The 45,672-nt window shown below is 48.9% G+C and carries 37 protein-coding genes and 1 tRNA gene; 25 read left to right on the top strand and 13 right to left on the bottom strand.

What is annotated here, in order from left to right:
- Positions 1-51: 51 nt before the first annotated feature.
- The 4 genes from AC4PME_RS07815 to lolB all read right to left on the bottom strand — a co-directional run bounded on the left by AC4PME_RS07815 (position 52) and on the right by lolB (position 2,584).
- On the bottom strand, positions 52-999 hold the full coding sequence (locus tag AC4PME_RS07815) for a ribose-phosphate pyrophosphokinase (RefSeq protein WP_119501754.1): 948 nt from the start codon (positions 997-999) through the stop codon (positions 52-54).
- Positions 1,000-1,031: 32 nt separating this feature from the next.
- Positions 1,032-1,107 (bottom strand) — tRNA-Gln (locus AC4PME_RS07810).
- Positions 1,108-1,112: 5 nt separating this feature from the next.
- On the bottom strand, positions 1,113-1,994 hold the full coding sequence (gene ispE / locus AC4PME_RS07805) for a 4-(cytidine 5'-diphospho)-2-C-methyl-D-erythritol kinase (protein ID WP_491045658.1): 882 nt from the start codon (positions 1,992-1,994) through the stop codon (positions 1,113-1,115).
- Positions 1,979-2,584, bottom strand: a complete 606-nt coding sequence (lolB, locus tag AC4PME_RS07800) for a lipoprotein insertase outer membrane protein LolB (protein WP_303574144.1) — start codon at positions 2,582-2,584, stop codon at positions 1,979-1,981. The genes ispE and lolB overlap by 16 nt, the downstream gene beginning before the upstream one ends.
- 141 nt (positions 2,585-2,725) lie before the next feature.
- Here lolB and hemA point away from each other — a divergent pair, with 141 nt between their 5' ends.
- From hemA to kdsA, 6 genes are read left to right on the top strand one after another with little or no spacing between them, the layout of a single operon-like run.
- Entirely contained in the window at positions 2,726-3,997 is a 1,272-nt protein-coding gene (gene hemA / locus AC4PME_RS07795; RefSeq protein WP_303574159.1) for a glutamyl-tRNA reductase, read from the top strand.
- Positions 3,998-4,005: 8 nt separating this feature from the next.
- The gene (gene prfA / locus AC4PME_RS07790) at positions 4,006-5,091 is read left to right on the top strand and encodes a peptide chain release factor 1 (RefSeq protein WP_119501750.1); all 1,086 of its coding nucleotides are present in this window, start codon (positions 4,006-4,008) and stop codon (positions 5,089-5,091) included.
- The gene (prmC, locus tag AC4PME_RS07785) at positions 5,091-5,936 is read left to right on the top strand and encodes a peptide chain release factor N(5)-glutamine methyltransferase (RefSeq protein ID WP_474844497.1); all 846 of its coding nucleotides are present in this window, start codon (positions 5,091-5,093) and stop codon (positions 5,934-5,936) included. The genes prfA and prmC overlap by 1 nt, the downstream gene beginning before the upstream one ends.
- A gap of 52 nt (positions 5,937-5,988) precedes the next feature.
- Positions 5,989-7,545 (top strand): DUF3369 domain-containing protein, encoded by a 1,557-nt coding sequence (locus tag AC4PME_RS07780; protein ID WP_491045657.1) that lies wholly within the window; start codon positions 5,989-5,991, stop codon positions 7,543-7,545.
- Between the two features lie 13 nt (positions 7,546-7,558).
- Positions 7,559-7,933 carry a SirB2 family protein gene (locus AC4PME_RS07775; protein ID WP_491045656.1) on the top strand — a complete coding sequence of 125 codons (375 nt, stop codon included), beginning with the start codon at positions 7,559-7,561 and terminating at the stop codon, positions 7,931-7,933.
- A gap of 14 nt (positions 7,934-7,947) precedes the next feature.
- Positions 7,948-8,802 (top strand): 3-deoxy-8-phosphooctulonate synthase, encoded by an 855-nt coding sequence (gene kdsA / locus AC4PME_RS07770; RefSeq protein ID WP_491045655.1) that lies wholly within the window; start codon positions 7,948-7,950, stop codon positions 8,800-8,802.
- Positions 8,803-8,868: 66 nt separating this feature from the next.
- Here the strand turns inward: kdsA and AC4PME_RS07765 are convergent, their stop codons facing one another.
- Positions 8,869-9,135: a hypothetical protein gene (locus tag AC4PME_RS07765; protein WP_491045654.1), complete on the bottom strand. Its 267-nt coding sequence runs from the start codon at positions 9,133-9,135 to the stop codon at positions 8,869-8,871.
- A gap of 216 nt (positions 9,136-9,351) precedes the next feature.
- Here AC4PME_RS07765 and AC4PME_RS07760 point away from each other — a divergent pair, with 216 nt between their 5' ends.
- The 5 genes from AC4PME_RS07760 to fusA all read left to right on the top strand — a co-directional run bounded on the left by AC4PME_RS07760 (position 9,352) and on the right by fusA (position 14,573).
- On the top strand, positions 9,352-10,251 hold the full coding sequence (locus AC4PME_RS07760; RefSeq protein ID WP_349587462.1) for a transcriptional regulator GcvA: 900 nt from the start codon (positions 9,352-9,354) through the stop codon (positions 10,249-10,251).
- Complete coding sequence (locus tag AC4PME_RS07755) at positions 10,244-10,876, top strand: alpha/beta fold hydrolase (RefSeq protein WP_491045653.1); 633 nt, start codon at positions 10,244-10,246, stop codon at positions 10,874-10,876. The genes AC4PME_RS07760 and AC4PME_RS07755 overlap by 8 nt, the downstream gene beginning before the upstream one ends.
- Positions 10,870-11,250, top strand: coding sequence for a DUF423 domain-containing protein (locus AC4PME_RS07750; protein WP_119501742.1), 381 nt, complete (start codon positions 10,870-10,872; stop codon positions 11,248-11,250). Before AC4PME_RS07755 ends, AC4PME_RS07750 begins: the two co-directional genes overlap by 7 nt.
- Positions 11,243-12,319, top strand: coding sequence for a 23S rRNA (cytidine(2498)-2'-O)-methyltransferase RlmM (rlmM, locus tag AC4PME_RS07745; RefSeq protein WP_119501741.1), 1,077 nt, complete (start codon positions 11,243-11,245; stop codon positions 12,317-12,319). Before AC4PME_RS07750 ends, rlmM begins: the two co-directional genes overlap by 8 nt.
- Before the next feature lie 166 nt (positions 12,320-12,485).
- A complete protein-coding gene (gene fusA / locus AC4PME_RS07740) occupies positions 12,486-14,573 on the top strand; it encodes an elongation factor G (RefSeq protein WP_491529546.1) in 2,088 nt (695 codons plus the stop codon).
- A gap of 543 nt (positions 14,574-15,116) precedes the next feature.
- Here fusA and AC4PME_RS07735 read toward each other — a convergent pair.
- Genes AC4PME_RS07735 through AC4PME_RS07725 form a run of 3 tightly spaced genes read right to left on the bottom strand, consistent with a single transcriptional unit; the run spans position 15,117 to position 19,022 of the window.
- Positions 15,117-17,138, bottom strand: a complete 2,022-nt coding sequence (locus AC4PME_RS07735) for a transglutaminase TgpA family protein (RefSeq protein ID WP_491045651.1) — start codon at positions 17,136-17,138, stop codon at positions 15,117-15,119.
- The gene (locus AC4PME_RS07730) at positions 17,135-18,097 is read right to left on the bottom strand and encodes a DUF58 domain-containing protein (RefSeq protein ID WP_491045650.1); all 963 of its coding nucleotides are present in this window, start codon (positions 18,095-18,097) and stop codon (positions 17,135-17,137) included. Before AC4PME_RS07730 ends, AC4PME_RS07735 begins: the two co-directional genes overlap by 4 nt.
- Positions 18,098-18,104: 7 nt before the next feature.
- Positions 18,105-19,022 (bottom strand): AAA family ATPase, encoded by a 918-nt coding sequence (locus AC4PME_RS07725; RefSeq protein ID WP_303574130.1) that lies wholly within the window; start codon positions 19,020-19,022, stop codon positions 18,105-18,107.
- A gap of 197 nt (positions 19,023-19,219) precedes the next feature.
- Between AC4PME_RS07725 and seqA the strand changes: the two genes are divergently transcribed.
- The 3 genes from seqA (at position 19,220) to AC4PME_RS07710 (ending at position 24,218) form a co-directional block, all read left to right on the top strand.
- Entirely contained in the window at positions 19,220-19,807 is a 588-nt protein-coding gene (seqA, locus tag AC4PME_RS07720) for a replication initiation negative regulator SeqA (RefSeq protein ID WP_491045649.1), read from the top strand.
- Positions 19,808-19,850: 43 nt separating this feature from the next.
- On the top strand, positions 19,851-21,503 hold the full coding sequence (gene pgm, locus AC4PME_RS07715; protein ID WP_491045648.1) for a phosphoglucomutase (alpha-D-glucose-1,6-bisphosphate-dependent): 1,653 nt from the start codon (positions 19,851-19,853) through the stop codon (positions 21,501-21,503).
- A gap of 225 nt (positions 21,504-21,728) precedes the next feature.
- The gene (locus tag AC4PME_RS07710) at positions 21,729-24,218 is read left to right on the top strand and encodes a glycogen/starch/alpha-glucan phosphorylase (RefSeq protein ID WP_491045647.1); all 2,490 of its coding nucleotides are present in this window, start codon (positions 21,729-21,731) and stop codon (positions 24,216-24,218) included.
- Positions 24,219-24,295: 77 nt separating this feature from the next.
- On the opposite strand, the gene AC4PME_RS07705 is transcribed toward AC4PME_RS07710, so the two are convergent.
- On the bottom strand, positions 24,296-25,213 hold the full coding sequence (locus AC4PME_RS07705; protein ID WP_491045646.1) for a DMT family transporter: 918 nt from the start codon (positions 25,211-25,213) through the stop codon (positions 24,296-24,298).
- Between the two features lie 143 nt (positions 25,214-25,356).
- Here AC4PME_RS07705 and AC4PME_RS07700 point away from each other — a divergent pair, with 143 nt between their 5' ends.
- Positions 25,357-26,229 carry a LysR substrate-binding domain-containing protein gene (locus AC4PME_RS07700; RefSeq protein WP_491045645.1) on the top strand — a complete coding sequence of 291 codons (873 nt, stop codon included), beginning with the start codon at positions 25,357-25,359 and terminating at the stop codon, positions 26,227-26,229.
- Positions 26,230-26,236: 7 nt separating this feature from the next.
- Here the strand turns inward: AC4PME_RS07700 and AC4PME_RS07695 are convergent, their stop codons facing one another.
- The 3 genes from AC4PME_RS07695 to AC4PME_RS07685 all read right to left on the bottom strand — a co-directional run bounded on the left by AC4PME_RS07695 (position 26,237) and on the right by AC4PME_RS07685 (position 31,048).
- A complete protein-coding gene (locus tag AC4PME_RS07695; RefSeq protein ID WP_491045644.1) occupies positions 26,237-27,112 on the bottom strand; it encodes a MurR/RpiR family transcriptional regulator in 876 nt (291 codons plus the stop codon).
- Positions 27,113-27,144: 32 nt separating this feature from the next.
- Positions 27,145-28,086 carry a sugar phosphate isomerase/epimerase family protein gene (locus AC4PME_RS07690; RefSeq protein ID WP_491045643.1) on the bottom strand — a complete coding sequence of 314 codons (942 nt, stop codon included), beginning with the start codon at positions 28,084-28,086 and terminating at the stop codon, positions 27,145-27,147.
- 109 nt (positions 28,087-28,195) lie between these two features.
- On the bottom strand, positions 28,196-31,048 hold the full coding sequence (locus AC4PME_RS07685; protein ID WP_491045642.1) for a TonB-dependent receptor: 2,853 nt from the start codon (positions 31,046-31,048) through the stop codon (positions 28,196-28,198).
- A 488-nt stretch (positions 31,049-31,536) separates the two neighbouring features.
- On the opposite strand from AC4PME_RS07685, the gene AC4PME_RS07680 reads away from it, so the two are divergent.
- The 10 genes from AC4PME_RS07680 (at position 31,537) to AC4PME_RS07635 (ending at position 44,306) form a co-directional block, all read left to right on the top strand.
- A complete protein-coding gene (locus AC4PME_RS07680) occupies positions 31,537-33,282 on the top strand; it encodes a purine-cytosine permease family protein (RefSeq protein ID WP_491045641.1) in 1,746 nt (581 codons plus the stop codon).
- The gene (locus AC4PME_RS07675) at positions 33,279-33,971 is read left to right on the top strand and encodes a Fe2+-dependent dioxygenase (protein ID WP_491045640.1); all 693 of its coding nucleotides are present in this window, start codon (positions 33,279-33,281) and stop codon (positions 33,969-33,971) included. The genes AC4PME_RS07680 and AC4PME_RS07675 overlap by 4 nt, the downstream gene beginning before the upstream one ends.
- A 249-nt stretch (positions 33,972-34,220) precedes the next feature.
- On the top strand, positions 34,221-36,131 hold the full coding sequence (locus AC4PME_RS07670) for a bifunctional 5-dehydro-2-deoxygluconokinase/5-dehydro-2-deoxyphosphogluconate aldolase (RefSeq protein ID WP_491045639.1): 1,911 nt from the start codon (positions 34,221-34,223) through the stop codon (positions 36,129-36,131).
- 29 nt (positions 36,132-36,160) lie between these two features.
- On the top strand, positions 36,161-38,014 hold the full coding sequence (gene iolD / locus AC4PME_RS07665) for a 3D-(3,5/4)-trihydroxycyclohexane-1,2-dione acylhydrolase (decyclizing) (protein WP_491045638.1): 1,854 nt from the start codon (positions 36,161-36,163) through the stop codon (positions 38,012-38,014).
- A 25-nt stretch (positions 38,015-38,039) separates the two neighbouring features.
- Entirely contained in the window at positions 38,040-38,930 is an 891-nt protein-coding gene (gene iolE / locus AC4PME_RS07660; protein ID WP_491045637.1) for a myo-inosose-2 dehydratase, read from the top strand.
- A 38-nt stretch (positions 38,931-38,968) separates the two neighbouring features.
- On the top strand, positions 38,969-40,474 hold the full coding sequence (locus tag AC4PME_RS07655; RefSeq protein WP_491045636.1) for a CoA-acylating methylmalonate-semialdehyde dehydrogenase: 1,506 nt from the start codon (positions 38,969-38,971) through the stop codon (positions 40,472-40,474).
- Between the two features lie 51 nt (positions 40,475-40,525).
- Entirely contained in the window at positions 40,526-41,353 is an 828-nt protein-coding gene (locus AC4PME_RS07650) for a TIM barrel protein (protein ID WP_491045635.1), read from the top strand.
- Positions 41,354-41,391: 38 nt separating this feature from the next.
- A complete protein-coding gene (locus AC4PME_RS07645) occupies positions 41,392-42,288 on the top strand; it encodes a sugar phosphate isomerase/epimerase family protein (protein WP_483959191.1) in 897 nt (298 codons plus the stop codon).
- Positions 42,289-42,305: 17 nt separating this feature from the next.
- Complete coding sequence (gene iolG / locus AC4PME_RS07640; protein WP_483959192.1) at positions 42,306-43,316, top strand: bifunctional inositol 2-dehydrogenase/D-chiro-inositol 1-dehydrogenase; 1,011 nt, start codon at positions 42,306-42,308, stop codon at positions 43,314-43,316.
- Positions 43,317-43,379: 63 nt separating this feature from the next.
- Positions 43,380-44,306, top strand: a complete 927-nt coding sequence (locus tag AC4PME_RS07635) for a DMT family transporter (protein WP_491045634.1) — start codon at positions 43,380-43,382, stop codon at positions 44,304-44,306.
- A 111-nt stretch (positions 44,307-44,417) separates the two neighbouring features.
- Here AC4PME_RS07635 and iolB read toward each other — a convergent pair whose 3' ends face one another.
- Entirely contained in the window at positions 44,418-45,233 is an 816-nt protein-coding gene (gene iolB, locus AC4PME_RS07630) for a 5-deoxy-glucuronate isomerase (protein ID WP_491045633.1), read from the bottom strand.
- Positions 45,234-45,672: the final 439 nt, after the last annotated feature.

Raw genomic sequence — 45,672 nt, 5'->3', positions numbered from 1 at the left:
AAGCCGGTGCTTCTCAGCACCGGCCTTTAATAATCTGCGCACAGGCAGTTATCAGTATTCGAACATCGCTGAGATAGACTCTTCGTTGCTGATGCGGCGAATCGTTTCAGCCAGCATTTCAGACAATGTGAGTTGTTTCACTTTACCGGTTGCCTGCATGTCTTTTGACAGCGGAATACTGTCGGTAACAATGATTTCATCGATAACCGACTCTTTCAGGTTCTTAGGCGCGTTGCCTGAGAAGATAGCGTGAGTCGCGTAAGCATACACTTTGCGCGCGCCATGATTTTTCAGGGCTTCCGCAGCTTTCGCCAGCGTACCGCCGGTGTCAATCATGTCGTCAACAATGATGCAGTCACGGTCTTTCACATCACCGATAATATTCATCACCTGAGAAACGTTCGCTTTCGGACGACGTTTATCGATGATTGCCAGTTCTGCATCATTCAGCAATTTAGCCGTTGCACGGGCACGTACTACGCCGCCGATGTCCGGAGACACAACAATCGGGTCGACAAAATCACGCTGAACCATGTCTGCAAGCAGGATAGGTGTACCGAAAGCGTTATCTACCGGTACATCGAAGAAACCCTGGATTTGCTCTGCGTGCAGGTCGATGGTCAGTACACGGTCAACACCCACGTTAGACAGAAAATCTGCGACCACACGGGCTGTGATTGGCACCCTGGCTGAGCGGACGCGACGGTCTTGTCTCGCATAGCCGAAATAGGGAATAACAGCAGTAATACGTCCTGCTGATGCACGACGCAGGGCGTCGATCATCACAATCAATTCCATCAGGTTGTCGTTGGTTGGTGCACAGGTAGACTGGATAATAAAAACGTCCGAGCCACGGACGTTTTCATGAATTTCTACACTGATCTCACCGTCGCTAAAGCGACCAACACTGGCGTTACCAAGTTTGGTATAAAGGCGTTCTGCAACCTTATGGGCAAGTTCGGGGACGGCGTTGCCTGCAAAGAGCTTCATATCTGGCACAAGTGTTTCCTCGGTGCGTTTGATAAAGGAGGTGGCTGGGGTAGCTGGACTCGAACCAACGAATGGCGGGATCAAAACCCGCTGCCTTACCAACTTGGCTATACCCCAAAAATTTAGTTCATGTCCGATGCTTCGTTCACGTATTTTAGCTTTTGTTGTAATGGCGACATATTCACACCTTTAGCAACAAAACCGGACCATTCTGCAGGCAATTTCCCGAGAACCCGTCTGGCTGAATGTTCATCACTAAATACAGAAAATACGCACGCGCCTGTGCCCGTCATCCGCGACGGTGCGAATTGTAGCAACCACTGTAATAATATTGCAACTTCCGGATGCTTTTTACAGACAATACTCTGGCAATCATTATGCGTTGCAGCGAAAGTGTAATTGTGCCATTCCATGGGCGGTGTATTGCGGGGCAGGGCAGGCTCTCTGAAAATATCTGCAGTACCCACGTGTATACCCGGATTGACAACCAGATACCATTGTTCGTCTAAATCAGCGGGACTGATGTGCTCGCCCACACCGCCGGCGAAACCTGTACGGCCTTCAACAAAGATAGGTACGTCGGCGCCCAGACGCAGACCTAATCCGGCCAGTTCTGCTGTACTCAGACCGCACTGCCACAAGTAGTTCAGAGCAACCAGAACTGTGGCGGCGTTAGATGAGCCACCGCCGATACCGCCGCCCATGGGCAGTGACTTTTTCAACCGGATGTTTGCGCCTTTATCTGTTCCCGTGTGTGTCTGTAACAGTCTGGCTGCTTTTACAATCAGATTATCTTCATCATTCACACCGGGAATCGACGGATTAAGGGTGATATTGCCGTCGTTGGTGACATCAAAAGCCAGTTCATCACCACGGTCCAGTAACTGAAACAGGGTCTGAAGCTGATGGTAACCGTTATCGTATTTACCGAGGATATGAAGGAATAAATTCAGTTTGGCCGGGCTGGGCCACCATTCACTGTGTTGCATTACTGTATGGTCCACTCATCAATCCGGATTTTTATCCATATTTTTGTGTTGTCTGTGCGGGTAAGCATTAACTGATGTGGCAACCACAGTCCTGCTTCCTCACCATAGTTGCTGTAACTGACTTGCCAGTTGCCGCAGGCTTCACAGCCCGGAGAAAGGGAAGCCAGTAGTTGTTTATCGTTGAGCTTGTAGTCGTCGCCCCGTAAAGGCAACCCCTTTACCCAGTTCAGCAGCTTGCCGGCGGGAATATCCCAGCCGGTTGTCTGGTAAATCAGACGTGCGGGACTGGTGTCCTGCCAGCGCTTGTCGTCAGCTTCCAGTGTCGCCATGCCGTCACTGAAATCGATATTCGCCAGGGTAATACCCAGCATATTGGTTAAACGGAAATTAAAATCGGGCTCATCGGTTTTCCAGTTTACGTGGGCGCTGACAGCTTCCTTTTCATTGCGGATAGCCATCTTACCTTTCATCTGCCAGCGGGTGACAGACTTCAGCTTCTCAAGCTGAGAAGGCAGGTTTACTGCGGTCTCCGGGCCATCCGGCAGAGTGGTACAGGCTGATAACAGGGCGATAAACAAACCTGCAAAAAGTATCCGGAAAATCATGAACGATTATGATCCTACGCAATGCAACGGGATGATTGCTTCAAAACTCAGGGATCTAATGGGAACACAGTTTCAGGAGTACTTTCAATCATTTTGGGTTTTTCGTACAATGCCGCTCCGAAGATGCCAGCATAAATATTGATGACCCTTACTGCCCTCGGAATAAACCACAAAACTGCACCTGTTGCATTACGCGAAAAAGTCGCCTTTACACCGGATTCTCTGGTGTCTGCGCTCGCCTCGCTGAAGCAGATAGACGGTATTGAAGAATCTGTCATCGTGTCTACCTGTAACCGCACTGAAGTCTACGTGAAAGGGGCCGGTGAGGCTGCATTGCTGCTCGACTGGTTATCTGCCTTTCATGATGTGAAGCGGGAAGATATTGAACAGAACAGCTATCTTTACCAGCAGGAAGATGCAGTTAAGCATGTTATGCGGGTAGCAAGCGGGCTGGATTCGTTGATCCTCGGTGAACCGCAAATTCTCGGACAGATTAAACAGGCATTCAGTGACGCAAAGCATTCCGGTACAGTGGGGGCGGAGTTCGAGCGGTTATTCCAGCACACGTTCTCTGTGGCTAAAAAAGTGCGCTCTGAAACAGAAATCGGTGCTAACGCAGTATCTGTAGCCTTTGCTGCAGTGCAACTGGCCAAACATATATTCAGCGCATTACCAAAGCGCTCAGTATTGCTGGTAGGTGCCGGCGAAACCATTGAACTGGTTGCCCAGCATTTAAAAGAACAGGGCGTTCAGCGTCTTGCCGTTGCCAACCGTACCGTAGCCAGAGCTGAGAATCTGGCGGCGAATCTGGGCGCAGATGTACTCACACTGTCTCAGTTGCCTGAACATCTTCACGATTTTGATATAGTCATCAGTTCTACAGCCAGTCAGTTGCCATTGATTGGTAAAGGGATGGTGGAAAAGGCCTTGAAGCAGCGCCGTAACATGCCCATGTTTCTTGTTGATCTGGCGGTTCCCCGTGACATTGAGTCTCAGGTTAATGAACTCGGCGATGCCTACCTTTATACTGTTGATGATTTGCAGCATATCGTTGAGCAGAATCTAGCTTCCCGTGAAATGGCCGCGCAGGACGCTGAAAAAATCATCGATGATCAGGCTTCCGTATTTTTAAGCTGGAAACAGGCGCAGCATTCCATTGATTTGGTGCGTCAGTACCGTCAGAAAGGCATGGCATCCAGAGATGAGCTGGTCGCCAGGGCGATGAATCAGTTGTCCGAAGGCCGCAACGCGGAAGACGTTGTACAGGAACTGGCCTATAAACTCACCAATGCGTTGATGCACGGGCCTACCCGTGTATTGCGGGACGCTGCACACGAAAATAATGCCGCGCTGACTCAATGGCTGGGTCAGGCGATGGATCTTGCCGGTAACGGGCAGGACAAAGAAGGGTAAAACAGAATATGAAAGAATCGGTGACCAGAAAGCTCGAGAACCTGGTGGAAAGGTTTGACGAGGTTCAGGCATTGCTTGGTGATCCCGGTACGATTTCCAATCAGGATAAATTCCGCGCGTTGTCAAAAGAGTTCAGTCAGTTGGAAGATGTTGTAAAAGGCTTTAATGCTTTTCAGCAGGCTGAAGAAAATCTTGCTTCTGCACTGGAAATGATGGAAGAAGACGATGCCGAAATGCGCGAAATGGCGCAGGAAGAAATGAAGCAGGCAAAAGAAGACATTGCACGCCTTGAAAGCGAACTGCAAATTCTTCTGTTACCTAAAGATCCCAACGACGACCACAACTGCTTTCTGGAAATCCGTGCCGGTGCCGGCGGTGATGAGGCGGCTATTTTTGCCGGTGACCTGTTCCGTATGTACAGCCGCTATGCTGAATCAAAGGGCTGGCGCGTAGAGGTGGTCAGTCAGAATGAAGGTGAGCACGGTGGCTTTAAAGAAGTCATCGCTAATCTTTCCGGTGAAGGCGTTTACGGTATTATGAAATTTGAATCCGGCGGACACCGGGTACAGCGTGTGCCGGAAACTGAATCTCAGGGACGTATTCACACGTCAGCCTGTACAGTGGCAGTTTTGCCTGAGATCCCTGAGTCTGAAGCCATTGAAATTAATCCGGCAGACCTGCGTGTTGATACCTTCCGTGCATCCGGTGCCGGTGGTCAGCACGTTAACAAAACAGACTCTGCTATCCGGATGACTCACATTCCAACCGGTCTTGTGGTTGAGTGTCAGGATGAGCGTTCACAGCACAAAAACCGTGCTAAGGCCATGTCTGTACTGCAGGCCCGTCTGAATCAGCTCGAAGAAGAAAAGCGGGCGAAAGAAGAGGCTACCACCCGCCGCAATCTGGTGGGCAGTGGTGACCGTTCTGAACGTATCCGTACTTACAACTTTCCCCAGGGCCGTGTGACTGATCACCGAATCAACCTGACCCTGTACCGTCTTGATGAGGTCATTGAAGGGGATCTGGCTGCGCTGGCTGATCCTATCCGGCAGGAACACCAGGCCGATCTGCTGGCTTCACTGGCAGACGAATAATGTCAGTCACCATTGCCTGTGCACTTCAACAGGCAAAAGAAGCGCTGGCAGGCGGTGAGTCTCCTGCCACCGACGCAAAAGTACTGCTGGCTCATGTACTGGGCCAGACACAAACCTGGTTGTACACCTGGAGTGATAAAGTACTTAAGGACGAGGAGCTTAACCGCTTCAGACAGCTCATCAGTGAAAGAAAAACAGGCCGGCCGGTGGCGCACCTGACCGGTAACCGCGATTTCTGGACACTGACACTTAATGTGAATCCTGCCACGCTTATTCCGCGTCCGGAAACCGAACTGCTGGTGGAAAAAGCGCTGGAACTGCTTCCTTCTGAGCCTTGCAATGTGTGTGACCTGGGCACCGGAACAGGCGCTGTGGCGCTGGCACTGGCCAGCGAAAGACCGGACATTCAGGTCACCGGTACAGATCGCATTGAAGAGGCTGTCGACCTCGCTAAACAAAATGCAGCACTGAATCACATCACCAACGTCTCTTTTATCGTCAGCCACTGGTTTGATGCCCTGAAAGATAAGCAGTTTGATATGCTGGTGACCAATCCCCCTTATGTGGAATCAGACAGTCACTATCTGCAACAAGGTGATGTCCGCTTCGAACCCCTGTCAGCGCTCACCGCCGGTGAGGACGGGCTTGATGATATCCGGCTTATCATCAGTCAGGCATCAGTATGTCTTAAGCCAGGCGGATGGCTGCTTATTGAACATGGCAGTGAGCAGGGCGGTGCAATCCGCGGGCTGTTTAATGACAGCGGTTACACCATGGCAAACACCTTTGCTGATCTTGCCGGTCTTGACCGGATAACTATTGCGAAAAGACCTGCTTGCGAATAATTCCTCTTACAGTATGCTTTAACCGGCCTTTTATAAAAATGGAATGCTGTAAATGACTGATGATTTCCTGTTTGCGGACGATGACGACGAGGAATTAACAGAGGAACTTGGCGTCTGGAAGGTGCTCATTGTTGACGATGAGCCGGAAGTACACGCGGTGACAAAACTGGCGTTGAGCGATTTTGTGCTGGATGATAAGCGGCTGGAATTTGTCAGCGCTTATAGCGGCGATGAAGCCAAAACCTACTTTCGTGAAAATGACGATGTGGCTGTGGTCCTGCTAGATGTGGTGATGGAGACCGATAATGCCGGGCTTGAAGTCGCAGAATACATCAGAGAAACACTGGATAATCATTTTACCCGCATCATTCTGCGGACCGGACAACCCGGACAGGCACCAGAACGGGATGTGATTGTTGATTATGATATTAACGATTACAAGTCAAAAACCGAACTCACCGCGCAGAAACTGTTTACTTTCATGATTGCGGCATTGCGATCGTATCGCGATATCGTCGTGATTGAGGAAAGCCGCGCCGGTCTTGAAAAAATTATTGATGCTTCCGCCGACCTGTTTACTTCCCGATCCCTTGAAAAATTCATGCGGGGTATTATTCAGCAACTTTCCTCTATTCTCGGATTCTCCAAAGACGCCGCCTATATCACCAATGCCGTGGCGGTGCCGCGACCCGTCACGCAGTCTTTACCGCAGGAACTGTTCGTGTTTGCCGGCAATGGCGAATATGCCGGTCAGGAAGGGAAATCGTTGATTGATGCGTTGCCCGCAGAAGCGTATTTGTTGTGCCAGCGGGCGTTAAAAGAGCAGAGCATTATCTTTGGCGAAGATTATGTGGTGGCTTACTGCTTCAGTAAGCACTACAAGGGGTCATTACTATATTTATCCGGTATCCCCCGTAAACTCAGCGAAACAAATATGCATTTATTGCAGTTGTTCTCAGAAAATGTGCAGCTGGCATTTGAAAATGTGCTTATCAGTCAGGAAGTGGAAACCACCCAGCGGGAAATCATTGAGCGGTTGGGTAAAGCCATGGAACGTGACAGTGAAACCAGCAAGCATATCCGCCGGATGGTCGATATGGCTGAGTTACTGGCACGATATGCCGGGCTGGGCGAAGCACAAATCATGACGCTGCGGCTTGCTATTCCGTTGCATGATGTGGGAAATGCACATATTTCATCACAAATCCTGACAAAAACAGATGTACTGACGGAAGAAGAACGGTTTGCTATCCGTCAGCATGCGGAATTTGGCTATCAGATATTAAAAGACTCAGACAGTCCTACCATTCAGCTGGCTTCTGTGCTTGCTAAAGAACATCATGAACGGTGGGACGGACAAGGCTATCCTGAAGGACTGAAAGGCGAGGAAATCCGTCTGGAAAGCCGTATCGCGGCTATCGTCGATGTGTTTGATGCACTGATGAACAAGCGCCCGTACAAAGAAGCCTGGTCGCTGGAAAAAACCGTCAGCACGTTGAAGGCGGAAAGCGGACGACATTTTGATCCGCAGCTGGTCAGTTATATGCTGGCGAATATTGGCCGCTTCGAAGAAATTCAACGCCGGCTGGCGGACCACATATCACAATAATAAAGAGGTTGTTATGTATTTAATGGCTAAGCATTTGCACCTTACGGCCATCGCACTCAGTGTATTTTTGTTTATTTTCAGATTTATGCTGTCCCAGTTTAACAGTGAGTTACTGACCAGAAAGTGGCTCAAAATTCTCCCTCATGTCATCGATACCTGCCTTCTGGCCAGTGCGCTATGGCTATGTTTTCTTATTGACCAGTACCCGTTTGTACAGGGCTGGCTGACCTTCAAAGTGGTCGGGCTGGTGGCCTATATTCTGATGGGGATGTTTGCGCTTAAATGGGGGCGGAACAAGCCACTGCGCTGGATTGGTTTTATCGGTGCATTAACCTGGTTGGGGTTAATCGCCAAGGTTGCAGTATCAAAGCAACCGTTGTTTTTTTAATTTGGAAGTAAATAATGACACAGTCCCGTACTGAAATTCAGGTTGGCAATATTACTGTTGCTAACGACAAGCCGTTTGTATTATTTGGTGGCATGAATGTGCTCGAATCCCGTGATCTGGCAATGCAAATTGCTGAGCACTATGTGGAAGTGACTACACGGCTGGGCATTCCATACGTATTTAAAGCCTCTTTTGATAAAGCGAACCGTTCTTCTGTAACATCTTACCGGGGGCCGGGCATGGAAGAAGGCTTAAAGATTTTTGAAGAAATCAAATCTACTTTTAATGTACCGGTGATCACCGATGTCCATGAGCCTCATCAGGCGGCACCTGTGGCGGAAGTCGCGGATGTTATTCAGCTACCGGCCTTTCTCGCCCGCCAGACCGATCTGGTGGTGGCAATGGCAGAGACCGGTGCGGTCATTAATGTGAAGAAACCCCAGTTTCTGGCTCCCCATGAAATGCGTCATATTATCGGTAAACTCGGGGAAGCCGGTAACGATAAAGTGATCCTGTGTGAACGGGGCAGTTGCTTTGGATATAACAACTTGGTTGTCGATATGCTGGGCATGGATGCAATGAAAGCGTATGCACCGGTAATTTTCGATGCAACTCATGCGTTGCAGATGCCGGGAGGCAGAGCTACTTCAGCAGATGGCCGCCGTGCACAAGCTGCGCAACTGGCGCGTAGTGGTATGGCTTTAGGTCTTGCAGGTTTATTCATCGAAGCGCATCCGAATCCGGATGAAGCGAAATGTGACGGACCATGTGCGTTGCCATTGTCAAAGCTGGAACCGTATTTACAGCAAATGAAAGCGTTAGATGAGCTAGTGAAGGGGTTTGCGCCGCTGGATACCAGTGCAAACTAAATGAAACGCTGAAGACGGTGCCCGGCAACATTGTTGCCGGGCACCGAATCAGGTGTGAAAAAGGGCTTATTCGCTGGGGTTATCTTCCTTAGCGTCGCGATTGTCTTTTTCGTTCATCGCGATAAGTGTACTGGCAACGTGCTGTTGCACTTCTGCGGCCAGAACAGCCTTAACTTGTTCCTGAACACTGACCATTTCTACAGTTAGTTCAAGGGTATTCATAGCAGGTACCACAGGCATAGAAGCCGGCAGTTCCTGAGAAATCGTTGGGTAAGCAGTGGTTGCCGCTAAGATAACAGCCATCTGGCTGAAGAATTTTTTGAATTTAGTCATATCACACCTAATAAAATTAATTTAAAATTCGTTAACAAATTGAGCTTTCTTGTTAACATTGCACTTGTCTAACTGATTGATTGAAAAGTGCTGTGCTCTGAAAGCGTGCGAATAATAAACAGATTTTGCTCGTCTTTAAAACGAGTAAAAGTAGGGTTTGAGGATTAGAAAAACTAATGCTTTATCACGTTAGTCATTTAGCTGCCGGAGGGAAGCGTGCATAGACGTTTGCCGCCGCTGAATGCGCTGAAAGCCTTTGAAGCCGCCGCCAGGCACCTGAGTTTTACCAAAGCCGCCGAAGAATTATTCGTTACCCAGGCTGCTGTCAGTCATCAAATTAAAGCGCTCGAAGAATTCTTATCAATGAAGTTGTTTCTTCGCCGCAACCGGACGCTGCTCCTTACTGAAGAAGGACAGGCCTATTTTCTTGAGCTGAAAGATATCTTTAAACATCTTCAGGAAGCCACAGAAAGATTGCTGGCAAAAGGCAGTAAAGGAGCGATTACCGTTGCTATGCCGCCAAGTTTTGCCAGCCAGTGGCTGGTACCCCGTATCAGTCGTTTCAGCGTTGAGCATCCGGATATTGATGTGCGTATTAAAGCCGTAGATTTCGATGAAGGGTTTTTAGAAGACGATGTGGATGTGGCTATTTATTACGGTAAAGGCCGCTGGAGCGGCGTAAAAGCCGATAAACTGCATACCGAGTACCTTACTCCGTTGTGCTCTCCCATGTTGTTTAACGGCCCTAAACCGCTGAATAGCCTGAGCGATTTGAAGCACCATGTTCTGCTGCACGATTTAAGCCGTGAAGCCTGGAAAAACTGGTTGAAAAGTGTCGGCGTGTCCGGCGTGAATGTAAACCAGGGGCCGGTGTTCAGTCACTCCATGCTGGTACTCCAGGCTGCTGCGCTGGGGCAGGGCATTGCGCTGGGTAACACTATTCTTGCCCGTCCGGAACTGGATGCCGGCCGTCTAATCATGCCTTTTGAAGAAAAAGTCGCCAGTCGGGATGCGTTTTATCTGGTTTGTGATGAAGCGCAGGCAGATTTAGGTAAAATCGCCGCGTTCAGAAGCTGGATATTAGCGCAGGTTGAAGAGGAACAATACGATGTCTGACATGATCACCGACCGGGCAGAGCATGAGGTCGCCGTTTTGATCCTTGCTCATGGTGCCGGTGCGGGTATGCAGTCTCCCTTTATGGCGGACTTGGCTGCCTTACTGGCAGCACAGGGGATTACGGTGGTGCGGTTTGATTTTCCCTACATGCAGACCATAGCGGAAACCGGTAAACGCAGGCCACCGGATAAAATAGATAAACTGGAAGCTTATTATAAAGATCTGGTAGAGCAGGTGGCTGAAAATACTTCTTCGCCGGTATTTATCGGCGGCAAGTCTATGGGCGGTCGTGTGTCGACGATGATTCTTGAAGCAACAGAGGCGAAAGGCGCGGTGGTGTTTGGTTATCCTTTTCATCCTCCCGGCAAGCCGGAAAAGCTGCGCACGGAACATCTGGTGAAAATGACAAAACCCGTATTCATCAATCAGGGAGAACGGGACACCTTCGGTACGCAAAGCGAAGTTGACGGTTATAATCTGTCCGGTCAGGTCACTTTGCATTTTCTGCCTGACGGCGACCACAGTCTCAAGCCCCGTAAATCCAGCGGTCATACATTAAACGAACACATGCAGCAGGCGGCTTCAGCTTCAGCCGCTTTTATTAACAGGCTTATTTCATGCTAAAACCTTTTGTTCTTACCGGTGCTATTGCCGCGCTGGCCGCTGTGATATTCGGCGCGTTCGGTGCGCATGCGCTAAAGTCGATGCTTAGCGCTTCACAACTGACGTCATGGCATACCGCTGTGGACTATCAATTTTATCATGCGCTGGCGTTACTGATTTTGCCGGCACTGCGACACGCCGTGAGTAGCAGGTTATTAAGTACCGCCGGTATTTGTTTTGTTGCCGGCATTGTTTTGTTCAGTGGCAGCATCTACTTACTCACCTTGCTGGAATGGCGCTTTCTCGGACCGGTAACGCCACTTGGCGGTTTATTCTTTATGATTGGCTGGGTGGCACTGATCACCGGTGTGGTAAAAGGAAAGTGGCATGAATAGTTTGCTGATTTACTGCCGCAGTGGTTATGAAGCTGATACCGCCGGGGAACTGACAGCATTGACCTCTGAAGCCGGTATTTACGGGTATCCGGTATTTACGCCGGACCAGGGCTTCATTTTGTTTCATTTTTATGAGCAGGGCGATGCAGACCGGCTGGGTCAGCGTCTTGCTGTGGCTGATACCATTTTTCCCCGTCAGATTGTGGTGGTCACCGCTCATCTTGAAGATCTCGACAAAACAAACCGGGCAGGTCCGGTACTGGCTGCCATCAGCGACGCAGACACGGATGAGTGGAAAAACACCTTATTGTTTGTCGAGCATGCAGATACCGAAGCAGGAAAAGCGCTGGCTAAATTCTGCCGGAAGTTCACTGTGCCACTGCGGCAAGGTTTAAGAAAGCAGGGAGCACTGACATATAAAGAAAAAGAAGACGGCAGAGCATTGCATGTTTTCTTCACTGATTATGACAATTGTTTCGTGGGCCATTCTTATCCGGCCATGCGCAGTCCCTTTGCTAACGGCATCTGTCGTCTGAAATTTCCGCCGAAAGCACCCAGCCGGTCGACTCTCAAGCTTGAGGAAGCCATTCTGACCATGCTGAACGATGAAGAACGACGGGAAATTTTCCGTGAAGGCGCCCGTGCGGTAGATCTGGGGGCGTGTCCGGGCGGCTGGACGTATCAGCTGGTGATCCGTGAGATGGGCGTTGAGGCCATTGACAACGGTGCTATCGACGAAGAACTCATGGCAACAGGATTAGTGGACCATTATGCGGCAGACGGCTTTACTTATAAGCCCAAATTTGGCCGTGTAGATTTGCTGGTGTGTGATATGATAGAGCGCCCCGACAGGGTAGCGGTACTCATGAGTGAGTGGCTGGAAAAAGGTTGGGCAGATCATGCGATTTTCAACCTTAAGCTGCCAATGAAGAAACGATACGACACGGTGACGGCCGCTATCGGGGAAATACAATCGCGACTTGGCAAAAAAGCTGGCGGCTTTCGGATGAAAGTCAGACACCTTTATCATAATCGCGACGAGGTTACTGTTACTGTCATAAAAGCTTAAATAAAGCCTTATGATGGTAATTTATTGATTTTAAATATAAAATTAAAGGCTTGGCGCGGAACTGCTGAATAAGTTTTAGACTTTTTTCGCAAAGGACTATAAATCTGGTATTGAAATCCTTTATAATCCCGCCGTTTTTTTACTCTGAACCAACGAAAGTGAACTAATGTCAGACTTATCTCTTTACAGAAACATTGGTATCTTCGCCCACGTAGACGCGGGTAAGACTACCACTACAGAACGTATTTTGAAGCTTACCGGTAAAATCCATAAAACTGGTGAGGTACACGATGGTGAGTCAACTACTGACTTCATGGAACAGGAAGCTGAGCGCGGTATTACTATCCAGTCTGCTGCGACTACTTGTTTCTGGAAAGACCACCGTATGAACATCATCGATACTCCGGGACACGTTGACTTCACAGTTGAAGTTTACCGTTCTCTGAAAGTATTGGATGGTGGTATCGGTGTTTTCTGTGGTTCAGGCGGTGTTGAGCCTCAGTCTGAAACTAACTGGCGTTATGCTAACGAATCAGAAGTTGCCCGTGTAATCTTCGTAAACAAACTGGACCGTATGGGTGCAGATTTCTACCGTGTTGTTGGCCAGGTTAAGAAAGTACTTGCTGCTAACCCGTTGGTAATGACCCTGCCAATCGGTATCGAAGACCAGTTTACAGGTGTTGTTAACCTGCTGGACATGAAAGCATACATCTGGGATGACTCTGGCCTGCCAGAAAACTACGAAGTAGTTGATATCCCTGCCGACATGGTTGATAAAGCGAACGAATATCGTGAAATGATGATCGAAACTGCCGTTGAGCAGGACGATGACCTTATGATGGCTTACATGGAAGGTGAAGAGCCTTCTCTGGAAGACATCAAGCGTTGTATCCGTAAAGGTACCCGTGATCTGGCATTCTTCCCGACTTATTGTGGTTCTGCTTTCAAAAACAAAGGTATTCAGCTGGTTCTGGACGCAGTAGTAGACTTCCTGCCTTCTCCTACTGAAGTTGATCCACAGGATCTGACTGACGAAGAAACTGGTGAACCTACCGGTAAAGTTGCAACTGTATCTGTTGACGAGCCTTTCCGTGCGCTGGCGTTCAAAATCATGGACGACCGTTTCGGTGCTCTGACGTTCGTACGTATTTACTCTGGTAAGCTGAACAAGGGTGACACCATCCTTAACTCTGCGACAGGTAAAACTGAGCGTGTTGGCCGCATGGTGGAAATGCACGCGAATGACCGTACTGAACTGACTTCTGCGCAAGCAGGTGACATTATTGCAATCGTAGGTATGAAGAACGTTCAGACTGGTCACACTCTGTGTGATCCTAAGAACCCTTGTACCCTTGAGCCAATGATCTTCCCTGAGCCGGTAATCTCTATCGCTGTTAAGCCTAAAGATAAAGGCGCTAACGAGAAGATGTCTATCGCTATCGGTAAACTGGTAGCAGAAGATCCGTCGTTCCAGGTTGAAACTGACGAAGATTCTGGCGAAACCATCCTGAAAGGTATGGGTGAGCTGCACTTAGACATCAAAGTAGACATCCTGAAGCGTACTTACGGCGTTGAGCTGGAAGTAGGTCAACCACAGGTTGCTTACCGTGAAACTATCACTACTCCGGTAGAAGACAGCTACACGCACAAGAAGCAGTCTGGTGGTTCTGGTCAGTTCGGTAAGATTGATTACCGCATCCGTCCTGGCGAAACTAACACTGGCTTCGTGTTCAAGTCGACAGTTGTTGGTGGTAACGTACCTAAAGAATTCTTCCCGGCTATCGAGAAAGGCTTCAAAGGTATGATGGATCAGGGCCCTCTTGCTGGTTATCCGGTTCTGGACGTAGAAGTTGAGCTGTACGACGGTGGTTTCCACGCAGTTGACTCATCAGCAATCGCGTTCGAAATCGCAGCGAAAGGTGCATTCCGTCAGTCAATTCCAAAGGCCGGTCCTCAGCTTCTTGAGCCAATCATGAAAGTTGACGTGTTCAGCCCGGAAGACAACGTAGGTGACGTAATCGGTGACCTTAACCGTCGTCGTGGTATGATCAAAGACCAGGAAGCTGGTGCAACAGGTGTACGCATTAAAGCAGATGTACCTCTGTCAGAAATGTTTGGTTACATCGGTCACCTGCGTACTATTACATCTGGTCGTGGTCAGTTCTCTATGGAATTCAGCCACTACTCAGCATGTCCTCAGAACGTAGCTGACAAAGTAATGGAAGAAGCGAAAGCGCGTAAAGCAGCTAAGTAATTCTTCTGTAAAGCTTTAAAAAACCCGCCATCCGGCGGGTTTTTTTATGGCCCGGAAAAACTGTACTAAACCTGTACTTGCGGTGACTCCGGCAGCTGATACATTTAAGCGGCTTAAAGGAGAGAGTTATGCAATGGATAGTTCACACACTCGCGACAGTGATCCCCCTCGGCTTTATCGTCTACTGGTTATGGTTCAGAAACGCCTGGTACAAGTCCATGCTTCGCAAAGGGAAGCAGGGCGGTAAAGAAACCATTGCCATTTATCCCACCGTCGCCTCATTGCTCAGGCTGGAAGCGGCTGTCGTTGTTCCTGTCAGCCGGGTAACCAAAGTCATCATCACAGCACGTTGCATTATATTCTATGCCGGCCCCTGTAAAATTGCTGAATTATGGTTGCTTGCAGGGCAGTCATCAGAACTGGCTGAAGGGATCCATGAGTATTGCAGCCACGCTACTGTCAGCTATGTACCTTATTATCCGCGGCAAACTCTGGCGGAAAGCTGTCGTTTTCAGCGGTATTACGGCATGGATGTGGTCAGCTTTAATGACGGGCAGTATTTCGCACCCGCCGGCAGAGTTGTTTCGCGGCTTCACGAATCGCCGTTACCGGAGGAGCCTGATGAGGATGATATTGATACTGTTCAAACAATCTGGTCAGACTGGCGAGATCGTTTGCTATAGCCTCCGGCACTTTATGCTTACAGTATTCATAGAATTGACCCGGACTGCGGTTTTCCCGTTGCAGGCCAAATTTTTGTTCCAGTTTCTCAACCGCGCCAAGATAGTACTTCTTTTCTCTGGCAATGTGACTTCGTTGCCATCCCGGTACAAAGTATATAATTAGCAGCGCGCCTGTGAACAATAGCAGGCCGGCGGCAAATAAGCTGAGCTTTAACGGCGTAATACCATTTAAAATACGGTCTAGAATGTCCGTTTGTTTATCATTGTTATAGCCCAAAAACCAGCGGCTCCAGAGAAAATCCATTTGCGCACTCATGTTGCGCAATGCATCGAAGAACGCAAGCTGACTGATACCGTTTAACGGATGATCGCCCTGAATCTCTGTCGAGAATCTTGCTGCCTGCTCAAAACCGTCGAAAATTCGTGAAGGCGCAACCATGGTTGTCGGATCGTAGCTTTGCCAGTTCATCCCGTCAGTTTTTGCTTCTACCCAGGCGTGAGCGTCGTACTGATACACATTGACGGTTTCATCATTGATAGGCGTGCCACCCTGATAACCTGTCACGATGCGGGCGGGGATACCGGCAAGCCGCAGTGCAAATGTCATCGCACTGGCATAATGAGCACAAAATCCCTGTTGATGGTCAAACAGGAAACTGTCTACCGGATCATTAAGCATGGGTGGTGGTGTTAACGTGTAACTGAAAGGCTTGTCATTAAAATAACGCATCAGTGCTGAAACAAATGCACGGTTATCAGGATGCATCTCTCTGAGCCCGTGTACCCATTCCCTGGTTTTCTCATTACCTCTTTCCGGCACTTGCAGGTTCAGCGTATTGTCCAGCGCCGCATTCCCCTGACTTCGCGGAGAGTCAGGGTAGGAGGCAACATAATAAGCATAGCGGCTGAACAGTGGCTGTCTTGATGTTAGCTGGTATTGCCAGCCCTGCCACAATTCCCGTTGACTGGCTGCATTGTCCGGTACAGCAGTGTCTAATGCAAATAACCAGGATTTTTTGGTGGGTTCGGCAATGACTTCATAGCGGACAGGCTCACCGCTGAGGGCTGGCCGGAACGGCTTATTCATATACCGCAATTGGGTTTCTGCGTATTGCCTTGTTTCACTGACTGACCACGATTTTCCGTCAAAATGTTCCAGCGTCAGTGCACGCCAGTAAAGCTGTTCTCTGACCGGAACAGGCGTTGAGAATGTGGCACTGAATGCCAGCTTTTCAGACTGTGCGAGATTGGCAATGTCACCCGGCGTAATGGTTTCTGCCAGCCCGGTTTCTGTGGATTTGCCTTCCGGCATTTTCCATAAAGGGGGAAGCCGGGGCATAAACACAAACAAAATAACAGCAAGAGGCAACGCCTGAAAGAAAAGGATAAGGGTTTTCTTTTGTCTGAATTGTCTGGTTGACGACGGTGTGTGGGCAGACAACAGAATATAAAGTAGGAACAGAAACATGATGCCGTAAAATAACGTACGGGCCAGCGACTGATAGAAAATGAAACCGCAGGCCAGCAGGAATATGGCGCAGATAAAAAGTTGATAGAAATCCCGTCGCTTACTTAACAACATTAATTTTAGTGCACAGGCCAGCAGCAGCAGGTTAACCATAATATGCAGGAAATCCATACCGTCACTGGTGGTGATCAGCGCTGTTCCCGCCAGCAGGGCAAGTAAGTTGACCATTCGCTTTCCGGGCATATGGTTGTACCAGCCGAGAAACAAAAATCCTCTGACAATGCCGGCACATAAACAAAGCAGTAGTACCCACAAATGAATATCGCTGAACAGGGAGGCCGCCAGTACCACAAAGAAAACGGAAGTCAGCATACTTTCACGGTTCCCCGCAATCGGCAGGCTTACAGGCATCATGACGGTGTGTCCTGCCGGAAAAGGGCCAGAGCTTTTAAACAGGCCTGTTTGTGCTGTTGTCCGCAGCCCGGCTGAATAACCAGATTATCCAGTTTCAGGCCAAATTGTGTGCCGGTTGCTGACAGCTGAGTGACCTGCCAGCTCAGTACCGACAGCGCCGTCTCTGTATCTGTGCGTAACTGACGGATATCCAGATAGCCGCTGACCGGCTGTTGATCAGTGAAAATTTTATTTACACGGTCACCGCCTTTGGCGACCCGTTTCCATGCAACGCGGTTTAACGGCTCTCCGCTCTGCCAGGGCTGCAGTGCAAAGAAGTCGTCGGTGCCATTTTGCACCTGCTTGCCGGTACCACTGCGGGCATACCATTGAGACAGATCGGCGTGCTCGGGCTTTTTCTGCGGATAGACTAACAGCGTCTGATTAAAATCAGGATGGGTCCAGCACTTTACCAGTCCGAGGGGAAAGGAGGAGGTGACGGTCACTCTGGGCAATCTCATGATGCCCCGTTTATCTGCCTGTATTGCCAGATGATGAGATTTTTTTTCCTGCTCGAGATCCAACGTGCTGCGGTCAATATCACCGTACCATCTGATTTCCATCAGTCCCCGCAGAGATTTTCCTTCAGCGGCGTTAATATCTACTGTCATAAATCCATTTTCGCCGGCGAACACGGGTTTTAGCTCCCTTGCTGACAATCGTATCCCTGAGATATTTTTGTAGGCAGTGAACAAGGTAATAAGGAAAAGGCTTAACAGAAACTGGCAAAGAAAAAGCAGAAGATTATTCTGATAGTTAACCGCAAGCAGAAACAGACAGGCGGTCATCATCAGGTAAAACCAGCCGAAGGTACCCGGGAAGATGAAGATATTACCATGATGTAACTGATGAACAGTGTCCGGCGGCATTCTCTTAGCCAGCCATTTTAACGACCATGCTCCGAAAGTTTTTCTCATCATCCGCTTTTCAGGCTGCCAGCGGGTCCACACTGTTCAGCAACCGCTTACTCAGTGTATTTTCTTCGATGGATTCGTGATGAGTACCCCGTAATCTGTGTTCCGCCACGGCGGCAAAAATAGCCTGAACATCTTCAGGGACTATGTAGTCGCGGTCGTGAATGAATGCCCAGGCTTTTGCTGCGTTTAACAGGGCACGGCTTGCCCTGGGGGAAAGGGGTTGCGGATAACCACTTTGTTCCCGGCTCTGATTTACCAGGTTAAGCACGTATTCCAGTACGGCTTCACTGCAATGCACATCGTTGACCTGCTGCTGATAGCGGAGCAGTGAGCGGGGATCAATTTTTTCCGCCAGCGGACCTTGTTCTCTGCCACCTTGCTGCTGCAACATGGCTTTTTCCGCTTCTCTTGAAGGGTATCCCAGAGATATACGCATGAGGAAACGATCCAGTTGTGACTCCGGCAGGGGATACGTTCCGCTCTGATAGCCCGGGTTTTGAGTGGCAATAACGAAAAAAGGTGAGGGCAGCGGATAAGTGGTGCCGTCAACGCTGACCTGGTTTTCTTCCATGGCTTCAAGCAGCGCACTTTGTGTTTTCGGTGACGCGCGGTTAATTTCATCTGCAAGGATCAGTTCGTTGAATACCGGACCCGGGTGAAACCTGAATTCGTGCTGCTGCTGATCGAACACGTTCACCCCCAGCATATCTGCGGGCAGTAAGTCTGACGTGAACTGAATACGGGAATAAGACAAGCCGAATACATTTGCCAGCGCATGAGACAAAGTGGTTTTGCCCATGCCCGGTAAGTCTTCAATCAATAAATGACCTTTTGCCAGCAGGCAGGTTACAGCCAGCTTCAACTGTTGAGGCTTGCCAATAATATGCCCTGACAGTGCGTCTGTGATCGTCTGAAATTCTGTTCGCATGGGGTTTTCCCGCAACCGGTTTGTCCTTATTTATACATGCTAGCAATTCTGAAGGGAATTGCTGTTATCCTGTTGATACCTGAGTATAGACACGGTGTCTGCGCCGGGTGATATAAATTACCTGAGTGAACCTGATTTAGTGCTGTTATCAATATCCTTGTTGTCTATAATGGACCGGTTTATTAAGGAAGTACCATATGAAAATCATTGAAATTGATGATGAGCTGTATACGTTTATAGCAAGTCAGACAAAACACATCGGCGAAAATGCGTCGGACATCCTGCGTCGTTTACTGCTGGGTGATGCTGAAAGTAACGAAGTAAAAGCGGCACCTGTTAAGGCGGCTTCCGCGGTGAAAAAAGCGGCTCCTGTTAAAGCCCGTCAAACGAAAACACCGTCACAGTCAACAACGGTTTCTGCCCCCCTTGCTGTAGAGCACGGAAGCGGAGATATTGAAGCCAGACTCACCAGTGCTGCACTGGCGCAGTACACCAAACGGGTTGATCTGTTTTTGTTTATTCTGTCTGAACTTCATGATTTGCACAGCGATGCCTTTGCAAATGTTGAACAAATTAAGGGTAAAAATCGTATTTACTTCGCAACCAGCAAAGATGCGTTGCTGAGTACGGGAAGCAGTACTAACCCTAAATCTATTCCTGACTCACCTTACTGGGTAGTAACAAATAACAACACTGCTAAGAAAGTAGCGATGTTGGAACAGGTAATGAAAACACTGGGATACAGCGACGAAGCCACGCAAACGGTTATCGCTAAATTTGCTTAATACCCCTGGTTAGCAAGACGCTCACTTTAATAAAGGACGAAAAATGGCATTACATCCGCAGGCAGGAGAACCCGCAGCTCCGGAGCAACTGATTAACGTTGCAGAACTTATCACCCAATATTTTACCTATGTTCCTGATGCTGACTCACCGGCAGAAGCTGTCAGTTTTGGTACATCAGGTCACAGGGGCACAGCAGCAAATACAACGTTCACAGACACGCATATTGCTGCAATTTGCCAGGCGTTAGCAGAGTACCGTCAGTCAGAAGGCATCGACGGCCCGCTGTATATTGGTAAAGATACCCATGCATTGTCAGAACCGGCAATGATCACTGCGATTGAAGTATTAAGTGCCAACGGTGTTGATGTAGTGATCCAGCAGGCAGATAACGCCAGCCGCGGCTACACGCCCACGCCGGTTATTTCCCGCACCATAATTCGTTATAACCGTGGACGTTCTGCGAACTTAGCTGATGGTATTGTCATTACGCCTTCTCACAATCCGCCTTCTGACGGTGGCTTCAAATACAACCCGCCCCATGGCGGACCCGCTGATGGCGATGTGACCTCTGTCATTCAAAAACGTGCTAATGCACTTATCGCTGCGGGCAATAAAGACGTGAAGCGAATGAACGTGCAACAGGCACGGGCAGAAGGGAAGTTTGTGGAAGCGGATTTCATGGAAGCTTACATAGACGATCTCGCTGAAGTTGTGGACATGGAAGCGATTGCAAAAGCCGGGCTCAAACTCGGTACCGATCCTTTAGGCGGAGCGGGAGTCGGTTACTGGGAGCGTATCAGCGAAAAATATGGTCTTGATATCACGGTTGTGAACGACAAGGTTGATCCTCAGTTTGGCTTCATGCGTCGTGACAAAGATGGCAAGCTGAGAATGGACTGTTCTTCTGCCTATGCAATGGCTGGTCTTATCGACCTGAAAGATAAGTTTGACCTCGCCTGGGGTAACGACCCTGACTTCGACAGACACGGTATTGTTTGTCCTGCTGCAGGCCTGATGAACCCTAATCACTATCTGGCCGTAGCTATCAATTATCTGTACAGCCACCGCCCTGACTGGCCGGAAAGCCTGAAAGTAGGTAAAACCCTGGTATCCAGCTCAATGATTGACAGAGTCACCGCAAACCTGGGTCGTGAACTGGCAGAAATGCCGGTGGGCTTTAAGTGGTTTGTGGGTGGATTATCCGACGGTGAAATCGCCTTCGCAGGCGAGGAAAGTGCCGGCGGTATTTTCCTGCAGCGCAACGGTCAAACCTGGGCGACGGATAAAGACGGTTTTATTATGTGTCTGCTGGCAGCAGAAATACTTGCTGTCACCGGTAAAGACCCCGGTGAGCATTATGAAGCGCTGACTGAGAAATTCGGTTCGCCTGTGTATCAGCGGGTTGACGTTGCTGCAACCCTGGAAGAGAAAGCGAAGCTGTCCGCCATGGATGCCTCTGTGGTGACCAGCGACTCCCTCGCCGGTGAGTCAATTACTTCAGTGCAAACTCATGCTCCCGGCAATAATGCTGCCATCGGGGGAGTGAAGGTATCCACTGAAAACGGATGGTTTGCCGCACGACCTTCCGGTACTGAACAAATTTATAAAATTTACGCAGAGAGTTTTAATGGTGAAAGTCACTTACAATCTCTCATCAAAGAAGCGGAAGAACTGGTAGCAAAAATCATTAAATAAACGCAAATGTTTAAATTTGATTTTTAAAGTGTAAATTTTTTGTTAATAAATGGGCTGTATTTTTAAATGCAGCCCATTTTTTTTGAAAATTAACAAACATTTTACAAAAAATCGTTTTTAACGCTGCTATATTGCTGCCATATCGATATTTTATTGTGTAATTTAATTACAGTGTAAGGCTAATTTGTAGCCAGTTTACATCGCCATAGTAAAGTGAGAACTGATATGAACGCGAAAACCACTAAAGCGAAAACGGTTGCCCCTGTGGCCGTCAGCGCCGGTAGTAAAAACGAATTTAAATCAGCTGTTATCCGTCACCTGCATTGCACGCTGGGAACAGATGAAAACAAAGCGAATAATCACGCCTGGTGGAAGGCGACTTGTGCTGCTATGCAGGAACAGGTGCTTGAGGGCTTGCGTAAAACCCAGAAAACCCATTACTTAAACGATACACGTGCTGTCCATTATTTCTCTGCAGAATTCCTGATGGGCCGTTTACTCTCCAACAATCTGCAGAATTTTGGTTTGTATGATGTTGCCAATGAAGCGCTGAAAGAGTTGGGCGTAGAACTTGCCGATGTTATGGAAGAAGAGCCTGACATGGCACTGGGTAATGGTGGCCTGGGCCGACTCGCTGCTTGCTTTATCGACTCTCTGGCGACCATGGAATTACCGGCAATCGGTTACGGTATTCATTACGAGCACGGCCTGTTCCGTCAGGAAATTCAAAACGGCGCACAGATTGAGCGTCCGGACAGCTGGCGAGACTTCGGCAACCCGTGGGAAATTTGCCGTCCTGAATCGATTCAGCAAGTGTCCTTATATGGCTATGTTGAAACTAAGTACGGTGACAATGGCCGCATTCAAAAAGAATGGCACCCGGGCTCAATTGTAAAAGGTGTACCGTGGGATATCCCGGTTGTAGGCTACGGCGGTAATACCGTTAACGTACTGCGTTTGTGGAAGAGTGAATCATCTCATTACTTCAACTGGGACGTATTTAATGCCGGTGGTTATGTGGATGCCCAACGTGAGAACGTTCAGGCGGAGACCATTTCTAAAGTACTTTACCCCAACGATGAAACAGAAGCGGGTAAAGAACTGCGTCTTATCCAGCAGTATTTCTTCTGCTCATGTTCATTAAAAGACATCATCCGTCGTTACAAGCGTGCCCACGGTGATGACTGGAGCCGTTTTGTTGATCAGGTCGTTATTCAGCTTAACGATACCCATCCGGCTATCGCGATCCCTGAATTAATGCGTATCTTAGTTGACCGTGCAGAGCTTGACTGGGATACCGCCTGGGGCATTTGTACTAAAGTGTTTGCTTATACAAACCACACGCTGTTGCCGGAAGCGCTGGAAAAATGGCCTGCACGCATGATCGAGAAGATCCTGCCCCGTCACCTTGAAATCATTTACGAAATCAACCACCGCTTCATGGCTGAGGTTGACAAGAAGTGGCCGGGTGACAATGCGAAAAAAGCGAAATTGTCCATTATCGAAGAAGGTAATGAGAAGATGGTTCGCATGGGTAATTTGTCTGTTATTGCCTCTTTCGCCGTTAACGGTGTAGCAGAAATTCACTCTAAACTGGTGAAAAAGAACCTGTTCCCTGAGTTTGATGCGCTGTGGCCGGGTAAACTGACTAACGTGACCAACGGTATTACACCACGTCGCTGGTTGAAAGCCTGCAACCCTGCGTTATCTAACCTTATCGATAAAAAAATCGGTGAAGACTGGCCGCTGGATCTGAAAAAGCTGGATGGTTTGTCTAAGTATGCTGACAACAAAACATTCCAGAAACAGTTCATGAAAGTGAAACTGGAAAATAAGAAGCTGCTGGCACAGGAAATCAAGCAATCGCTGGACATCGATGTGGATGTGAATGCTATCTTCGACGTGCAAATTAAACGTCTGCACGAGTACAAGCGTCAGCACCTGAACCTGCTTCATATCATGGCGCTGTACCGTCGTTTGCTGGAAAATCCGGATTACGACATGCACCCGCGTGTATTTATTTTCGGTGCGAAAGCAGCGCCCGGTTACAAACTGGCGAAAGACATCATCTACGCTATCAACAAAGTGGCTGATAAGATCAACAACGACCCGCGGGTGAATGGCAAACTTAAAGTGGTATTCCTGCCGAATTACCGCGTATCGTTAGCTGAGAAAATGATTCCGGCTTCTGACTTATCAGAGCAAATCAGTACTGCTGGTAAAGAAGCATCCGGTACCGGTAATATGAAGCTGGCTCTGAACGGTGCACTAACTATTGGTACGCTGGACGGCGCGAATATCGAAATCGCCGAAGAAGTGGGTGACGACAATATCTTCATTTTTGGTCTCACCGTTGATGAAGTGCATGAGCTGAAAGAAAAAGGCTATAAGCCGCTGGATTATTATTACCGTGATCCAGAAATCAAAGCGGTACTGGACTGGCTGGAGACTGATTACTTTACTCCGGGCAAGCCGGGTGCCTTAGTGTCCATCAAGCAGAGCTTGCTGGATCACGGCGACCCGTACATGGTATTGGCTGATTTCCGTGCTTATTCCGACGCGCAGATCCTGGTGGATGAGGCGTACCGTGACAAAGAGCGCTGGGCGAAAATGGCCATTATCAATACAGCGAAGATGGGTAAATTCACTTCAGACCGTTCAATCAATGACTATGTTGAGCGTATCTGGAAGCTTACATCCTGTTCTGTAAAGTAAATTTATAGTACGCACAACAATGAAAGCCCGGGATCTGAAAAGATGCCGGGCTTTTTTGCTTTAAGGGTCTGGCCTGCTCAGCAGGCGGCTGCGGCCTTACGCTTTCTGGTGAAAAATGATGCGGGCAGGTTACTTACCAGTGTGCCGGCTAATATCATCACCAAGGCAACAGACAGGCCATTTGTCCATTGTTCATTGAACATGGGCACAGCCAGCGTACTGGCAAATACCGGTACCAGTGCCATTAAGCCACCCATTTTGGTTGCTCCGAGAATATGCACGGCGCGGGCATACAAAACCATTTGAACGGTTGTAGCCATGACACCCTGATAAAAAGCCTGCAGGCCCAGCATTTCAAAACTTTGCTGCGCAATATTATGTGGCAGAAACAGAATGTATACCGGCACGAACAGTATGGTCGTGGTCGCAATGATACCCAGCGTGGCGTGCCACGGCGCGAACTGCCACCGTCTCAGCAATACCGTAAAAATTCCCCAGAACAAGCAGGCAACAACAAAACTCAGATCGCCGGACAAGTAGTGACTGTCTGCGAGCAACGTTTCAGCTAGCAGAGCAATAATTCCGGTGCTGCTTAGTGCTATACCGATTTGTGATGAAAGACGATGTCTCTCATTTGCGATGAAATAGGCAAGTACTGCAATCATGACCGGCATTAATCCCGGTAGCAATAATGCCGCGTGAGTGGCCGGTGCAAGTGCGAAACCGGTGAAAACCGATACGCCGTATGCCACGCCGCCAATCGCGCCGAGCACAAACATACGCCACTGGAATATTACTTTGCGGTGCTTGTAAATGAATGGAGAGAACAGCAGGCAAGCTGTACCGAAGCGCACCATCAGCATATCCGGCACTGCCATGGATGATACGGCTCCTGCTTTACTGATGAGTATGAATCCTGTCCATATGAGGACGGCAGCAAGGGCATAACCTAACCCCTTCAGTGTGTTCTGGCTGGCGCTGTTTTGCGCTGTCATGGTGGTTCTCCGTGGTGCAGTTTTCCGGTATCAGGCAATCATTACCTTAATGCTTGTGCAAAAGTATAAGGGATTAGATATTTCATTAATAATGAATAAATGAGAAGATTTCTTTCATATTAATTGAATGGCAAGGTTTGCTGATGGACATTTCAGATCTGGTGGTGTTTAAGGCTGTTGTGGAGCACAAGGGCGTCAGCCGGGCGGCAGAGTCTCTTCACCGGGTGCCATCCAACGTCACGGCAAGGTTAAAGAAACTGGAAGGGGAGCTGAATGTAGATTTGTTTCTGCGGGAAGGTAACCGTTTAACAGTCACTTCTGCCGGTCTCAGATTGTTGGACTACACCGGCAAGATATTGCAACTTCAGAAACAGGCCATTGCTGAATTAACCCTTGCAGAGCCGGGCGGTTTATTGCGGCTGGGTTCAATGGAAAGCAGTGCCGCTTCCCGTTTACCCGGTATTCTTTCACGCTTTCATCGCCAGTATGATGCGGTACAACTTGAATTGACAGCCAATGCATCGATGCCGCTGGTGGAGAAAGTACTCAGCGGTGAACTTGACCTGGTGATGGCATCGGATCCGCCCGATGATCCCAGGCTGGAACGGGTGAAGTGCTTCGAAGAAGAGTTAGTGCTCATCTTGCCCCGAGAGTGGGAAAGCAATTCTGCATTGCCAGAGACGTTGACCATGGTTGGCTACAGCCGCGGCTGCTCGTATCGCCACCGGTTGGAAAAATGGCTCGCCAGACATAATCACATTTGCGAAAGAGTCACTGAGATCCCCAGTCATTTCACCATGATTGGTTGTGTTATCGCAGGAATGGGTCTTGCCATGGTGCCCCGTTCGGTACTGGCACTGCATCAAACTGAAGGGCTAACATTGAAAACGGTAGATGAAGATATCGCTTTTGCACCAACCTATCTGGTGTACAGAAAAGACAATCCATCCAGCGCCATTTCTGCGTTCATTGATTGTGCATTAACGGCGCCCGGTGCGGTTACAACGGGCGCATAACAAGGTTTTATTCGGGGAATGCGTTATTGCCGGGGAAACCGTCATCAGATCGACTGTCGGCAAGGCCAATAGCAAGTACCTGAGACAATAACAGCGATGCAGACAGCGAGCGGAAAGCGTCGACTCTCGCTTCCTGTACTATGAAAGATTGCTGACTGGTATTCGCTAAGGGTGAAATCGGGCTGTCTGTAATAGATAAAACAGTTACCCCACGATTAGCTGCCTGAGCAGCAAGTTCACAAGTGTTAGAAGAGTACGGGCTGAAACTGATCGCCAGCAGCAAGTCACCACGTTCTACGTTAGACATCTGTTCCTGGAACATACCGCCAGTACCACTGATCATGAAGATTTTTTTGTCGATATGATTCAGTGCGTAATGCAGATATGTGGCTACGGTGTGTGCCCGGCCGTTACCCAGCAAGAAGATATGACGCGCTTTGCGCATCAGTTCTACCGCTTGCTTGATTTCATCGCGGGTCACCGTATCTTCGAGATGGCGTAACGCATCACGGTTTGCTTTGGCGAAGCGGGGGAGCAGTTCATCGCTCTCCCAACTTTGCTGGCTGCGAACGAGCTGAATACGATTGCTGTAGTTACTGGTGTTCTCCAGCTTTACTTCTTTAATGACCTGCTTGATTTCGTTAAAACCACTGAAATCCAGGGCGGAAGCAAAACGGATAAGCGTTGATGGCGGTACGTTGATTCGTTCAGAAATTACCGCGATGGTCTCAAATGCCACAGCATCGGGATTTTCCAGTACGAATTTTGCGACTTGCTTCAAACGCTTACTCATCTGAGGATAACGGGATTTTATTAACTCCTGTAATTCACCCCAGTTCAGACTTTTTTCAGTATCCACATCTTTATCTTTCTGGTTATTCATGCTCGCTACTCTAACCCATTATTCTCTTGTTTTCACTGACTAATCGTTTGCTTTAACGCGGCAATGGACGTGTCCAGACCGGCTTCCACAGACATGGTCAGATCTTCCATTTCCAGTGAAACAAAACCGTTGTAGCCTGTCATTCTGATCACCGAAAAAAATTCCTTCCACCATTGCAAGTCGCGGCCACAACCCACGGCAACGTAGTTCCAGGTACGGTTTGCCACATCTTCAACCACTTTGGTTTCAAGCAGGCCATTCTTCTCTACCATGCCTTTTTCCAGACGAACGTCCTTTCCATGCACGTGATGAATGGCGTCACCCAGTTCGCGCACAACGGCTATCGGGTCCATCCCCATCCAGATCATATGGCTTGGGTCCACGTTAAGGCCAACCATGGGACCAACGGCATTTCGCAAGCGGAACAGTGTTTCCGGGTTCCACACTAACTGTGCACTGAAGTTTTCCAGCGCGATTTTCTCAACGCCATGATGCTCAGCATGGGCAACCAGTGCTTTCCAGAATGGGATTGCAACGTCATTCCACTGGTAATCCAGTTTCTCTTTCAGATCAGCAGGCCAACTTACGGTGTAAGTTATCCAGTTAGGCACGGTGTCTTCCGGCGAGGCAGGCGGCAGGCCGCTCATCATTACAATTTTCTTCACGCCTAACAGTCCGGCCAGCTCCATGGTGTTAAAAGCGGCTTCTTTATGCGCTTGTCCCATAGGGCCTGGATCTAGTGGGTTGCCTGAACAGTTTAGCGCGGCAATCGTCATACCGCGTTTACTCAGTGCGTTTTGAAATGCTTCTCGAGCGCCTGCATCAGTGAGCAGTTTCGCCATATTCAGGTGAGGGGCAGAAGACCAGCCGCCGGTTGTAATTTCGATGGCATTTACCCCTTTGAGTTTGAGGGTATCGAGCATGTCTTCGAATGAGAGTTTACTAAGTACATCTGTGCAACAGGACAGTTTCATGTTCAGGTTCCATTAAAAAAATAAATGCAATAATCGTGAAATGGATATTTCACGCCTAAACAAAGACGGGCGGAGCTGTGCCCCGCCCGGATTTGACCCGGAGGATTTATTAGAATTGACCTCTGAAACCAAGGGCATAACGCGGACCGGTATTACGATACAGAATGAACTGTTCGTCGTACCGTCCGTGTTTACGGATGGCTTCATCAGTGATGTTTGTGCCTTCTACAAAGACAGAGAAATCATCATTAATACGGTAGGTCAGCTGGAAGTCAACTTGTGAGAATTCTTCTGTGAATACGGGTTCAACACCGGCTTTCGGGTTGATCAGATATTCAAGAAATTCATCACGGTTGCTCCAGGAAATACGAGCTTCAATGGGACCTTTTTCATAAAACATGGTCGCATTCATTGAGTTACCCAGTCCTGGAATCGCGAACAGGGTGCTGACATCAGAATTTGATGCAATTTCAGCGTTTGAATCCAGGAAGGTTGCATTGGCTGAGAAACCCAGACCTTCCAAAACACCGCTATCGAACGCATACTGTGCCGCGAGTTCCATACCTTTAACGTCTGCCGTTTCACTGTTGAGAGGGCGCTGAACATTAAAGTCGATGGTACCGGCATTGGCGTCAATGGCGGCATCTGCAGAAAGAAGTGGCTGCTGAATATCAACATCAGAAATGGTGACCACTTCATTATCTGTCACGATGAAGTTCTGCACCTCTTTCTGAAACAGCGCCAGACTCACGTAATTAATTTCACCCCAGTAATACTCGAACGACGCATCCAGGTTAATAGAGGTATAAGGCTTCAGGTTCACATTACCGGCAACGGCATTCAACGAACCCGGGCGTAAATCCAAATAAGACAAACGTGGTGCCAGATCTTTCAGTTCAGGACGGGTCATGGTTTCAGATACCGCGAGGCGTACCACGAAATCTTCTGTCGGATTAATGGTGAAACTGATATTCGGCAGCAATTTGAGGTAATCATTGGTTTCCGACTGAAAGCCAGTTCCTGAAGTATCGAATCCCGGATTATATTGTGTGGCCGTGGTCTGCGACAGGCTTATCAGTTTTTGCTGAGACCCGATAGCTTCATCCTTAGTGTAGACCAGGCGTGCACCCGTGTTCAGTTTCCACTCCATATCACTGAACGAGCCTGCAAACAGCATGTCAGCATAAGCAGCGAAAATAGTTTCACTTACTTCATAACTGTCAGGTTGTTTTGTACCCAGGAACCCGCCTGGCTGTGCTTCAAAGAAGGCCTGCGACGTGCCTGGTTCATATCCAAAATACGCGTCGCGTGCAGCGAAACCTTCAGGCGATTTTTGCCAGTCTATATAATCATTCAAGTTATAAGTGTAAATATCACGGAAAGTATCGGGTGCTACGCCATCTAACAAGCCGCTGGTATCAAAATCCAGAATCAACTCGTTTGGCACATCAGTGATAAAGAAGCAGTACTGACAGAATACGTCGAAACTTGGACGAATTACGTCAACAGTCTTGTCTTCCTTGGAATAGTTTGCACCAAATTTGATGTTTCTGAACATGCCACCATCATAAGGTTCATACACGTTATCGATGGAGAACTGGTAAATGCTGGCTTCCACAGAATTACCGCCAGTTCCGTCTCCGGCCTGATCGCCGTACTGTGCAACGTGAGAGCGGTAGCTGTCGCGGTCCTGTAAACGGGCAACGATTGAATCAGGGTAGATAACCTGCGCTTCGTTGCCGTAATTATCGAAATGGAAATCATCGGTTGGATCATTCGGATCATCAGTGAAGCCCATCACCGCCTGACCATTACCTGTGCCTTGTTTCGCTTCTGAATCAGAATAGCCAAAATCAAATACTGTGGTCAGTTCGTCGGTAGCCAGCCATTTCAGGTTAAAACCAATGGCACGGGTTTCTGTAGGACGGCCTTCCAGGCGATTCAGAATACCTACCTCAGAAGAGATATCCTGTTCCAGAACGGTACCGTTTTCATTCAAAATGACATTGCTGGTGGCAGCCGGCGTGCCATACCATGAACCCAGCATAGTCGCGTTGGATGTCACGTCGAATTTGTTATAGAAACCATCAACGGTCAGCAGTAATTCATCTTTCAGATAATGTTGGAATACAGCCTGAACGTTCATACGCTCACGTTCCTGCAGACGACGTCCAGTTTGCGTTTCACGAGGAATAAAAGCCGTTGTCACATTGCCCGGGTTCGCATCCACACCTTCTGCAAAATTAATGTTTTCAACATCGGTAGGTAACCAGCCGTTGGTATTCGTGAAATCTTCCTGGGATTTCCGGTTTTGGTACGAGCCTGAAATCAAGAAGCCGGTTGCACCGTCATTAAAGCTGGTGGAATAAAGACCAAATAACTGTGGCGTAGTCTCTTCACTGTTGTCGTCATACAGTGCTTTGCCGGAAAACAGCATGGTTCCGTCTGCCAGTGAGAATGGGCGGGCTGTTTTCAGATTTACTGTTGCACCAATACCGCCTTCTTGCAGGGATGCAACGCCGGTTTTGTATATTTCAGCACCGGAAATGAGTTCGGCAGGATAAAGGTCGAAACTGAACTCCCGTCCGCCTGTTTCAGAAACAATACGACGTCCATTAACCAACACAGTATTAAAGCTGGGGCCAAAGCCCCGAACGGTTACAAACTGGCCTTCGCCACCATTACGGTCGATAGCAATGCCCGGGATGCGCTGCAGCGATTCTGCAATGTTGGTATCAGGAAATTTACCCAGATCTTCGGCTGAAATAGCATCAACTACGCCTGGTGCTGAACGTTTAATGTCCTGTGCTTCACTTAAACTGCGGCGAATACCTCGTACTTCTATGACTTCTGCGTCCTGTGCTGCCTGATCTTGCGGTTGTGCTTCCTGAGCAAGTGCAAGAGGGGATAATGCACTGGTTATACAACAGGCCAATAAGGTTTTTCTGTAACCGGCTTTCATATGCGTGTCTCCAGAATGACGTCTTTTTGTAAAGTTTTGGTTAACTGTTTAGTGTGTCCTGACGACTTTTTTAAGTAGGGTTGCCATCAGCTGACAATATTTTTACAAAATAAAATTTCAATAGTCAAACAAAAAGAAATAAAAATTTCACATTAGATTAACAGTGCAGTTCGTCAAAAAGTGGCTGTATCCCGCTATATTTGCTCGATTTGGCGTGTTTTTAAGGTGTTTTTCAAAATCACCACAATGATGAGCAGTGATTGGAGTGATGATAAATGAAATAAAAATTTCTTTTGAAATGAATTTTGAACTGGGTTATTTTGGCGTTAGTTAATCAAATGTCATTTTAACTTTAAAAAATATCGAAATAAACGTTTTGTGAGAAAACTGCCGGAATGGCCGCTATTCAGCCTGTGTATTTAGTACCGTGGCCGCGGCTTCCGCAACGTCTTCTACACTTTAGTTATCCTACACTGGAGGTCGCCACCGTGAGCGAAGTACAAGAATTTGAGAATCAGCCTGTAGCGGCGAATAAGCTCGAACCCGCCAGGCATTTCGCTGCAGCTTATGCAGGTGAACATGTTGCCGGCACAGAGTTTGTTATCGGTGCATTATTTGTTTCGTTAGGCGTGTCTACCTACGATATTTTTGTTGGTTTGCTAATTGGTAACCTGTTTGCCGTGCTCACCTGGGCGTGGATCTGTGCCCCTATTGCGGTGCGCACGCGACTGACACTATATAGCTATCTTGAAAAGGTCGCCGGGCCGGGCATTGTTAAAATTTACAGCGTCATCAATGGTGTGTTATTCGTGATTATTGCTGGCGCCATGATCACCGTTTCGGCGTCAGCGGTGCGTATTCCCTTTGATATTCCTCCGCAAGTCTCCTGGTATCCCAATAGCGCCAGTTTTGTACTGGTAGCAGTGTGCGTGGGGGCAGTCATTGGTTATGTTGCCATTAACGGGTTCAAAAAAGTGGCGCAGTTTGCTGCGGTTTGTGCACCCTGGATGATTCTGATGTTCTTCATCGGCGGCGTTGCCGCGCTTCCTATTTTAATATCTTCAACAACGGCAGTATCAGGTATACACAGCTTCAGTGATTTCATCACGGTGGGTGACACCTTTATATGGCAGGAAAAAGACAACGGACTTGGTGTATGGCACGTAGCCGCCTTTGCCTGGGTATGCAATTTGCCAATGCATGGCGCAATGTCTGACATGACAATCCTGCGTTTCGCCCGTCGTTCTTCTTACGGTTATTTATCTTCACTTGGCATGTTCATTGGTCATTACATGGCGTGGATTTGTGCCGGTATTATGGGAGCTGCTGCTGCGTTGTTGCTTAAAACCAGCATCACGCAACTTGATGCCGGCGAAGTGGCATATCAGGCACTAGGCTGGGCGGGCATCATTGCTGTTGTTATCGCTGGCTGGACAACCTCAAATCCGACAATTTATCGTGCCGGCTTGGCATTTCAATCGCTAAACCCTAAATGGTGTCGCGTTAAAGTAACGGCTGTCGTGGGCGTATTCACCACCATTATTGCTTGTTTCCCTTTTGTTTTTTCACAAATGCTCGATTTTCTCGGCATCATGGGTCTGGCTATTTCACCTATCGGCGCCATTCTGGTGGCCGAGCACTGGCTGTTACCTAAGTTTGGTATGACACAATACTGGAATCAATATCGTGGCGGTCACATCAATGGCCCGGCATTAGGCGCCTGGATTGGTTCATTGGCTTTCGCGCTCTTCCTGAATCAGATTGCTGGTGTACATCTGTTCTTCTTACTACTTCCTACCTGGATTGCAGCGACGGTTACCTACATGGTTGCAGCCGCATTCGCCGGGGCCAAAGTCGCTTATCCAGAGCAACAAGCGGCAGAGAAAGCGGCTTACGACAAACGCATACGTGAAGAAGAAGCTTTCTTTAGCCAGGATGCAGCTATTGTCAACGCAGCTAGAGCCGGCACTCGTCGTAGCAGTCTGGTATCGCTGGCCAAGTTTGTTGCTATTTCATCATTAATTGCCTGTTGCGGCCTGGCGGTGTGGGTATATGTTGCCGGAACGGCAGCACTACCAGAATTCAAAGAGTGGTTGATGGTACCCACCGTGTTGTATTTCATCAGCGGTACATACTGGTTTACCCGAAAAGAAAGCCTGGAATCTGAAGAAGCAGAGGCGTTGACGACGCATGCAGGGCAAGTCAGACATCGGGTTCAGGAGAGTCGCGGATGATTTCCCGGGTTCCTCTACTTAGCGCATCACAATGCGACGAATTGGTAAGCCAGCTTAACCCGTTGCCCTGGGCATCGGGGCTGGCTCCGGGCAAGCTCTACCGGCAAAAAGTAAAAGGTAATGAAGAGATTGCGTTTCAGATGGGCCAGCAAACGGCACCGGCCGATGCTCTGATGCGACAAATCACTCAGGCAATTATGGAAAGTAGTTTTATACGTACACGCATGTTTCCAAAAAGCCTGGTGAATCCACGATTTAATCGCTACAAGGAAGGTGGGTTTTATGGGAAGCATGCTGACTCTGCTTTTTTAGGTAATGGGCAGCAGCAGGTCAGGTCAGACTACTCTCTGACGCTCTTTCTCAACGATCCCGATGATTATGAAGGCGGTGAGCTGGAATTAGCTTTCGCCAGTGGGGAAGTGATGAAGTTGAAAGAGCCGAAGGGAACGCTGCTTTTCTACCCCTCGGGGGTGATGCATCAGGTGCTACCTGTGGAACGGGGAGAACGCATTGCTTTCGTGGGCTGGGTGGAGTCGCATATCCAGAACCCCCAACATCGTGATGTGTTGTCTGAAATTACTAAATTATGTGACTACATGATGGACGATCCGGAGCTGGCGCTAACAGAGCATCACACGCGTGCATTAAATGTTAAACATAATTTATTCCGGCTTTGGTGGAAGAACTGATTTCTTCTCAAATGAAATTAGTTTGAAACAAAAATTTCACTCACTGTGTGTCAATTTAACTCACTGTAATTTATATAAAATTGTATATAGCTTTCAGCAAAGTTTAAGTGAAATTTAAATTTCGAAAATTAGTTGTTGAAATATTTATTTCGTTTAATTAAGCTTATCGAAAATTTAACAACTAACGTGAAAACCCCTGACAGACGCGGCCAGCATTTCGCAAAACGCGCGTTGTACGAGGACAATAAAATGAGTATCACGAATAAGAAACTTGATCTGATTTGCATGGGACGCGTGGCCGTTGATTTATATGGTCAGCAAATTGGTGCACGCCTGGAAGACGAAACAACGTTTGCCAAATATCTGGGTGGTTCATCTGGCAATGTCGCTTACGGTACAGCAAGAATGGGATTGAAATCCTCTATGCTGGCCCGGGTAGGAAACGAACATATGGGGCGTTTCCTGCGTGAAGAGCTCACCCGGGTAGGCGTTGATACCAGTAATCTGATTACTGATCCAGAGCGTCTGACTGCGCTTGTGTTGCTGGGTCTGAAAGATGAAGACACATTCCCACTGATTTTCTACCGTGACAATTGCGCCGATATGGCGATTACGCCGGAAGATGTAAAAGAGGATTACATTGCATCATCCCGGGCACTTGCCATCACCGGCACACATTTGTCTAACCCAAAAACCCGCGAAGCCGTGCTAACGGCACTTGAATATGCAGGACGTAACAACGTTAAGCGTGCGCTGGATATAGACTATCGCCCGGTGCTTTGGGGGTTAACGAACCCGGGTGATGGAGAAACCCGTTTTATCGCATCTGAGGAAGTTACCCAAAATCTGCAGGACGTACTCGGCCACTTCGACCTGATTGTCGGCACTGAAGAAGAATTTCATATTGCCGGCGGTTCAGAAGATACCTTAACAGCGCTGAAAACCGTGCGTAAACACACCGATGCTGTATTGGTGTGTAAACGAGGCGCTTTAGGTTGCTCAGTATTCGAAGGTGAATTACCAGACCATATAGATGGCGCGCTAAATGTTCTTGGCGTACGGGTTGAGGTGATGAACGTGTTAGGAGCCGGTGATGCCTTTATGTCGGGTTTATTACGCGGTTATCTGAACGGTGATAGTTGGGAAAAGGCCTGCCAGTACGGCAATGCGTGTGGTGCGCTGGTGGTATCACGCCATGGCTGTGCACCCGCTATGCCCAGCGCGGAAGAACTCGATGATTACCTGAGCCGTGCAGAATCTGTTCCCCGTCCTGATCTGGATAAGCGCCTGCAGCATCTGCATCGCGTAACCACCCGCGACAGAAGTTGGGAAGAACTGAACATTCTGGCTTTTGATCATCGCAGTCAGCTGGAAAAAATGGCCATTGATGCAGGAGCAGATATCAGCCGCATCCCTGAACTGAAGAAACTTATTTTGCGGGCAGCAGAAGAATCCCGTGAAGAACTGGGGCTACAAGGCAAAATCGGTGTGTTTGTGGATGGCACATACGGTCAGGCCGTATTGAACGAAGTCACCGGAAAAGGCTGGTGGGTGGCACGGCCCATCGAATTACCAGGCTCGCGTCCGCTGCGTCTTGAACACGGCAATATTGGGAGTCAGCTAATCAGCTGGCCAGCCGAACAAATTGTTAAATGCCTGGTTTTCTATCATCCCGATGATTCTCTCGAAATGCGATTGGAACACGAAAGTCTGGTACGTGAAGTTTATAAATCCTGCTGCCAGTCCGGCCATGAGTTATTGCTGGAAGTGATCTTACCGGCCAGCAAGCCGCGCACTGACGAAAACTATCTACGTACGCTAAAGCGTTTCTACAATTTAGGAATCAAGCCAGATTGGTGGAAGCTGCCTCCGTTGAGTGCGCCGTCGTGGAAAGAAGTTGAGCACCTGGTCAATACCAATGATCCCCATTGTCATGGTGTTGTGATCCTTGGCTTAGATGCGCCTATGGAAGAACTGGAAGCAGGGTTTAATCAAGCTTCACAAAGCAAAATGGTGAAAGGGTTTGCCGTTGGCCGTTCTATTTTCTCTGGTCCGTCAAAAGCCTGGCTGGCAAACGAAATCAACGATGACGAAATGGTTGCAGGAATCAAACAAAACTACAGCCATCTGGTCAACGTGTGGAATAAGCGTGGCCTTTAAAAGCCATGCGAATTATTGAGGATTGTACGATGTCTGACACTCTCCGTTTAACAATGGCACAAGCCGTTGTGAAATATATGATGGCGCAGAAAGTCGAAATTAGCGGCGAAATCAAGCCAATGTTCGCCGGCGTATGGGCCATTTTCGGGCACGGGAATGTGGCAGGTTTAGGCGAAGCTTTGTATCAGGTGAAAGATGATATGCCTACCTACCGTGCACACAACGAACAGGGCATGGCACATTCAGCCATCGCATATGCCAAAACCCTGAACCGTCAACAGATGATGGCATGTACCGCCTCTGCGGGTCCGGGCTCTACCAATATGGTGACAGCGGCAGCGGTGGCACATGTGAACCGTATTCCGGTGCTGTTCTTACCCGGTGATACTTTTGCCACGCGTATGCCTGATCCGGTGCTACAGCAGTTGGAAACCTTCCATGATCACACCGTGACCACAAATGACTGTTTCAAGCCAGTGAGTCGTTTCTTCGATCGAATCACCCGTCCTGAGCAGTTATTGACATCGCTTCCTCAGGCCATGCGGGTACTGACCGACCCCGTGGATTGTGGTCCGGTGACATTGGCTTTACCGCAGGATATTCAAACTTTTGCCTGGGATTTTCCGGCGCATTTCTTTGCCGAGAAAGTCCATCGGTTACGTCGCCAACAGCCCGATGTGACAGAGCTGAAAGCCGCAGTCGAACTTATCAAAAATAGCAAAAAGCCATTACTGATTGCCGGTGGCGGCGTGCATTACTCCGGTGCAGAAAGTGCGCTGTCAGCATTGGTCTCTGACTATGGGATACCGGTAGGGGAAACGCAGGCCGGGAAAGGCGCGCTACCCTGGGATCACCCGCAAAATATGGGCAGTATCGGGGTGACGGGTGCCGGTTCTACCAATGCGTTAGCTGCCGATTGTGACCTCATTATCGCTGTGGGTACGCGTCTTGGGGATTTTGCTTCAGGTTCCCGCACCATGATTAATCCAGATGCAAAAATCGTGTCTGTGAATGTGGCGCCGTTCGATTCTATTAAGCATTACGCGAAGCCCGTAGTTGGCGATGCGCAGTTAACGCTGCCGCAGCTGTCTCAGGCTTTACATGGCTGGGCGCCTGATGATGCATGGAAGAAAAACGCGACTGCGGCCAAAGCAGCCTGGGACAACTATGTTGATGAAGCCACTGCGAATAAAAACACCTTGCCTCTGACTGACCCTGAAGCGGTGGGTGCAGTAAACCGTGCTGCGGGCGAAGAAGACATTGTTGTTTGTGCCGCCGGCGGGCTGCCAGGCGAGCTGCAAAAGTTGTGGCGCACCCGTTTCTCACGGGGTTACCACATGGAATACGGTTTCTCATGCATGGGCTATGAAATCGCTGGTGGCCTGGGCGCCAAAATGGCAAAGCCCGACTCAAACGTGTTTGTGATGGTGGGTGATGGTTCGTATTTAATGCTGAACTCAGAAATCGCCACCTCCGTGATGCTTGGATACAAAATGATTCTGGTGGTGTTGGATAACCGCGGATATGGCTGTATTCACCGTTTACAGGAATTTTGTGGCGGTCCGGGTTTTAACAATTTGCTGGATGATTGTCTGACTGTGCCGGAAGGAGCACCGAAAACAGACTTTGCCGGTCACGCAAGAGCACTTGGCGCAGAGGCCGAGAAAGTAGACAGCATCAGCGAACTTGAAGCGGCGTTAGAAAGGGCGAAAGCAGCGGATAAAACTTACGTCATCACGTTAGATACAGATGCACTGAAAGTCACTAAAGAAGGCGGCTTCTGGTGGGATGTTGCGGTGCCTGAAGTGTCTCCCCGTGAAGAAGTGAGACAGGCCCGCGAATTCTACGAAGCGCAAAAAGCAAAACAATTTAAGAACCTGTAAACAGGCTTTGTTGAGGAGATGAACGATGGCAGTACAACTGGGTATTAACCCACTCACCTGGACCAACGACGACTTGCCGTCTTTAGGTGGCGACACGCCACTGGAAGTGTGCCTGCAAGAGGGTAAGCAAGCTGGTTTTGCAGGTTTTGAACTCGGACACAAGTTTCCCCGTGAAGCAGACAAGCTCAATACTGTGCTGGCTGCTCATGGTTTGAAAGCCGTATCCGGCTGGTATTCCCTGATGCTGCTGGAACGCAGCGTGGAAGAAGAAATTGCGGCTATGCAGCCACACCTGGAATTACTTCGCGACAGCGGTTGCAGAGTGATGGTGTGCTGTGAAGTCACCGGTTGCGTGCATGGCGACCAGTCCAAACCTCTGTCCCTACGTCGACCTTTTCCCGCCGCGCGCTGGCAGGAATATACAGATAAGTTGGGCAAGGTCGCTAAGCACGCCCTTGATCATGGTGTTCAGCTTGCTTATCACCATCACATGGGCACAGTCATTCAGACCGAAGACGAGATTGATGAATTGATGCAACGCACTGGCCCGGAGCTGGGCCTGTTGCTGGACAGTGGTCACTGCCTCTTCGCTGGCGGCGATCCTGTTGCCGTCGCGAAGCGTTGGGCATCGCGCATCAATCACGTGCACTGCAAAGACATTCGCAAGAACGTCATGATTGACGCCAAAAATAGCAATATCAGTTTTCTTGATGCAGTACTGAACGGCGTGTTCACCGTACCGGGCGATGGCTGTGTGGACTACCCGTCATTATTTGCAGTGTTGAAAGAGAATAACTACGAAGGTTGGCTGGTGGTTGAAGCCGAGCAGGACCCGGCAGTGGCCAATCCTTTGGTTTTTGCCACCCTTGGTCATAAAAACTTACAGGCCATGGCGACTGAAGCCGGTCTGATGTAATCCGCGGTTGCCGCGAAACCGATAAAACGGAGTGTAAAGTGAACAAAATTCATAATTTTATCAACGGAAAAATCGTTGAAAGCGAAAGTAAAGAATTCAGCCCGGTATTTAATCCGGCAACCGGCGAGGTGATTGCTGAGGTGGTGCAGTCCACCGAAGCCGACATCGAAGCGGCTGTCGCGGCGGCAAAGGCGGCGTTTCCCGCCTGGGCCAACACGTCACCGCTGAAGCGTTCGCGCATCATGAACAAATTCCGTCAGTTTCTGGAAGATAACCTGGACGAACTGGCGGCCATCATTTCCCGCGAGCACGGTAAAGTTGAATCCGATGCTAAAGGCGAAGTTATCCGTGGTCTTGAAGTGGTGGAATTCGCCTGCGGTGGCCCAAACCTGCTTAAAACAGACATGACTGAGAATGTAGGTACATCTATCGACAGCCATGCGCTGCGTCAGCCTTTGGGTGTGGTGGCGGGGATTACACCGTTTAACTTCCCGGCCATGGTACCCATGTGGATGTTCCCGGTGGCGCTGGCTTGCGGTAATACATTTATTCTAAAGCCATCAGAGCGTGACCCGTCTGCTACCTTGTTCTATGCAGATCTGATTAATCAAGCCGGTTTCCCGCCAGGTGTTTTCAATATTGTACACGGTGGCAAGCACGTGGTTGATGCACTTATCGAGCACAAGGATATTCCCGCATTAAGCTTCGTAGGTTCAACGCCGATTGCGAAGTATATCTACGAGCGCGGCGCATCCTTTGGCAAGCGGGTTCAGGCTCTGGGTGGCGCGAAAAACCATATGGTGGTGATGCCAGACGCTGACGTGGAAAAAACGGTATCTGCTTTGATGGGCGCGGCGTACGGTTCTGCGGGTGAGCGCTGTATGGCGATTTCCGTGGTGGTCCCTGTAGGCGATGAAATTGCAGAGAAACTGAAAACCCGTCTGGTTGAAGAACTGGCGAAGCTTAAAGTTGCTCCCGGAACTGACGCCGATGCCGACATGGGGCCACTGGTAACCAAAGCACATTTGGATAAGGTCTCTGGCTATATCGCCAAAGGTGCTGAAGAAGGCGCAGATTTGGTGGTTGATGGCCGTGAATTCGCTATGACCCGCGAAGGCTACGAAAACGGCTTCTTCATCGGCGGCACATTATTCGATAACGTCACCACCGACATGACCATTTACAAAGAGGAGATCTTCGGCCCCGTGCTGGCCATGGTGCGTGCGAAGAGCTTTGACGAAGCCGTTCAAATGATCAATGACCATGAATTTGGTAATGGTACTGCTATCTTCACCCGTGACGGTGATGCAGCCCGTACCTTCACCAACGTGATTCAGGTAGGCATGGTAGGGGTGAATGTACCTATTCCTGTACCAATGGCATTCCACAGCTTTGGTGGATGGAAAGCGTCGCTATTTGGCGATCATCATATGCACGGCGCAGAAGGCGTACGTTTCTACACCAAACTGAAAACCGTGACAACTCGCTGGCCAACCGGTATCCGCGAAGGCGGCTCCGAGTTTGTTATGCCAACCATGGACTAAAACCGAACACCCCGATGGCGGTCATCGGGGTATTTTCTCAGGATACACTTTATGTCAAATCAATCCGTTTCATTTGCACTGAATCACATGGCGTGCCCAACACTGAGCCCGCTGGAACTGATCAGTGCTGCGAAAGAGCTGGGCATGGCTGCCGTTGAGTTACGTAACGACGTAAAAGAAAACAGCGTCACTGATGTAGAAACGGCAAAAGCCGTTAAAGAAGCGGCGGATGCAGCAGGTATCACGGTGCTTAGCATTAATGCGTTGTACCCGTTTAATGTGTGGAATGAAGAACGTAAGGCTCAGGCAGAGCAAATGGCTGCCACAGCAGCGGCGGCCGGGGCAAAAGGTCTTGTTTGCTGTCCGTTAGTAGACGGCGACGATAATCGTTCTGATGAGCAGCGGGCCGCGGATTTGCGCACCGCGCTTACCGACCTGAAAGCGATCTTAGGTAAACATGGTTTACAAGGTTACGTAGAGGCCCTGGGTTTCCCTATCTCTACACTACGCTTCAAAAAAGAAGCGGTAGACGCCATTGCCGATATTGACGGTGAAGCCACGTTTGGTCTGGTGCATGACACCTTCCACCATGTGGGGTCCAGCGACCCTGATCTGTATCCGCAAAAGACCGGTCTGGTTCATGTTTCATCTGTGGTAGATAGCGACATTACCTTTACCGACATGCTGGACGGCCACCGTGAGTTCGTGATGGAAGGCGATCGCCTCGACAGTGTGGCGCAGGTTAAAGCCTTATTTGACGGTGGTTACGAAGGATATATCTCATTCGAACCTTTCTTTGCAGGACTTTGGGAGCTGGAGAATCCGGTAACTGAAATCCGTAAAAGCATGGATTACATGAAGGCTGCGTTGGCCCGGTAAGGGCTGGCTTGCCGACAGAATCAAAGAGGAGAAAAAATATGAAAATCGCCCTCGACCCGTATATGAGTCGTCATGTTCCCCTGGAGGAACTGCCCTCATTCGTGAAGCAACTGGGTTATGACTACATTGAATTGTCCCCCCGTGACGATTTTGTAAAGTGGTGGACACGCCCCCGGGTATTTCCTTCACGGATCAAAGCGTTTAAACAAGCAATGCAAAAGGCAGATTGTCAGCTAGCGACCATTCAGCCTATGTATCGCTGGTCCAGCCCGTACAAAGACGAATGGGAAATGGCCATGGACAACTGGAAGCGTTGTATCGAGCTTGCAGTAGAAATGGACTCACCGTTGCTTATTTCCGAATTTGGACGCGGTGGTTCACCGGAACGCTCAAATGCCTGTCAGCAAGGAATTCACTCTCCTGAAGCTTGCGAGAATGCGTTTTGGCGCTCTATGGATGTGCTGGTGCCTATTCTTGAAAGAGAAGGGCTTACGCTAAGCATCGAGCCGCATCCTGAAGATTGGGTGGAAGAAATCCATCCGGCAATGGAAATCATCAAAACGATCAATTCGAAAGCCATTAAAGCATCGTACATCGCTCCTCACTCTTATTATTACGGAGATGATCTAGCCGAGTCTATCCGTGCGACAAAGGGCGAACTGGTGCATGCGCGGGTGGCTGACACATTTAACCACAAAGCCTCGTCGCAACTGCGCTACATCGTAAACCCGCCGGGCTCGAATGCGCGGGTTCACCAGCACCTGAATATGGGCGAAGGTGAGATCGACTGGGATGTGTTCTTTAAAACGTTGCACGAAGTCGGCTTCGATGGCGTGCTCTCAAGTTGTGTATTTGCATGGGAAGAAAGCGCAGAAGCGTCTTCGAAATTCATGCGTGAAGAAATTCAGCGTTACGTCGACAAATACTGGCGCTAATTGTGTTGGAGAATAAGATGAAAGTCAGAGTTGGTGTTATCGGAACGGGTGCAATTGGTGCTGATCACGCACGCCGTTTATCAAAAGTGCTGGTAGGTGCAGAAGTGGTTGCACTTACCGATGTGAATCGTGAAAACGCTGAGAAAGTAAAAGCAAATCTTGGCTTGAATGCAGAAATCTATGGTGACGGTCATGAACTGATTGCCGCTGGTGACGTGGATGCGGTGCTGGTAACCAGCTGGGGCCCGACCCACGAAGAGTATGTACTTGCGGCTATTGAAGCGGGTAAGTATGTCTTCTGCGAAAAGCCGTTGGCAACAACGGCTGAAGGCTGCCGTAAAATTGTCGATGCTGAAATTGCCCACGGAAAACGTTTAGTACAAGTTGGCTTTATGCGTCCTTACGATGCAGGCTACCGCTTACTGAAGCAAGCTATCGACGATGGCGAGATTGGTGAGCCGCTAATGGTACACTGCGCGCACCGTAACCCCGAGGTGCCTGAAGCCTATATCACTCCCATGGCCATTCAGGACACACTGGTACACGAACTGGATGTATTGCGCTGGTTACTGGACGATGACTATGTTTCTGCCCAGGTGATCTTCCCGCGCACGACCAGGTACAGCCACAGTAAACTGGCTGATCCACAAATTGTGCTGCTGGAAACAGCAAAAGGTGTGCGTATCGACGTTGAAGTGTTCGTAAACTGTAAGTATGGCTATGACATTCAGTGTTCGGTGGTGGGTGAAGAAGGGGTGGCTAATTTGCCAGAGCCGGTTTCTATTACTACCCGCAAAGAAGCGAAATTGTCGCAAACATTGCTGACAGATTGGAAAAAACGCTTTATTGATGCCTACGATGTTGAGTTACAAGACTTCATCGATGGTATCAAGGTTCGCGAACTTACCGGACCCACTTCCTGGGACGGCTTTGCCGCAGCCGTTGCCAGTGATGCCTGTGTTAAAGCGCAGGAAACCGGTCAGGTTGAGGCCATCAACATGCCGCCAAGACCACCGTTTTACGGTTGATTACCGGGAAATATTATCAGGCCCCCGCATTACGCGGGGGTTTTTATTTAAGGAGAGTTTCATTTGCAAAACAACGCACAAAGCTCAGGGCTTTATGCTCATTTATTACTCGTAGTCGTAACATTATTGGCTGCATCGGGCTGGTTGTTTTCTAAATTTGTGATCACTGCCATGACGCCCATGTTTTTTCTGGCAATCCGCTTTGTCAGTTCGGGGATCATGGTTGGCGGTATGAAGCCTAAGCAGGTACTGAGTACCTCTTCATCAAAGCGAACCCGTGCACTTTTAACGGGTTGTCTGCTTGGCGCACAAACCGCGTTGTGGGGCTTTGCGTTAATGTTGTCTGAAGGGCTTGGCGTCGGTGCGTTTCTTATCAGTCTGAGCTTTTTGCTTATTCCTGTCACTGGCCTGATGTTTGGCTATCGCGCCCAGCCTCATACCTGGCTGGCTGTGGCCATCGCCATGCCGGGGCTTGGGTTGCTTGCGCTACGACACGGCTTCGCTTTGGCGCCTTCCGATATTTTGTTTCTACTGTCTGCCGTATTGTATGCGCTGTACTTTAACGTAAATGGCAAATACTGCGCTGACATACCACCCGTAACACAAACCTGCTTTCAGCTAATTGCTGCGGGAACCGTATGTTTTATTGCATTTTTGTTCTGGGAGCGGGATGCCACGCAATCCGTCGATGGCGTATGGCACTGGTTGGCACTCAGTATTGTACTGGCCACCTGTTTACGGTTTCTGTTTTTACTCAAGGCACAGAGTATGTCGCCGGAAGGGCAGGGAGCAATTGTGATGACTCTGGAGCCGGTGTGGGTCGCTATATTGAGTGCCTGGTGGTTACATGAATCACTCAGTGTTATGGCATTAAGTGGTATGGGGCTGATTTTCTTTGCGCTTATTGTGAATGCCATTGGTAGCTTACGGGCCGGTCGTAAGCAAAAGCTTGCCTCTGCAGGTCAATCGGTGGCTGTTTCCGGGAACTAGTTTGGGCATTTTTCCCCGCCATTGGATATAAAAAAGGCCTGCTCAAATGAGCAGGCCATAAAATCATCCGTTTATACCCAACCACAACGGATGACAGGGTGCGTACGGAGTTTATTCTCCGTATGCGGGCGAATTAACCCAGTTGTGTGCTTCTTCCCAGACAAAACACCAGCGTCTGTCGGGGCCTGCCATTACGTTCAGGTAATAGCTGTTGTAGCCGGCTAAGGTAGCAACAGGGTGGTAGCCTTTGGGCACCATGACTACATCTTTATTGTAAGCAGCCATCGATTCATCAATCTCACCATCTTCAGTGTAAACACGCTGGAATACAAAGCCCTGGGGCGGGTCAATACGATGATAATAGGTTTCTTCCAGGTAGGTTTCGTGTGGGGCATTATCCTGATCGTGTTTATGCGAAGGATAAGAGCTGGTATTGCCTTCGTCGGTGTACACCTCTACTACCAGCAGGCTGTCAGCGGGCTCTGTTTCTGGCAAGATGTTATGTACGTGTCGCTTATTGAAACCCTTCCCGCGGGATTCTGAACCAATGTCATCCGGCGTAATCAGGCGTGCCTTTACGCCACCTTTGCCGGGCGCTTTGCATACTGCCACTTCGACATCTGTAGTGGCTGTTAAGCTAAATTCGTCACCATCAGGCAGATAAACGGCATAGGGCTTTTTTCGCTCGAAGGGGCTCATGCGGTCGCCAATGTTGTTCAGATCGAGCGTTTTTGATTTGATGTTGGCTTTACCAGCTACCAGTACCAGGCAAACTTCTTTGTCTCCGGTTTGTTGAGAAAGGGTTTCGCCCTCTTTCAGTTCAAAAACTTCAAAGCCTACGTACTTCCAACCTGCGGACTCAGGAGAAATATCCTGGGTACAGGTATCAGTTTCAGGCGCGCGATATTTCGAGAGTAACTCAGGCATTGCTCATCCTCATCTGCTGATCGTGTTCACTCATTGCGGCATACAATAACGTAGATGAAATAATAATTCCATTGAAATGTTATAATGGTTTTAAAATTTCATTTTTATTTGTGAAGTTAATTCTTGTGTTAAAAATTGAATTTCGTGTCTTTATACTAAAGTTTAAACATTTACGACTATCTAACTTGGTAAACACACCATTTGTCTGATTAAATGTTCAGGTACTTTCTTATATATGCGTTAATACAAAAGAATGGTTGCGGGACTGGCTCCCGCATGTTTTTATAGATAAATAATAATAAAAGAAAATTTCAGTGACCGGATTGCCACCTGATATGAGCCGTCTACATCAAAGTTTGGCGACAATTCCAAACCGCTATGCCTTTATCGATACCATAGAGCAATGTGCGGAAAAACATAAGCATGTCTCCCTGATGCT

This window comes from Alteromonas sp. (assembly GCF_984505615.1).
Note: the sequence above shows the minus strand (reverse complement) of the source record. Positions and strands in the feature narration are given on the sequence as shown.

Excerpts from the sequence above, each read along its gene's own strand:
- AC4PME_RS07685 (WP_491045642.1), bottom strand. The coding sequence starts at position 31,048 with ATGAAAGCCGGTTACAGAAAAACCTTATTGGCCTGTTGTATAACCAGT.
- iolD (WP_491045638.1), top strand. The coding sequence starts at position 36,161 with ATGTCTGACACTCTCCGTTTAACAATGGCACAAGCCGTTGTGAAATAT.
- AC4PME_RS07690 (WP_491045643.1), bottom strand. The coding sequence starts at position 28,086 with ATGAAACTGTCCTGTTGCACAGATGTACTTAGTAAACTCTCATTCGAA.
- pgm (WP_491045648.1), top strand. The coding sequence starts at position 19,851 with ATGGCATTACATCCGCAGGCAGGAGAACCCGCAGCTCCGGAGCAACTG.
- AC4PME_RS07725 (WP_303574130.1), bottom strand. The coding sequence starts at position 19,022 with ATGCGAACAGAATTTCAGACGATCACAGACGCACTGTCAGGGCATATT.
- AC4PME_RS07700 (WP_491045645.1), top strand. The coding sequence starts at position 25,357 with ATGGACATTTCAGATCTGGTGGTGTTTAAGGCTGTTGTGGAGCACAAG.
- AC4PME_RS07780 (WP_491045657.1), top strand. The coding sequence starts at position 5,989 with ATGACTGATGATTTCCTGTTTGCGGACGATGACGACGAGGAATTAACA.
- AC4PME_RS07705 (WP_491045646.1), bottom strand. The coding sequence starts at position 25,213 with ATGACAGCGCAAAACAGCGCCAGCCAGAACACACTGAAGGGGTTAGGT.
- seqA (WP_491045649.1), top strand. The coding sequence starts at position 19,220 with ATGAAAATCATTGAAATTGATGATGAGCTGTATACGTTTATAGCAAGT.
- AC4PME_RS07735 (WP_491045651.1), bottom strand. The coding sequence starts at position 17,138 with ATGATGCCTGTAAGCCTGCCGATTGCGGGGAACCGTGAAAGTATGCTG.
- AC4PME_RS07755 (WP_491045653.1), top strand. The coding sequence starts at position 10,244 with ATGTCTGACATGATCACCGACCGGGCAGAGCATGAGGTCGCCGTTTTG.
- lolB (WP_303574144.1), bottom strand. The coding sequence starts at position 2,584 with ATGATTTTCCGGATACTTTTTGCAGGTTTGTTTATCGCCCTGTTATCA.
- kdsA (WP_491045655.1), top strand. The coding sequence starts at position 7,948 with ATGACACAGTCCCGTACTGAAATTCAGGTTGGCAATATTACTGTTGCT.
- iolG (WP_483959192.1), top strand. The coding sequence starts at position 42,306 with ATGAAAGTCAGAGTTGGTGTTATCGGAACGGGTGCAATTGGTGCTGAT.
- AC4PME_RS07650 (WP_491045635.1), top strand. The coding sequence starts at position 40,526 with ATGTCAAATCAATCCGTTTCATTTGCACTGAATCACATGGCGTGCCCA.
- AC4PME_RS07750 (WP_119501742.1), top strand. The coding sequence starts at position 10,870 with ATGCTAAAACCTTTTGTTCTTACCGGTGCTATTGCCGCGCTGGCCGCT.
- rlmM (WP_119501741.1), top strand. The coding sequence starts at position 11,243 with ATGAATAGTTTGCTGATTTACTGCCGCAGTGGTTATGAAGCTGATACC.
- prfA (WP_119501750.1), top strand. The coding sequence starts at position 4,006 with ATGAAAGAATCGGTGACCAGAAAGCTCGAGAACCTGGTGGAAAGGTTT.
- prmC (WP_474844497.1), top strand. The coding sequence starts at position 5,091 with ATGTCAGTCACCATTGCCTGTGCACTTCAACAGGCAAAAGAAGCGCTG.
- fusA (WP_491529546.1), top strand. The coding sequence starts at position 12,486 with ATGTCAGACTTATCTCTTTACAGAAACATTGGTATCTTCGCCCACGTA.
- AC4PME_RS07765 (WP_491045654.1), bottom strand. The coding sequence starts at position 9,135 with ATGACTAAATTCAAAAAATTCTTCAGCCAGATGGCTGTTATCTTAGCG.
- AC4PME_RS07775 (WP_491045656.1), top strand. The coding sequence starts at position 7,559 with ATGTATTTAATGGCTAAGCATTTGCACCTTACGGCCATCGCACTCAGT.
- AC4PME_RS07670 (WP_491045639.1), top strand. The coding sequence starts at position 34,221 with ATGAGTATCACGAATAAGAAACTTGATCTGATTTGCATGGGACGCGTG.
- AC4PME_RS07730 (WP_491045650.1), bottom strand. The coding sequence starts at position 18,097 with ATGATGAGAAAAACTTTCGGAGCATGGTCGTTAAAATGGCTGGCTAAG.
- AC4PME_RS07645 (WP_483959191.1), top strand. The coding sequence starts at position 41,392 with ATGAAAATCGCCCTCGACCCGTATATGAGTCGTCATGTTCCCCTGGAG.
- AC4PME_RS07710 (WP_491045647.1), top strand. The coding sequence starts at position 21,729 with ATGAACGCGAAAACCACTAAAGCGAAAACGGTTGCCCCTGTGGCCGTC.
- AC4PME_RS07675 (WP_491045640.1), top strand. The coding sequence starts at position 33,279 with ATGATTTCCCGGGTTCCTCTACTTAGCGCATCACAATGCGACGAATTG.
- iolB (WP_491045633.1), bottom strand. The coding sequence starts at position 45,233 with ATGCCTGAGTTACTCTCGAAATATCGCGCGCCTGAAACTGATACCTGT.
- hemA (WP_303574159.1), top strand. The coding sequence starts at position 2,726 with ATGACCCTTACTGCCCTCGGAATAAACCACAAAACTGCACCTGTTGCA.
- iolE (WP_491045637.1), top strand. The coding sequence starts at position 38,040 with ATGGCAGTACAACTGGGTATTAACCCACTCACCTGGACCAACGACGAC.
- AC4PME_RS07695 (WP_491045644.1), bottom strand. The coding sequence starts at position 27,112 with ATGAATAACCAGAAAGATAAAGATGTGGATACTGAAAAAAGTCTGAAC.